This is a genomic window from Pseudomonas capeferrum (genome assembly GCF_013523055.1).
In the GTDB taxonomy this organism is placed as follows: domain Bacteria; phylum Pseudomonadota; class Gammaproteobacteria; order Pseudomonadales; family Pseudomonadaceae; genus Aquipseudomonas; species Aquipseudomonas capeferrum_A.
Window position 1 is genome coordinate 55,726 of sequence record NZ_JAAMQM010000010.1, and the last position, 57,068, is coordinate 112,793.

General features: G+C 59.2%; 53 protein-coding genes, 6 pseudogenes and 2 riboswitches (2 of these 61 only partly in view). Of the genes and pseudogenes, 29 read left to right on the forward strand and 30 right to left on the reverse strand.

Annotation, left to right across the window (positions count from 1 at the left end):
- Both G7009_RS12935 and G7009_RS12940 read right to left on the reverse strand, forming a co-directional pair.
- On the reverse strand, positions 1-36 hold the 5' end (the start) of the coding sequence (locus G7009_RS12935) for a hypothetical protein (RefSeq protein ID WP_181130466.1). The gene continues 258 nt to the left of window position 1, outside the view; only the first 36 of its 294 coding nucleotides appear in the window; its start codon is at positions 34-36; its stop codon lies off the left edge, out of view.
- Between the two features lie 133 nt (positions 37-169).
- Positions 170-580 carry a hypothetical protein gene (locus tag G7009_RS12940; protein ID WP_181130467.1) on the reverse strand — a complete coding sequence of 137 codons (411 nt, stop codon included), beginning with the start codon at positions 578-580 and terminating at the stop codon, positions 170-172.
- Positions 581-998: 418 nt separating this feature from the next.
- Between G7009_RS12940 and G7009_RS12945 the strand changes: the two genes are divergently transcribed.
- On the forward strand, positions 999-2,087 hold the full coding sequence (locus G7009_RS12945) for a YkvI family membrane protein (protein ID WP_181130468.1): 1,089 nt from the start codon (positions 999-1,001) through the stop codon (positions 2,085-2,087).
- Between the two features lie 1,442 nt (positions 2,088-3,529).
- Here G7009_RS12945 and G7009_RS12950 read toward each other — a convergent pair.
- Together G7009_RS12950 and G7009_RS27750 are read right to left on the reverse strand one after the other, a co-directional pair.
- On the reverse strand, positions 3,530-4,585 hold the full coding sequence (locus tag G7009_RS12950; protein ID WP_181130469.1) for an acyltransferase family protein: 1,056 nt from the start codon (positions 4,583-4,585) through the stop codon (positions 3,530-3,532).
- 826 nt (positions 4,586-5,411) lie between these two features.
- Positions 5,412-5,775: pseudogene (locus tag G7009_RS27750) on the reverse strand (putative metallopeptidase); the annotation flags it as partial.
- Between the two features lie 73 nt (positions 5,776-5,848).
- On the opposite strand from G7009_RS27750, the gene G7009_RS12955 reads away from it, so the two are divergent.
- Positions 5,849-6,034 carry a hypothetical protein gene (locus G7009_RS12955; protein ID WP_181130470.1) on the forward strand — a complete coding sequence of 62 codons (186 nt, stop codon included), beginning with the start codon at positions 5,849-5,851 and terminating at the stop codon, positions 6,032-6,034.
- Positions 6,035-6,519: 485 nt separating this feature from the next.
- On the opposite strand, the gene G7009_RS12960 is transcribed toward G7009_RS12955, so the two are convergent.
- The gene (locus G7009_RS12960) at positions 6,520-7,017 is read right to left on the reverse strand and encodes a hypothetical protein (protein ID WP_181130471.1); all 498 of its coding nucleotides are present in this window, start codon (positions 7,015-7,017) and stop codon (positions 6,520-6,522) included.
- Between the two features lie 328 nt (positions 7,018-7,345).
- Between G7009_RS12960 and G7009_RS12965 the strand changes: the two genes are divergently transcribed.
- On the forward strand, positions 7,346-7,657 hold the full coding sequence (locus G7009_RS12965; RefSeq protein WP_308813324.1) for an integrase: 312 nt from the start codon (positions 7,346-7,348) through the stop codon (positions 7,655-7,657).
- 254 nt (positions 7,658-7,911) lie between these two features.
- On the opposite strand, the gene G7009_RS12970 is transcribed toward G7009_RS12965, so the two are convergent.
- From G7009_RS12970 to G7009_RS13000, 10 genes and pseudogenes are all read right to left on the reverse strand, one after another.
- The gene (locus G7009_RS12970; protein WP_258197931.1) at positions 7,912-8,919 is read right to left on the reverse strand and encodes a DUF4113 domain-containing protein; all 1,008 of its coding nucleotides are present in this window, start codon (positions 8,917-8,919) and stop codon (positions 7,912-7,914) included.
- Between the two features lie 148 nt (positions 8,920-9,067).
- Complete coding sequence (locus G7009_RS12975; protein WP_181130472.1) at positions 9,068-9,568, reverse strand: hypothetical protein; 501 nt, start codon at positions 9,566-9,568, stop codon at positions 9,068-9,070.
- 16 nt (positions 9,569-9,584) lie between these two features.
- Complete coding sequence (locus tag G7009_RS12980; protein WP_181130473.1) at positions 9,585-10,064, reverse strand: hypothetical protein; 480 nt, start codon at positions 10,062-10,064, stop codon at positions 9,585-9,587.
- 448 nt (positions 10,065-10,512) lie between these two features.
- Positions 10,513-11,403 carry an AAA family ATPase gene (locus G7009_RS27495; RefSeq protein WP_219856574.1) on the reverse strand — a complete coding sequence of 297 codons (891 nt, stop codon included), beginning with the start codon at positions 11,401-11,403 and terminating at the stop codon, positions 10,513-10,515.
- A gap of 56 nt (positions 11,404-11,459) precedes the next feature.
- On the reverse strand, positions 11,460-11,807 hold the full coding sequence (locus tag G7009_RS27500; RefSeq protein ID WP_219856575.1) for a hypothetical protein: 348 nt from the start codon (positions 11,805-11,807) through the stop codon (positions 11,460-11,462).
- A gap of 383 nt (positions 11,808-12,190) precedes the next feature.
- Positions 12,191-12,448: a hypothetical protein gene (locus G7009_RS27505; protein WP_219856576.1), complete on the reverse strand. Its 258-nt coding sequence runs from the start codon at positions 12,446-12,448 to the stop codon at positions 12,191-12,193.
- 428 nt (positions 12,449-12,876) lie between these two features.
- Positions 12,877-13,237: pseudogene (locus tag G7009_RS12990) on the reverse strand (GNAT family N-acetyltransferase); the annotation flags it as partial.
- Positions 13,238-13,552: 315 nt separating this feature from the next.
- A complete protein-coding gene (locus G7009_RS27755; protein ID WP_258197932.1) occupies positions 13,553-14,059 on the reverse strand; it encodes a GNAT family N-acetyltransferase in 507 nt (168 codons plus the stop codon).
- Positions 14,060-14,062: 3 nt separating this feature from the next.
- Positions 14,063-14,620: pseudogene (locus G7009_RS27760) on the reverse strand (HD domain-containing protein); the annotation flags it as partial.
- Between the two features lie 116 nt (positions 14,621-14,736).
- The gene (locus tag G7009_RS13000; protein WP_181130475.1) at positions 14,737-15,294 is read right to left on the reverse strand and encodes a helix-turn-helix domain-containing protein; all 558 of its coding nucleotides are present in this window, start codon (positions 15,292-15,294) and stop codon (positions 14,737-14,739) included.
- 397 nt (positions 15,295-15,691) lie between these two features.
- Between G7009_RS13000 and G7009_RS13005 the strand changes: the two genes are divergently transcribed.
- Positions 15,692-16,354 carry a hypothetical protein gene (locus G7009_RS13005; RefSeq protein ID WP_181130476.1) on the forward strand — a complete coding sequence of 221 codons (663 nt, stop codon included), beginning with the start codon at positions 15,692-15,694 and terminating at the stop codon, positions 16,352-16,354.
- A gap of 90 nt (positions 16,355-16,444) precedes the next feature.
- On the forward strand, positions 16,445-17,512 hold the full coding sequence (locus G7009_RS13010; RefSeq protein WP_181130477.1) for a hypothetical protein: 1,068 nt from the start codon (positions 16,445-16,447) through the stop codon (positions 17,510-17,512).
- A gap of 132 nt (positions 17,513-17,644) precedes the next feature.
- Here G7009_RS13010 and G7009_RS13015 read toward each other — a convergent pair whose 3' ends face one another.
- Together G7009_RS13015 and G7009_RS13020 are read right to left on the reverse strand one after the other, a co-directional pair.
- The gene (locus G7009_RS13015; protein WP_181130478.1) at positions 17,645-18,199 is read right to left on the reverse strand and encodes a hypothetical protein; all 555 of its coding nucleotides are present in this window, start codon (positions 18,197-18,199) and stop codon (positions 17,645-17,647) included.
- 78 nt (positions 18,200-18,277) lie between these two features.
- Positions 18,278-18,925 (reverse strand): annotated as a pseudogene (locus G7009_RS13020) (DUF4113 domain-containing protein); the annotation flags it as partial.
- A 136-nt stretch (positions 18,926-19,061) separates the two neighbouring features.
- On the opposite strand from G7009_RS13020, the gene G7009_RS13025 reads away from it, so the two are divergent.
- Both G7009_RS13025 and G7009_RS13030 read left to right on the forward strand, forming a co-directional pair.
- Entirely contained in the window at positions 19,062-19,358 is a 297-nt protein-coding gene (locus G7009_RS13025; RefSeq protein WP_181130479.1) for a hypothetical protein, read from the forward strand.
- 181 nt (positions 19,359-19,539) lie between these two features.
- Complete coding sequence (locus G7009_RS13030) at positions 19,540-19,770, forward strand: hypothetical protein (protein ID WP_258197925.1); 231 nt, start codon at positions 19,540-19,542, stop codon at positions 19,768-19,770.
- Positions 19,771-19,926: 156 nt separating this feature from the next.
- On the opposite strand, the gene G7009_RS13035 is transcribed toward G7009_RS13030, so the two are convergent.
- Complete coding sequence (locus tag G7009_RS13035; protein WP_181130480.1) at positions 19,927-20,517, reverse strand: DUF6338 family protein; 591 nt, start codon at positions 20,515-20,517, stop codon at positions 19,927-19,929.
- Between the two features lie 115 nt (positions 20,518-20,632).
- Here G7009_RS13035 and G7009_RS13040 point away from each other — a divergent pair.
- The 7 genes and pseudogenes from G7009_RS13040 to G7009_RS13065 all read left to right on the forward strand — a co-directional run bounded on the left by G7009_RS13040 (position 20,633) and on the right by G7009_RS13065 (position 26,629).
- A pseudogene (locus tag G7009_RS13040) lies at positions 20,633-21,412 on the forward strand (DUF2786 domain-containing protein).
- Between the two features lie 64 nt (positions 21,413-21,476).
- On the forward strand, positions 21,477-21,752 hold the full coding sequence (locus G7009_RS13045; RefSeq protein ID WP_258197926.1) for a hypothetical protein: 276 nt from the start codon (positions 21,477-21,479) through the stop codon (positions 21,750-21,752).
- 91 nt (positions 21,753-21,843) lie between these two features.
- Positions 21,844-22,176, forward strand: a complete 333-nt coding sequence (locus tag G7009_RS27765) for a hypothetical protein (RefSeq protein WP_258197927.1) — start codon at positions 21,844-21,846, stop codon at positions 22,174-22,176.
- A pseudogene (locus G7009_RS13050) lies at positions 22,086-23,209 on the forward strand (tyrosine-type recombinase/integrase). Before G7009_RS27765 ends, G7009_RS13050 begins: the two are co-directional and overlap by 91 nt.
- A 20-nt stretch (positions 23,210-23,229) precedes the next feature.
- Positions 23,230-24,816: an ABC-F family ATPase gene (locus G7009_RS13055; RefSeq protein ID WP_181130481.1), complete on the forward strand. Its 1,587-nt coding sequence runs from the start codon at positions 23,230-23,232 to the stop codon at positions 24,814-24,816.
- 199 nt (positions 24,817-25,015) lie between these two features.
- A complete protein-coding gene (locus G7009_RS13060) occupies positions 25,016-26,206 on the forward strand; it encodes an MFS transporter (RefSeq protein WP_181130482.1) in 1,191 nt (396 codons plus the stop codon).
- A gap of 63 nt (positions 26,207-26,269) precedes the next feature.
- Positions 26,270-26,629 (forward strand): MmcQ/YjbR family DNA-binding protein, encoded by a 360-nt coding sequence (locus G7009_RS13065; RefSeq protein WP_181130483.1) that lies wholly within the window; start codon positions 26,270-26,272, stop codon positions 26,627-26,629.
- Here the strand turns inward: G7009_RS13065 and G7009_RS13070 are convergent.
- Both G7009_RS13070 and G7009_RS13075 read right to left on the reverse strand, forming a co-directional pair.
- Positions 26,622-27,065: a DUF1294 domain-containing protein gene (locus G7009_RS13070; RefSeq protein WP_181130484.1), complete on the reverse strand. Its 444-nt coding sequence runs from the start codon at positions 27,063-27,065 to the stop codon at positions 26,622-26,624. The two genes, G7009_RS13065 and G7009_RS13070, sit on opposite strands and share 8 nt — an antisense overlap.
- 1 nt (position 27,066) lies before the next feature.
- Positions 27,067-27,897 (reverse strand): undecaprenyl-diphosphate phosphatase, encoded by an 831-nt coding sequence (locus G7009_RS13075; RefSeq protein ID WP_181130485.1) that lies wholly within the window; start codon positions 27,895-27,897, stop codon positions 27,067-27,069.
- Between the two features lie 267 nt (positions 27,898-28,164).
- On the opposite strand from G7009_RS13075, the gene pnuC reads away from it, so the two are divergent.
- The 3 genes from pnuC (at position 28,165) to G7009_RS13090 (ending at position 31,648) form a co-directional block, all read left to right on the forward strand.
- Positions 28,165-28,731 carry a nicotinamide riboside transporter PnuC gene (gene pnuC / locus G7009_RS13080; RefSeq protein WP_181130486.1) on the forward strand — a complete coding sequence of 189 codons (567 nt, stop codon included), beginning with the start codon at positions 28,165-28,167 and terminating at the stop codon, positions 28,729-28,731.
- Complete coding sequence (locus G7009_RS13085; RefSeq protein WP_181130487.1) at positions 28,728-29,264, forward strand: AAA family ATPase; 537 nt, start codon at positions 28,728-28,730, stop codon at positions 29,262-29,264. The genes pnuC and G7009_RS13085 overlap by 4 nt, the downstream gene beginning before the upstream one ends.
- 173 nt (positions 29,265-29,437) lie before the next feature.
- Entirely contained in the window at positions 29,438-31,648 is a 2,211-nt protein-coding gene (locus G7009_RS13090; RefSeq protein ID WP_181130488.1) for an LTA synthase family protein, read from the forward strand.
- A gap of 48 nt (positions 31,649-31,696) precedes the next feature.
- On the opposite strand, the gene G7009_RS13095 is transcribed toward G7009_RS13090, so the two are convergent.
- A complete protein-coding gene (locus G7009_RS13095) occupies positions 31,697-33,022 on the reverse strand; it encodes a sigma-54 dependent transcriptional regulator (RefSeq protein WP_181130489.1) in 1,326 nt (441 codons plus the stop codon).
- A gap of 327 nt (positions 33,023-33,349) precedes the next feature.
- Between G7009_RS13095 and G7009_RS13100 the strand changes: the two genes are divergently transcribed.
- Positions 33,350-33,616, forward strand: a complete 267-nt coding sequence (locus tag G7009_RS13100; RefSeq protein WP_181130490.1) for a hypothetical protein — start codon at positions 33,350-33,352, stop codon at positions 33,614-33,616.
- Positions 33,617-33,735: 119 nt separating this feature from the next.
- Here G7009_RS13100 and G7009_RS13105 read toward each other — a convergent pair whose 3' ends face one another.
- From G7009_RS13105 to cobW, 4 genes are all read right to left on the reverse strand, one after another.
- Positions 33,736-34,284: a vWA domain-containing protein gene (locus G7009_RS13105; RefSeq protein ID WP_258197935.1), complete on the reverse strand. Its 549-nt coding sequence runs from the start codon at positions 34,282-34,284 to the stop codon at positions 33,736-33,738.
- A 119-nt stretch (positions 34,285-34,403) separates the two neighbouring features.
- On the reverse strand, positions 34,404-35,405 hold the full coding sequence (locus tag G7009_RS13110; protein WP_181130492.1) for an ATP-binding protein: 1,002 nt from the start codon (positions 35,403-35,405) through the stop codon (positions 34,404-34,406).
- Position 35,406: 1 nt separating this feature from the next.
- Positions 35,407-39,168, reverse strand: coding sequence for a cobaltochelatase subunit CobN (cobN, locus tag G7009_RS13115; protein WP_181130493.1), 3,762 nt, complete (start codon positions 39,166-39,168; stop codon positions 35,407-35,409).
- 3 nt (positions 39,169-39,171) lie between these two features.
- A complete protein-coding gene (cobW, locus tag G7009_RS13120; RefSeq protein ID WP_181130494.1) occupies positions 39,172-40,239 on the reverse strand; it encodes a cobalamin biosynthesis protein CobW in 1,068 nt (355 codons plus the stop codon).
- Between the two features lie 99 nt (positions 40,240-40,338).
- Positions 40,339-40,532: riboswitch (cobalamin riboswitch) on the reverse strand.
- Between the two features lie 60 nt (positions 40,533-40,592).
- Positions 40,593-40,815: riboswitch (cobalamin riboswitch) on the forward strand.
- A gap of 94 nt (positions 40,816-40,909) precedes the next feature.
- On the opposite strand from cobW, the gene G7009_RS13125 reads away from it, so the two are divergent.
- The 7 genes from G7009_RS13125 (at position 40,910) to G7009_RS13155 (ending at position 47,458) form a co-directional block, all read left to right on the forward strand.
- On the forward strand, positions 40,910-41,095 hold the full coding sequence (locus G7009_RS13125; RefSeq protein WP_181130495.1) for a CbtB domain-containing protein: 186 nt from the start codon (positions 40,910-40,912) through the stop codon (positions 41,093-41,095).
- A 10-nt stretch (positions 41,096-41,105) separates the two neighbouring features.
- On the forward strand, positions 41,106-41,795 hold the full coding sequence (locus G7009_RS13130) for a CbtA family protein (protein ID WP_181130496.1): 690 nt from the start codon (positions 41,106-41,108) through the stop codon (positions 41,793-41,795).
- Between the two features lie 17 nt (positions 41,796-41,812).
- Positions 41,813-42,229 carry a cobalamin biosynthesis protein gene (locus G7009_RS13135; RefSeq protein WP_181130598.1) on the forward strand — a complete coding sequence of 139 codons (417 nt, stop codon included), beginning with the start codon at positions 41,813-41,815 and terminating at the stop codon, positions 42,227-42,229.
- 10 nt (positions 42,230-42,239) lie between these two features.
- Positions 42,240-42,992 carry a precorrin-4 C(11)-methyltransferase gene (gene cobM / locus G7009_RS13140; RefSeq protein WP_181130497.1) on the forward strand — a complete coding sequence of 251 codons (753 nt, stop codon included), beginning with the start codon at positions 42,240-42,242 and terminating at the stop codon, positions 42,990-42,992.
- A 66-nt stretch (positions 42,993-43,058) separates the two neighbouring features.
- Positions 43,059-43,352, forward strand: coding sequence for a DUF1272 domain-containing protein (locus tag G7009_RS13145; protein ID WP_181130498.1), 294 nt, complete (start codon positions 43,059-43,061; stop codon positions 43,350-43,352).
- 197 nt (positions 43,353-43,549) lie between these two features.
- A complete protein-coding gene (locus G7009_RS13150; RefSeq protein WP_181130499.1) occupies positions 43,550-44,167 on the forward strand; it encodes a response regulator transcription factor in 618 nt (205 codons plus the stop codon).
- 6 nt (positions 44,168-44,173) lie between these two features.
- Positions 44,174-47,458: a transporter substrate-binding domain-containing protein gene (locus G7009_RS13155; RefSeq protein ID WP_181130500.1), complete on the forward strand. Its 3,285-nt coding sequence runs from the start codon at positions 44,174-44,176 to the stop codon at positions 47,456-47,458.
- Between the two features lie 10 nt (positions 47,459-47,468).
- On the opposite strand, the gene G7009_RS13160 is transcribed toward G7009_RS13155, so the two are convergent.
- A complete protein-coding gene (locus G7009_RS13160; protein WP_181130501.1) occupies positions 47,469-48,491 on the reverse strand; it encodes a LacI family DNA-binding transcriptional regulator in 1,023 nt (340 codons plus the stop codon).
- Between the two features lie 207 nt (positions 48,492-48,698).
- Between G7009_RS13160 and G7009_RS13165 the strand changes: the two genes are divergently transcribed.
- The 3 genes from G7009_RS13165 to G7009_RS13175 all read left to right on the forward strand — a co-directional run bounded on the left by G7009_RS13165 (position 48,699) and on the right by G7009_RS13175 (position 51,207).
- A complete protein-coding gene (locus G7009_RS13165; protein WP_181130502.1) occupies positions 48,699-49,238 on the forward strand; it encodes a gluconokinase in 540 nt (179 codons plus the stop codon).
- Between the two features lie 113 nt (positions 49,239-49,351).
- Positions 49,352-50,704: a GntP family permease gene (locus G7009_RS13170; protein ID WP_181130503.1), complete on the forward strand. Its 1,353-nt coding sequence runs from the start codon at positions 49,352-49,354 to the stop codon at positions 50,702-50,704.
- A gap of 185 nt (positions 50,705-50,889) precedes the next feature.
- The gene (locus G7009_RS13175; RefSeq protein ID WP_181130504.1) at positions 50,890-51,207 is read left to right on the forward strand and encodes a hypothetical protein; all 318 of its coding nucleotides are present in this window, start codon (positions 50,890-50,892) and stop codon (positions 51,205-51,207) included.
- On the opposite strand, the gene G7009_RS13180 is transcribed toward G7009_RS13175, so the two are convergent.
- The 4 genes from G7009_RS13180 to G7009_RS13195 form a co-directional block, all read right to left on the reverse strand.
- Positions 51,208-52,629, reverse strand: coding sequence for a sigma-54-dependent transcriptional regulator (locus tag G7009_RS13180; protein ID WP_181130505.1), 1,422 nt, complete (start codon positions 52,627-52,629; stop codon positions 51,208-51,210).
- Entirely contained in the window at positions 52,598-54,091 is a 1,494-nt protein-coding gene (locus G7009_RS13185) for an ATP-binding protein (RefSeq protein ID WP_181130506.1), read from the reverse strand. The genes G7009_RS13180 and G7009_RS13185 overlap by 32 nt, the downstream gene beginning before the upstream one ends.
- A gap of 280 nt (positions 54,092-54,371) precedes the next feature.
- Entirely contained in the window at positions 54,372-55,826 is a 1,455-nt protein-coding gene (locus tag G7009_RS13190; RefSeq protein WP_181130507.1) for a sensor histidine kinase, read from the reverse strand.
- Positions 55,827-55,902: 76 nt separating this feature from the next.
- The gene (locus tag G7009_RS13195) at positions 55,903-56,505 is read right to left on the reverse strand and encodes a lytic transglycosylase domain-containing protein (protein WP_181130508.1); all 603 of its coding nucleotides are present in this window, start codon (positions 56,503-56,505) and stop codon (positions 55,903-55,905) included.
- Between the two features lie 176 nt (positions 56,506-56,681).
- Here G7009_RS13195 and gspG point away from each other — a divergent pair, with 176 nt between their 5' ends.
- Positions 56,682-57,068: the 5' portion of a type II secretion system major pseudopilin GspG gene (gene gspG, locus G7009_RS13200; protein WP_181130509.1), read on the forward strand. The gene runs 39 nt beyond the window's last position; only the first 387 of its 426 coding nucleotides appear in the window; the start codon lies at positions 56,682-56,684; the stop codon falls past the right edge of the window.

A 57,068-nucleotide genomic window follows, 5' to 3' on the forward strand; every position in this document is an offset into this window, starting at 1 on the left:
AGCAGAAAGCAGCAGAACACCCAAAATCAGCTTCATCGAAATCCCCCTTGCACGTGCGCTCGTCCTGGCAGTCAATGTTGATGGCAAGGCCGGGCGAGAAATCAACCGGCGGTGGTCAGTACAATCGATCCGGCATTCAGCAATGCGATTCCTTGGCCATGAAGTGTGATCATAGATCGATGTCGTCAAGCTCGATGTCGATCGTCCTCTCCGCAGCCATCGCTTTTTGTGTTGCAAACCCGTAATTTATGTAGAGATCGAGGGTCGTAAGACCTGGCGCACCTTCATGAAATTCGATGCATCGCTTCAAGGCATGCTTGATGGCCCCATGTACCAGGATGTTATCGGCAGCGTCCAACCCATCGGTCAGCGAGATTTTTTGCTCGAGCGCTTCTACCTCTGAAAGCTTCTCTCTGGCTGCGGCAAGGGCATGGCTATCTAGCTCGGAGATCTTCGCCCACCTGTGGTCGACTATTGGATTTTTCATTCCAGCTCCTTCATCCGGCACTATGTCGGTCATAGGGTAATAGTCCATCCCGGAGCAAATTGCCACCATGGCGGGACTTGTCTCGACGAACATCCACCTTCGTTGGCAGCGCAATGACAGATCGCCCGAAATACCTTCACGAGCAACGTCGCGGAGCTTTTGCGGCTCATGAATATAGCCTCAATGCCAGCCATCCAAACTCGAGAGTTTTGCCCAGATAGCGCTTCTTCGTGAAGCGCAGCGTATACATTACCCGAGAAATAAACGCAGAAAATCGCTTCACCCGCGAGAATTTCTTTAGAAAAAGGCTATTTTAACCAACGCATCCCCTTTTAATTGCCGATTATATAGTGAAAATAACTGGCCCACCCTTCCTATACTGCGGGCGGCACTCGAAGGCTTGAACCATCCCCTACAAGCTTCCCCTCACTCTGAACAGCCGCTGCACACGAAACGCCCGAGTCGCCGCGTCATCCTATGCATCTAATAAGTCCAAGAACGAGATCGTGTAATGAATAAACAGTCCATCCAAATTGCTCTTGCCTACATGTCAGTCGTCATCGGCGGTGGCTTCGCTTCTGGACAGGAGGTATTGCAGTTCTTCACCGGCTATGGGCTGATTGGCATCGTCGGTACTCTCGTGAGCGGTTTGCTGTTCGCCTTCCTCGGCATGCAAATCGCCCGGATGAGTTCGCAGATGCAAGCCAATTCGCACAAGGAAGTGCTTTACAGTCTGTTCGGTGCCCGTATCGGTCTGGTCGTCGACGTCGTCCTGTCTTTCTTCCTGTACGGCGTAGGCGTCGTAATGCTGGCCGGCAGCGGGTCGATCTTTGCCCAGGAGTACGATCTGCCCCCACTCTTCGGCGGTGTGCTGATGGCAGTGCTGGTGATTGCCACCCTGTGCATGAACGTCAAGCGCATCATTGACCTCATCAGCGCGGTGATGCCTTTCCTGCTGGCCATGGTGCTGATCATCACCACCTACTCGATTTTCAATTACAACGCGCCGATCGAAACCCTTGATACCGTTGCTCGCGAGAACAACGAGACGGTCACCGGCAATTGGTTCGTCGGCGCCTTGCTGTACGCATCGTTCAACATCGCGGTAGGTTTTCCGATGCTTGCGGTGATCGGCGGCATGTCCAAGCAACCCAAGGCCGCGGCACTCGGCGGCATACTCGGAGGTCTTGGCCTGGGCGCACTGATCTTGTTACTGAACATCGGTCTGTTCGCGAACATCAACCAGCTGCAAGGCATCGAAATGCCGTCCCTGGCACTGGCCGGGCGTCTCTCCCCCATTCTTTCGGCCGTGATGTCGATGGCGCTGGTTTGTATGGTGTATAGCACTGCCGTGGGTATGTTCTTTGCGTTCAGCGCACGCTTCGCCAAACCTGAATCGAGCCGTTTCAAGCTAGTAAGCGCTGTGAGCGTTTGCGTGGGCCTTGGGTTGAGCGTGGGCGGTTTCAGCAAATTGGTCGGCACTGTCTATCCGCTGTTGGGCTACGTCGGCTTTGCACTGATCCTCGCCATCGGCTTTAGCTGGGTACGCGGTCGCTCCAGCGCCAACGCACGAAAATCCGAATTGCGCGCTTCATCCTGATCCCACCGCCACCGGGCCCAAAGGCTCGGTGGCCTCCCTTCTGACTGGTCAATCAGTATCGGCGAGACGCACAGGCGCCCGATCCCAAGCAGACACCTCCTGGTCGTCGAAGAAAACTAATCGGACCGATAAGGCCGGCAATCGAACGACAGTCTGCCGAAATCTAATCCTCATGCAGCCGGAACTGGATTTCCAGAGGGCCTCCAGGCGCTCTGCTTGCCGAAAATTCGAGATGCTTGGCACCACAGTGCTGACAGGTGAAGATCTGGCAGTCCAGGGTATTGTCGTAACGGATACTGGCGTCCGTCTCTTTGCCGCATTTCAGGCATATGAATTTTATGGTCATTGTCTACCACCTTGGCACTCTCGAAATCTCAGCTTAGCCTGATCCGAGAACCTTCTCATGCCTTATCAATCCCCGCAGCCGGATCGATGATGTACTGGATTTAGCGGTTTTGCTCGCATGCTCTTCCTGATGGCCCACAAGTTGCCTATTGCGTGTTGTTAACAGTGGGTTTACGCGGTAGTGGGTGATTTTATGGAAGCTATTGAAGGGGTGGTATTATGATGCGTGTACAATTCCCAAGAACGAAAAAGCCCGGCTTGATGGCCGGGCTTTTCGCTGGAGCTTTAGAACCGCTCAGTCCGCATCCGTCCGCGCGCTTCCATTGTCTCGTCTGGCAAGGGCATCTTGGTCAGAGCCTGGGTTACCGGTGGGAGGAGTCCAATTCTCGGGCTTGCCATCAGCCGCAGACTCCCGAGCACCCTGCTTGGGTTCCGATTTGGCTTGTTCAATGCCGGAACCATGGCCTTCCCCGGTATCAGGGCCCTTATCAGCCGACCCGGGATAGGCTGCCTGTCGTCCGTTGTCTTCAACTGCCATAAGACCTCTCCTCTCTCGATACAGGACATGTGCACCTAGCTCTGAATGTCGAGATTGGACGAAGTGCCGTGCCCGCGACAGGCGGCGAAGGATCCAACGCATCCATTCCGAAGTCGGCTTGTCTGGTGATCATGGGTAGGCTTCGTACACCCCCAGTTGTTGTTCGGCTCGGGCTTTCTAAGCGCTCTTATCCAGGAACTGGCATATGAAGCATTGAGGATACTCGTGAGATTTTCCAGGCGCTTGTCGAGCTATCCCTTTCCAGAATGCACTGGTACGGAGCGCCCTTCTCTTTCGCCCTCTTGTCATCTTCAGTCAACACAGCCCCCTCGTCAGGCACGGTCGCGCTCCTGATCTGAGCGGTCACTACTCCCGGATATCCGACTGAACCTCGACATTCGTGATCAGGCGTTCGTAGACGAGGCGATGTTCGCTGCAATTAGGCCCGCTACGTACATCAGAAGTAGTTAGCTGTCCGAGCAGGTTCTTCATGTCGTTCGCTTTTTTCCAGGCATAAAAAAGCCCGCGCTAGGCGGGCTGTAACCAGGCGAGCAAATAACTAGGAAAATTGGCTTTGGATAGCCGCCGGAGGCAATTCAAGCGGAATCTTGCGTCTGAATCCTTTCCAAACTGGCCGCTCAATTCCGTAATGGCAGGCCACAGACAGCACTAACGAAATAAATACCACAAGCGGTAGCATCATGGCGCCCGATACTTGAATCAGCTCAAGCATCCATATCACAGGAAAATGAAACACAAATAGACCGTACGACATATTCCCACATTCCCGCTGAATCTTGAACCAGACCCTTCCAAACCTAATCTTGCCTAACAAGATAATTAACGGCAGCCCAATCAAATAACCAAAAGCAACCTCCATGTCATAGACGCGTCGAATCTCTGTCTTGTACAGAAAAAACACATAAAGCAAACACAGAAGCCAAAGAACGCATAAAGCCGCAGCGCCACTGAGCGCCTTCCTCTCAAGCAAGACGCCGGAAAGAAATATAAACAGCACCCCTGCAAAAAGCCGATAGCCATAAATATCCGTATTCACCAACCCGCTCTGCGCGCAAACAAACACCATAAGACTACCCAGCCCTGCCACGATGCCCACTCTTGGCCAGGCCAGCAACAACGGGAGAGCAAGATAGAACTGAATTTCGGCGCCTAGCGACCAAGCGGGAGGAACCAACATGAACCGATCCACGCCCGACCACATGTAGTAATTCAAAGGAATTACAATGACATTAGACACCCACTCAAGAACGCCTGGCGTTTTTTCCAAAAAGTGCGACTGAGCGCCGAGCCCCCATACAACCACTGACATTCCGAGCGCTGCAAAGTACAAAGGAAATATCCGTAAAGCTCTGTCACGGTAAAACCAGAGTGCGGATTGACCCAAGTCACCGCTCGGGCGCCGCCGCCACAGCTTCGCCACGACATGCCCTGCAAGCAAATAAAAAATGACGACAGCCCAAACGCCAATGTTCCAACCCTTGAAATCGATACCCAAATGACTAGCGACCACCAAGCCGGCCAGCAATAATCGCAATATTCCCATTCCGCGCCCGCTAAACATTAAAAACGAAAGAGAATAACCTAGTTTACTCAACTAAGCCATATACCTTATTGGACATGGGGCTTATCTTGTAGAGTCTCCGCTCGAGAGTCCGTCAAACGTTATAGAGCCCCCACCAGTCGCAGTTGCGCGGCGGCCGAGGCCCGTAGCCGGCCGGCCCCGTCAGCAGAAACTCGGGTCCGCTTGGCTGCAGCCAAGGCTAGCTGAGTAGCGTTCCCGTTGCGTGGCAACTACCGGCCAACGGTCTCGGGCACATTGTCGATACCCTTCTGACCCACACTGGGCATCCCTTGCGCATGTCTCGCGTGGTCATTTTCTCCCAGCATGAAAATACTCATTCGTGGCGGGCATCGTGGGTCTTTCAGGATGCTGGTGAGGAAGGCTGCTAATCGTCACTTTCGGATAGTTGAACAACGAGCTTGGCTGCCTCTTCGTTTGATTCCAGATCCAGACTTCCGAGTAATAGCCAGAAAGCTTCCTGCAGCCAGTCCGCTGCCTGCTTGAGGCACGGCGAGTAGGGCCATAGTTTCTCCAGGCAAAAAAGCCCGCGGAACGCGGGCTTGAGGTTTCAGAAACAGCCAGGTGACGCTCATGCGGACTCCAGATCCGTGTCTTTTCGCAGCTGCGTGCGTCCAAGCGGTAGCAACCGGGTGCTCGCACTTCTTCAACAGCCCTTATGGGAGTCGTGACAATCAACGAAACATCGAGTGTGATGCTTTCCCTCCAAATCAGCCGGACTGCTATGACCGCCAGAAGCATGAGAAGGGCTTGATCAACAGGTTGGTTGACGCGATTCGGGCAAAGGACTGATGTTGCAGGTCAGATAGCGAGTGCCTCAGCGTACGGTTCGGTCACCGGCGGCGCAGATTTCAGTATCGGTGCACTGGGCGCAGTAGTCAGCGGCTAGGTGATAATGAAAGCCTGCACGTCGAAACCAAAAACGCATCCGTTGCTCCATCCGTGCCTTCTGCCAACCGCCGGCCCGGAATGCAACCTGCTCGGCCTGGAGTTTATCCTCCCTGGTTCTCGAAACTCGACGACGCCCACATGACCTGGATGTCTGCATCCAACAGGTGGGCATGGTCTTCGCTGTGAATGCTACGGCGGCAGCAAGGCTCTCGGTTTGGAGCCACTCCTATACTTCAGGCGCTGGGGCCAAGTATGCCGAAATCCGATAGCTCGGATAGCTTGACCAGTGACGATGGAGGGTATGGTCTATCCACGGATCACCTTGGGCTTGAAATAATGGCTCGTAGTCGGTATTGGTGAGGTCCAATAAATCGAAGGTGACCGACCATGGAAGACAGATTCGAAGTGGTGGAAACAAATCTCCTCGACGATCATGGACAGCCGACAGGGACGATAAAGTACCGAATCATCGACAGGAAGGACCCAAGTCAGCCTAACAAGCATGGCTTTTACGAAGAAAAGGACGAAGCCGACGCTCTCTGCTCGAGCCTGAATGCCGAAAACCCAGAGTGACATCAGTTGTGCCGCACTCGACTGCGGCACACCTACCCTTCCCCGCCCTCCAGCAGCACATCAATCAACTTCTGCTCGGTCAGACGAAACAGGACAAGCATTTGCAGGTCATCAGCGACCGGGCCAAAACCGACTTGCGCAGCCATAGGAGAACTTCCACTCTCACCGTTGGAGGGAATCTCACCCGTTTGCTCGGAAGGAACGGCATACGAAACGGAGACGGCTCGCAGTTCGGCATCCAATTTGCGCTTCGAAGGCTCGATACCCTGAACAGAGAAATTGAGAGGTGGCGCAGAAACGCATCCAGTCAGCAACGATACCAAAAGTGCAGCAAGTAAAGCTCGAAGCGCATTAAGGTCTTCCTTGAGAGGATGGCGTTTCAGGATCGAAAAAATGAAACCTCAAGCACATAAAGGCCCGACTTGAGCAGGCTTTCTCTCTGTTCGCTAGATGACGGCGCCACTGACGAGCGCCGTTGAGGTGATTTAGTTGATCGGAACCAGACGCTCGCGCTGAGTAGTGGATAGGTCGTCGATAACTCCAACCTTGAGCGAATCCTTTCCGGCGTCCGGGAGTGGCTTTCCCATGTCCGCTGATGCGTATTCTGGTAGTTTGTACATGGCACCAGTGAGCGGGTCGACAATTAGCATTCCAATCACGCCACCGATGAGGATATTGCCCCAGTACCAGCCGCTCAGGCTCGAATCGAGCTCGATTGCCTTGTCCGGATAGCCTTCCTTCTTGAAGCGCAGGGTGTAAGTCTGACCTGAGAAATATCCTTTCCCTGACTTAAGGGTCACCGTGCTTGGTGTATTGCCTGTATGTACCACAGCGCCTGATTTGTCCGTGATCTCAAAAGAGGCACCAGGTGGCGCGCTAGAGACCACCACCGGATAGCGCGACTCACCCACAATGCTCGCGCACCCTTGAATGCCTACAAAGGCAGCTACCGTCGCCACTCCAACCATCTTCCGAAACATCATATCTACAGCTCCATCGCGCCTTCATTGGCTAGGCCGGGGGATCGGCCGGCGGCGATTATACGGAAGAGATATCATTTTGACATTACCAAATAGCTTTGTGCCACCATCAAGGGATGTCACGTTTCGTACAGCCTTGCTGCCAATTTCCTACATCTTCAATACTGTACGCATGCACAGCAGCCGAAAACGAGATTCACGGCCCCTCTCCAGCCAGATTTCACCCAGACCAAGCCCCGAACTTACGAGCAGATCAGTCATCGGGTGCAGCGAATCATTGCGGGCGATCTCCACCCTGAGCAAGCCAAGGCGCCTGTCTAACCTTCGCAAAATGGCATCCAAATCCACCACCCTCACTAATATATATGTGGTTCAACCGGGGAAAGGCGGGATGTGGATCAGGGAGCCAAGTGTTACAATCAAGCACTTCAAGCTCGCGCTCAAGGCGCTGGGCATCCGTGAACGTCGGCAGTACGACACGCGCCATACCTACGCAACTATGTGCCTAATGGCTGGGATGAACCCCGCGTTCATCGCGAACCAACTCGGCCACAGCGTCGAGATGTTGCTTTCTACCTACGCAAAATGGATCAGCTCCTCCTCGGATTGGAGGGAGCTGGAGAAGCTGCCGGCCAGAGTCTGATTGGCCCAAAATTGGTCCAAGACTGGCAACGGCAACTAAATACACCTCTGGAACCCCGCAGGATAAGCACTTGATTTCTACCGCTAACATCACCATGCGCTATCGCATGGGGTTTAGCGGGTGGCAATGTGTTGACTTTGCTGGGCGAAACTCCTCTCCCTCCCGCACCAAAACGCAACAGTTGGTTCGGCAAATGGTCCGAAGGCAACTGATGTCCCTCCATGCCGATCCGGCATACCATCTCTCTGCCCAGCTCAACATTTGACCGTCCATAACTTATCGATTCTGGTCGTGTACGACTGGCTCATCATGTCCCGACGCATTCCCCAATCCGGTGCCGCCGGCACGCTCGCGACCCGCACCGTCCCCCTCCCCCATTTTCCATTGATCGAATCCATCACTTGCATAAGCCGATCGCAGGCGGCCGGCTGAATCACCGAGAACAGGTCATCGGTGAATTCCCCCGGTTGCCGCAGATCGAGGAGCAGCACTTCGGCCTTGCTGTACCGGTACCCATCCCTGTAGATCCGCTCGACCGCATCCGTGGCCGCGCGCGTAAGCAGCAGCGTGTCGTTGGTCGGGTAAGGTAGCTCGACCAGAGCGCCCTGGGCGTGGTGCACTTCATTCGGGTTGAACATGCCGGTGCGAATGCTGACTCGCATCCGCTTGCACACAGAGCCTTGAGCTCGAAGCTTTTCCGCCGCACGACCAACATAGGTGGCCACGGCCTGCTTGATCGGTGCCAGCCCGGTCAGGCGCATGCCGAACATACGGCTGCAGCAAATCTCCTGCTTGGGCGGATCGGGTTCGTCCAGGTCCAAGCATGAGGTACCGCCCAGCTCGCGGGCCGTCTTCTCCACGACCACGCTGAATTTCTGCCGGAGCGTGCGGGGATCGGCCATGGCCAGGTGCATCGCTGTGCGGATTCCCATCCCTTCCAGATGCGCGGTCATCCGCTTGCCAATGCCCCAGACCTCCTTGACCTCGGTATTACGCAGTACCCAGTCGCGCTTGAAGGGGTCGCAGATATCGACCACCCCACCTGTCTGGGCCTGCAGGCGCTTTGCCGTGTGGTTGGCCAGCTTCGCCAGGGTCTTGGTGCGCGCGATCCCTACGCCTACCGGAATGCCGGTGCACTTCAACACCCTGGCCCTCATCTCGCGACCGAACTGGGTCAGGTTGCCCTGGACCCCGGAGAGATCAGCGAAGCACTCATCGATGTAAAGGAAAGATTTATAGGTATGGACATTGCCACGCGTCAATCCAGGTCGACCTTTGCTCAGATTCACCAATGTCCACACCATGCTTCTCTTTCTATGCGAAGCGTCGTCGTTATGTCCATAGCAACGACGACTCCATCTATGCACATTCGCTTGCGCAATTCAGTACCTATGATTCTGTGACAGGGCTTTAGGGTGCTGATCGGTCATTGATTGCAGGCTCAAAATTCACCATTCCACATTCGACCTGTCCGTTCTCAAGCTTGTTGACTTGGATCGTGATCTTGCTTAAGAACTGGCTTTTCGTCGTCAGCCATTTCACCAAGGAAATTTTTTCCTTTCCGCCCGGAATGTCATCGCCATTGGCATTGGCTTTAAGCACATCCTGGACGACCCCTGCGGCAAGGTCCGGAATACTCAAAAGATCGTCCAAGTGAGATTTGCGCTCGAAAGATCTGCCAAAGCCCACCAAGTCGAACCTGTGCTTGGCGTACATAGCGAGCACTTGCTGGAAAACTTTCTGTGTGTCCCCAAAATTTCTAGTTTTGGTTATTTCATTTATTGCGTCGTTATCGCAGTACCAAAGCAATCGTTGGTTTTCTTTGGTAGTCAGGGCCACGAACAAAGCAATGGAATGGCAAACACGAAGGACTTTCTCAGCGACGGGGCCTTTCCACTGACCTAACCCCATGGACGCCAGCTGCTGCTCAAGAAAGGTGTGCTTCTTTTTTGGTTGGGCCGAATACTGTCTCTATTCGCCTATCGATAGCTATCGTGATTACCGCTCCATGGATGAGGTGGTCCACAATCCACAGAAACTCATCAAGTGCTCTACTACGCGGGCCGTAGGTTAGATCCTTGAAGGTAAACTCGCTGTATGGGTCCAACAAATCGTATTTCTTCCTGAGGGCTCTGATCTGCTCCTCAAATGGTCCTACCTTGTCGTAAGCCATGATCAGAAATGAATAGGTACTGAAGCGTGAACCTTTATGCTCGCCGCCAAAATCGGACATGACAGCCACTTTTTCATCATCCGAAAAATCAGGCAGTTCTGCGAGGGTGCGAATGGCCTCTGCGACGAGTATCGAGAGGGTTGGATAATTCTCGCGGATGGCTGATAGGTCGAATGGTCCTTGCTTCGTAATTTTCTGCGGTGGTCGTGCCGACCGATCCCTTCGATTCCCCATAGATGCCGCACTCCTTTTCCACTTTACTGACGCGATACTCGACTATGTGAACAGGCGTCCAGGAAGCCTTCAACACATAATGCGCGAAACTACTCATCGCCTGATGCGTAATTGCACTGACTTGACCACTCATCTGCATTGCCACTGACAAGCCAATTGCATCCGTGCTGACCAACCGTTTGCATTCGACTTGATCAGCACACACCGTATTGACGACGGGCAGAGAACTGCGGATCTCTGCCCGTCGTGGAGGGCAGATGTCGACCCGAATGAGACGGTGGCCCTTTGGGCTTTGGGTACGGTTTCAGCTTCAATGTAAGCAATGAGGGGGAGGCTACAGAATTCGGAAAAAATCGTACGGTAAGATCTCCGAATTCTGTGGGGTTCCCGGCTAGGTCAAAAAGCCCCCAAGTGTCAGTAGAGATTAATGCAAATCCGTGGTACTGACTTACGCAACGATGGGAGCAGGCGTAAGCAGCGAGACACACTCCTCGATGACATATTCCGGAATGCTCTCGAATTTATGCGGGTTGAGCTGCATAACGTACTCATTCTCGATGTGATAGGACTCGTTGATGAATTTGCGGATGACGTTGTCGTCGTGCTCATCATTGATGAGCCGGAACAGCTGGATTTTTTCATAACCCACAGCGGTCGCGTAAAACTTGGCCTTGATGGCCTCCACGTCCTTCACCTCAGCCACAAGGGCAATGTAATTAAAGTCGGCAATATGGTTGTTGCGGATTAGTGACTCGGCACCTGCCTGTTCGGCAGCCGTCATGTCCCGTATAGAAGATCCTGACTGAATTGTCGGGGTATCCCGTCCCTTGAAAAGGCTAGCAAGTAGGTTGTATTCCAGGCCTGCGTCGTCCAGCAGCTCGAAGTGTCGTCGCAGGTAGATTGTCTTCAGGACGGTGTCGGTAAGTGCCTCGATATTAACTTTGCAGATTTTGGCGAAGGTCTGGATATCGTTCCTCTCGATCGGAACTTCCGTTACAACCCCGGCGCGCGAAGATAAGAAGCAAGCAGATGGTTCGGCGGCTTTGAATATGGCGTTGGTACTTTTTATGACATCAATCGCGGGTTCGATGTCGTGGGTGAGCATCAGGGTGGTTATCCCTCGCAGACTGGCCTTACCCCGGAATAGCTCTTGGAGGATCGCAAATTTCTTGTTCTTGTCGAAAGATGAGATCGGATCATCCAATACGACCAAATCCGGTTTTTCACTGAGGACCTGATGCATGAATAGCACAAGCGCAAATGCGTTTTTTTCTCCGTAGCTCAGATGACGAGAGGCCGTCTCTATATAATTCACTTGGTCTTTGTGGATTAGCTTCATTTTGTAGGATTCTGGTTCGGCTACGATTTCAACAACGTACTTGTAGCCTGCAGACTTCAGGAAGCCATTATGCTGTTCTGGTTGTCTTCGATGTTTTTTTTAATTTTCGCTTTGTGTCGATTGATTTTCCCTTTGAGGCTACCAACTTTCCCAATCAAGTCGTCGAGTTGAAGGTTGATAGGGTCGACGGTCTTGCGCGTCTCCTCAGAATCAAGTTTGTCGATCAAATTGAGCTCAATTTTTAAAGGTGTCAGTTGGTCGCAAACCTCTTCGAAATCGCGTAGAGAGAAGAAAGATATAGTTCGCAATCCCTCCAGCTTGTTGATCAATGCATCAATGTCCGCTTTGAGGCCCGCCAGGAAGCTTTGCTCCTCCGCCTGCAATTCAACCTTCGCCTTTATCACATACTCCAGATTCTCCCGGCACTTCTCGCTGAAATATTTTCCCAGCCTATCAATGATTCCGCGAAGGAGATTAATGTGCCCGACGGTGTTGGAGTCATACTCTTTTTCGACGGCTAAAGCTGTGTCCTTCTGTTCTGCGCTAGTCAGCGCTAATGAGCAGTAGGGGCAGCTATTTGCTAGTTGTAGAAATTCATTGCCTTTTATCTGCCATGCGATCCATTTGGCGGGTTCCTGACTTTTAATAAACGTTGAAAATGGTTGCAGGACATCAGGAATATTTTCCAGCTTATTGCCAGTTCCGAATGCCTTGTGGATCTTGCTTGTCTTGGGAATGGCACCTGTCTTGGACTTTCCGAAGGCCTCCCGTAATTCCTTCAGATCGGTTACGACTTGCCCGATTTCAGTATTGTCAGAAAACGCTTTTCGGATACCGAAAGCAACGAATCGATATCAGCCATCTCCGCCAGATATTCCGGTGTTCTGATGAAAATCTCAAAACTATTTTTCACAATCTCATCTTTCTGAAAGACGAATTGCTGCACATAGCTGTCATCAAATACGAGGACTTTCCTGAGTTGGCCCACTCCCCGAACCTCCGGGGCAGGCATATCTGGCTTGCCGCGGTGCTTGAATGGGATCAACTCCTGGAGAGAGCCGTCAGCACGAATATGGCTTATAATAGCTTTCGCAATAGTGCTTTTTCCAAGGCCGTTTGGCCCATATTTGATGTTTAGTGCCCCTCAGAAATAACTACATCTGCGCGGTCAATACTGTTGCAGTTGAGTACGGTAACCGTGTAGTTAGCCATGCGCCCCCCTTAATTTTTAACAGAGTAGGAAACTAAGATTAGCCGCTATTTCTTACAGTCGCCCGTGAATGTCAGATTTATTTAATTTTGTAGCTGGGAATCCCACGGTATCCGGAGATTTTTGTACGTTAATCCGCGCTATACCGTTGTAAGCCTCAATGGATATTACTGTATACGCAAGATCTGAGCTAAACCGCGAGCGTCCACTCTTGGCCGACTACTGTCCGCCGCGAAGGACAACAGTCGACCCAAAGCGGACACTCACCCAGGCTTCTTTTCTGACATCACAATATTCGACTCGATCTTTTTCCCCATGCTGATGCGCGGTTCGGTCGAGTAGCCGAGAGATTCGTAAAAGGTTTTGACGCTTTCATTTGTGCTGACGATTTGCAGGTTGATTTTCATGCAGCCACGTTGAGTCAAGGCGTCCTCAGCATGACGAACAAGTTTTGCGCCAACGAACCTCATTTCCTGCTAATGCGACAAAAAAGAGACCGTCCTTAACGGCTAGTTTTTTGTCGATAGCAAGGCTGGGGGTGTTATGCGCGGTTTCGTAACCGAAAACGGTTTCCCAGAGATCCACGACACAACGGCGATGGTGCTCATTTGAGTAGTCGGCAATAGCATCCATGGTGTAGCCCTCAAGTTGAAGGGGCTGACGCTAGCGCCTTGAAGTGGGTAATGTCCACTGTCTCTTTTTGGCCGTTTTCTGCGCGTCGCGAGAGGCACGAAACGACTCATGGCTGCCTATGGCCAGTGGAAGTAATCGACTAAGCGGATAGGCAAGTCACAGTCGTCAGTACACCAAATGGTTGTACTGATGACGCATGGAATTACTGTGGGGGGAGAACAGCAGTAGTAGTCTTAGCGAGCTACCTGGGGTGTAGGACAAACCGGTAGCCCATTGAGGGCGCCCTGTTCTAATGCCGGATCTTCACTACTCGGTGGCTTCAAACGCCTCGCAGTAATTTACAACCCCTGTGGGTAGCTCACCGCTAAAAGACAGTGACTGGAAGTACTCGGGCGGAACACCGGACAATTCGAGACCGGGGTTGGCTTTGAACCCGAAGCGTCCATAGTAGCCAGGATCGCCCAATACCACGCAGCCAGCGCCGCCAAGGCGCTGCAATTGGGCAAGGGCGGCCTTCATCAATGCCGAGCCGATACCTTGTCCCTGGTGATCCGGCCACACGGAGATAGGCCCAAGGCCATACCACCCAGTCGCGCCAGACGATACAGTGACAGGTGAAATGGCAACATGACCGATGATTGCGTCATTCTCTACCGCTACCAGCGAGACGGTCAGACGGTCGGAGCGTCGCAGTGCATTGACTATGAATTGTTCGGTATGGCTTGAGTGCTCTTCGTTCGCGAACGCCGCTTCGGTCAGGCGGGCGACGGTGTCGATGTCTTGAGCTTGTTCATTGCGGATGGTCATGTTCATGCTGATTTTTTCTTTGGTGTCCTGATCAATGATGTTGCGAAGCACTGCAAATAGCGGATCGGCATCTGTGTATTTTTTGCCGTAGCCCAGATTGAATTCGTAATCGAAGGCCGGTGGGTTTTTGCCTTGATTGTGCTGAAGAATTGTCTCCAGCTTGTCTAGCGCCTTGACTGTTTTGGCCTCCAGGGACAGTGCATTTTCATAGTCATCCCAGAGCGCCAATATCTCGGCTTTCAACGTTTCATCCAGTGCTTTGGTCAAGAGCAGAAGATCCTTTCTCTCTTCCTCGCTCTTGTCGGGAAACGATGCTTTGCTAACGGCGGGAATGTCTCCATTGATGGCCTCCCCCAGGTCGTGAATGACGCACAACTTGAGGGTTTTCAGCATATCGAGACGGGGCAGTTGATCCTCGAAAACAATGGCCATCAGGCACAGGCGCCAGCTGTGGTCTGCCGTGCTTTCGGTGCGCCCGCTAGAGGTATGCGCGCTCCTCAATACATCCTTAAGCTTCTCCGCCTCGCGTAGAAAATCGAGACGCCCTTTGATTTTTTCGATGTCCATAAACCCCTCTGACTCAGTCGGCGAACCGCATGCCATTCACTCTGTTCAGGCCAGACTAGATCTGAAGGTGTTCAGCGTCCACGCATAAAATATGCGCGTAGATGGGGGGCGATCAGTCAGAGCGTCTCTACTAAACGTGCTGCTGTACCGTCTGAGAGGGGAATACGTGTCCAGCGACAGAGGCCCTGGCTGATGGGCACGAGGGAAGAGTCATTGTTGCCGGTCAAGAATTCCAGTGCGGGTGGTGCGAAGGCTTCCCGCCATCCCGATTCAGCCAGAGCGAACTCCTTGCTAATGATCTCTGGCGTTGCAAAACGCCAGAGCGAACGACCCAGCAGCTCGCTGATCGGGCTAGCGAACTGGGCTGCGCGCGAGGGGGAGCAAGCCAGTAAACGATGCGTCAGATCACAAATAAGATGAACGGGGCGCGAGCTTTCCCTGATCAGCCTCGCCAGGGCTTGATCGGCGGCTGCATTGAGGCGAGCGGTGAGCAATTGCTCAAGCTTTTCGTGTGCGAGGAGATCCATTGCCTGTACGCCACTTTCCCAGCGAGAAATGGTCGATTGGGTGACCCTGAAAAGCTCCGCGGCATGGGACTGTTTAACGCGGTGCAGCAGACGCCATCGCCTGAGCGCAACGCCAGGCAAGGCTGGCTTCAGCAACGTGTCAGGCATTTCGGGTTCCGGGAGAGTGGCGGGTCGCTAGTTTGATTCATGCAAGGCCACCCTGCAAATTAGTTGGATAGATGGATGCTGGAAGGGAGGTGCTCGCCTTGCAACGATTTGCTGGCGTTGCTTGTAGCTTCTCTGGAATGGCTGCTTCTGGCCGGTTGTTGCCCGTCGCCACCGGCAGCAAGCGAGAGCTCTCTGCCGATCATATTTACTAAGTGTGCTGGTCAAATCTGATGCAATCGGTGGTCAGATCGAATGCAAACTCCTGGTCAAGGCAATGCAAACGAGTGGTAAGCGCCGATGCAATCAGGTGTTCAGTGGAGTGCAATTTCGCACCTGACATTAACACCTAAAATTAGTGAGGCGAACCTTAGTTCTGAAACGGGTTTTGGGAGAAACGATGACCTTCATTACGACTATAAGCGTGGGGGATTGCGTGATCGTCGCGGCGGATCGAGCCACATTTCACATAAATGGGTCAGCATCTACCCGCTCGGATCTAGAGGTAAAAAAAATTCGTGAGACACCGGGAGGCTTCATCACGGGCAACGGTATCGCGGAGCTCTTAGAGCCTGTAAAAGATCGTTTCGTATCAGAGGATCCAAAAGACTTAGCCGCAATGATTCAGATCATAGAATCCGAGCAATCAGAATATCTTTCTAGACAGGATCATTCGGATTTGGCTAAAAAATGGGTTGCGCAAACATCTTGGAAGCTGTCCATGGCTTGGCGCATGGATGATAGGACTAGCATCATTGCTGCGTCATATGACTACACGATCCGCTCGATGATTGCAGCTAAAGTTGGAGTGCCGTTCCTGACGCTCCCAAGCGACGTAACCTTAGATGAAAACGCACACGTGCGTCGCATGCTGGAGCGCGGCCAACTCACCTCCAGCGACGCACCAAGCACACTGACGATGCTCAATCACAATGTTCGTCTCATAATGGATGTAGTAGGCCTCCTCAGAAACCGTGGGCGTGAGATTTCCGAGCGCATCGATTTCGCCATCCACACGATGGAGAGTCGTCTTCAGTTCGATGATCTAGAGTTTTTGAGTTAAACCTTCGGTGACATTCAGTCGGAATTCACCTACACCCTGATGCTGATTTTTCGAATTAGTTGTGGCCTTTTAAAATAGAGGAAACCGCAGGTGCCGAGTAATGACGTTTTGTGGTTCAGACTCGACAAAGAATTAGTCGCAAGCTTTGCCGAGGCCGATCTCGTTGATTTCAACTGGGTCGACTATGTGAAATATGACGAAGGTCTGGAGATCAAGCTCAAGGCCAAGAACGTTTCCTATGAAATGAATGGGAAAAAAGATTTCAAGGATTACTCAGAGATTCCTGTCCGACTCGTACATTCGAAAGGCGACGCGATTGCCCTTTCACCAAAGGGCTGGCGCCCTCTAGCCTTCATTCCGAACGGCGCTGTGGTCCTTTTTGACAAAAATGCCTTTGGCACCGTCAAGAACCACATCGACAAAAAAGGAAATCCTCAGCCAAACGCCATCCAGGTAGTGGTTGATCTTTTCCAAAACAGGGAAATAACTATTGATCCCAAGCCAATCCTGCTTGAGGGGAACAATCGGTTTGACAAGCGACTTCCATCACTTGAAGAGATGCGCACAGAGCTTGGTTTCTTCACCACCAAGATGCAGGAACGTGCCCCGAACCTGACGATAAAGGCCACCGACGCTTCGCTGCCACAGTTGCATAAGGCGAGCGCCATCTTTTTCCGAGGTCTAGAAGCGATTCTCGAGTTCATTGATGCGGTTTACAAAAAATACGAGTCGGGCCACCGCGTTCCTCGGAACCTAAAGGGTTTCAAAGCGATCATCAGCTTGGCCAAGGCCGTCAACGTACAGGGTTTTCATCTGATATTCGCGGCAATTGTCTTCAAAGCCGTAACCGGCGAGAAGCACAACCCCATCCTCAAGCTATTGAAATTCAATAAACCTAATTTCATCAACGATGGTCACTCGTTTAATGGTGCTTTGGACATTTATTCCCTCATTCTGTTCCTGAGTGAAATCCGGAATTACGGGAGCAACGTTTTCTTTGTCACTGCCGATAAAGACCTAATTCATCTGTGGAACGATATGATTGCGTTCATGATGGTTAATGATGAACCCGGTGTTCTCCATTTCGACATGATGTATTTCCTCCCTGGTCTTGATGGAGATGAAATCGGTGAACTTGAGCAGCTTATGAATGGCTAACCATGAGCCTCGATACCTTTCTTGTTGTACTAAGCGTCCCGGGACTCCCGGGATGCTGAAGTTTCAAAAAAAACCTTCGGCTACTCCGCCGACATTCTCCCTGACTCTCTGCTGAGCGGGGTGGTTGGATACCTAACCCACCGGGCCAATGGAGCCCTCATCGTGTAACTGCTCCAGGTAGCATTTAAGGTTACCCGAAACCTTTTCGAGAACACTCGACAAGTAGGCTAGCAAATCTTCAAACGCCGAGTTTTCGGGGCCTCCGTGATAGTACCGACAATGGGCGAGAATGGCGTCGCGCTCCTCGGCTGGGAGCAGCACCATTGGATCTCGGTCGTTGTAATCGTGCAGGTTGGACAAGTGAATGAAGGCACACCCAAACGTGTATACGGAGCGCGTCCAACCTTGGAGCTGTTGAGCCAACTCAACCATCTCGCGATCTGTTACACGACCTCGACCGCCGGGCTGCACCCATTGCCGCCCATTCACCGATGCTTCAATTAATTTCGCTCGCCTTGAGGCCTCTTGATTCAGTAAATAAACGACACGAACCATCGAGTCCAATTCTTGACGAAGAATAGCCATCATCTGACTCGAAATTTTTGCTGTGGCCAGAAGCCGCATGGCTCGTTGGTGGTCACTCGAACGACTGAGTATTTGCCGGGTAAAAATTGCTAGAGCGTCCATCTGGAAATCTCAGATTCAGGATTGGTTTTCAGGGCACTGTGGATTTTAGGCAGTGAGATCCCTCAACCACTGGTACCTCTAATCGCAGCGTACCATCCAAAGTTCGCCCAGCTTGGTCGTATAAGATCGGCTCATCATTTCACGGCGCATCCCCCAGTCAGGTGATGCTGGAACACTGGCAGCCCGCAGTGTGCCCCGACCCCATCTTCCGTTGATATTGTCCAGGACCTGCATCAGCCGAACGCATTCTGCAGATTGCTTGGGGGCAAACAGGTCTTCGGTGAACTCACCTGGCTGCCTCAGATCCATCAAAAGCACCTCAGCTTTGCTGTAACGGAAGCCGGGACGAAAGATTTTAGCCACTGCGTCGGTAGCCATTCGCGTCATGAGCAGAGTGTCACATGTCGGGTAAGGCAGTTCTACCATCACTCCCTGGGCGTAATGGGCCTCGTCAGGATTGAACATACCAGTGCGGATGCTCACTCTCATGCGCTTGCACATCGAACCTTGAGCTCGGAGTTTTTCCGCTGCGCGTCCAACGTAAGTGGCAACCGCCTGCTTGATCGGTTCAATCTCTGTGAGGCGTTTGCCGAATGCCCGACTGCAACAGATCTCTTGCTTTGGCGGCTCGACCTCTTCAACGTCCAAGCAAGATATGCCCGCCAGTTCACGGGCGGTCTTCTCCACCACCACGCTGAATTTTTGCCGCAGCATCTTGGGATCAGCCGTTCTGGAAGGCCCCAAGTGCGAGCCGCGCTGGAAGAGCCTGAAGCAGGCACCGGCGCCAGCGGGCTCTCCAGCCAAGTCCGACGCCCGAGCGAAGCGCGAGCTGATCCAGCGTGCGCATGAAGCTGCCAAGACCATGACCCTCGACGAAGCCTATCGCGCCCTGGGCGTGAGCCGCACAGTTCTGCACCGCCTGGCCAATGAGGCGGGATTCTTCTTCCCCCAGCGTGACAAAGAGCGCCAGCGCCGCGAGGCCGCACGAAAGGCTAAGGCCGAACAGGAGGTCAAGCTGGTGGCGCTCATCAGAGAGAACAGCGGCAAGGGCCTCAGCCGGAACTTCGTGGCCAAGAAGCTCGGCATCACCAGCCACTATTTGGTGAGCCTGGCCACGAAGAACAACATCGACTTCCCACGCCGGAATGACAGGTCTTGAAACGAACGTTCAACCGCGCGCGCCACGGTCGGCGCCAGCAGCACATCAATCTGCCGCCCAGCGGCTTAGGAGGCACCGGCAATGGCCGAGAAGAAACTGGAGGGCGAAGCACTCTGCGGACTACCGCGAGCGCCTGAAGAAAGAAGTCGCAAGGCTGGGCATCGAGAAAGTGTTCTTCAGCATGCCCCAAGGCATGAAGAAGGCTATGGCTGCCGAACTTAAGCTCTATGGCTATAAGCAGGTGCAGGAGCTATGGCAGGACATAGCTTTGTCATGGGTTACCCAAGATCCAGAGGAGCGAGCGCGCCGACTTGAGAAGCCTGACGCGCCAGTTTTTTACATCTCACCCCGGCAGGCGCGTCAGTTCGAAGCGGCCAGTATTGCTGAGCTGAAGCGAACCCCCAGCGAGTAGACCCCTCACTAAAGCTATCGCTTAGGCGGCGGCGGGGCCGACGGTGCAGGCCTACTGGAAGCCTGTGGAGGCGGTGGGTTTTTACCGTCATTCGTAAATATGGGCCGGGAGGTGCCAGGCGGCATGGGTCGCGGTGCTTTGCTCGTCATACGTCACTTACTCCTGATCAAATTCAACCCATTGTACTTTAGACACATCAATCACCAGAAACTCAGCCCCAAAAGGTAGCTTCTTTCCTTTGTCGTCGAGCCACGCGGGGTTCTGAATCACAAACTGCCCTTGAGTCGGTTCAGACGGCCATTCCCGAGGCCAACCATAAAGACGACGCTCATCGTGTAGGTGCAAGACCACAAATCTCTCATACGTCGAAAACGTACTGTACCACTCGTTCGGGTAGGAGGTTTGTTCAGTAACGCCTCTCGTTCGAAGCCATGAGTGTAGTTTATCGCTAGTGGCTAGATAGCATGAGCTAACGCCAACAGACACAGCGATGACGAATGACCAAATTGCTTCAGCTTTGGCATCCCACTTCCCTATCGAACCCCAGTGCACGCCGATCCACAGACAGATAGATCCAATGGCTAGCACCGTGCCGTGAATGACTAGTGTGAAAATCAGTGCCTGCACGATCTGACCAAAGGTATCAGGCCGCTTAAACGCCGTGAGGGAATAGAAAATCCAAGCCGTCAAGAATCCAGGGATTAGATACTGCAAAAGAGGAATCACTTCCTTAACTAAATCGTCCACGTGCTCTGCATCCCTAGCGTTAACAAATCCTGATATCTCATACCTCACGTCGACAAAGATTTCCACTAGATCGCATCTGGCCGTGGATAGCGACGCCTGCATGCAAGGATCACGAATGACCGACACACAGCACGACGAGAGTAAGCTCGAGCGGGTTATCCGCAAGATCAAGCGCTGTCTCGCCCTCTCCAAGAGCTCGAACGAGAACGAGGCTGCGGCCGCCATGCGCCAGGCCCAGTCGCTGATGCGCGAGTATCGCCTGACCGAAATGGACGTCCGCCTGAGTGATGTCGGGGAGGTCGAGTCGGAAAAGGTCCGCGCGAAACGTCGCCCAACCTGGGATCGAGACCTAAGCGCAATCGTTGCCCAGATCTTCGGCGTCAATGGCTTTTCGCGTAAGCATTGATGCGTTTCAAGCAACCGCATGGTTGATCGAGCACTGTTCATTGGCGTGACTCCAGCGCCTCAGATTGCGATGTACGCCTACGAGGCTCTGCTTACCAAGCTGACTCTGGCCCGACGCGAATACGTTTCGCAGGTACGGGCAGGCAAGCAACGTAGTTCCTACTCACCAGAGACGGCAGGCGATCACTTCGCACTCGCCTGGGTTTCCGCTGTGCACGGGAAGATTCACGCGCTGGTGCCGCGCAGCGAGAAGGATCTTGCCCTTGCACAGCATTCCAGTGGCCACGACCTGGTGACGGTAGAGGCACAAGATAAAGCGCTGATCGAGCAGTACCTATCAGGAAGGGAAATCGGCAAGGCCAGGAAACAGCGCGACTTCGAGCTAGACCTGAATGCTCAAATAGGCGGCCTACTCGCAGGCCAGCGCGTCGAGCTCAACCCCGGACTGGCAACGGGCGGGGGTCCCCAGCTCCAGTTAGCCAGCGCATGAGGCTGCACCTGTAACCCCTCTCCCCTCTATTCACTGCCACGATATGGCGGCCAAGGACGAAGTCGTGCCTGAAGAAAAGAAACTCATCTTGGATTCCCCAGATCTGGATGCCCTGCAGGCTGTCGCGCATGCCGCAGCGCACGGCGTGATTCGTTCACACGGCTGGAAAGGAATGATTGAGGACGCTGATCTGCTCGGCACAGATGAGCGCTACTTGGTACTCGCTGATCCTTCAGTCGTCCTGGCTTTGCTCGCCGAAAACGAAGCCCTGACTAAAGAGCGCGATCAGCTCATCAAGGACAAGCAAGACCTGCTGGAAACTGGCGCGCATCTGCTGTGACCAGCCCGCCCCACGCGTACCCCCTACAAGCCCACCGACATGCGCGGGCACCGAGAGCTATTGCCGCTACCAGCGGCGTGGAGACCATCCCATGGCAATAGAAGAATCTGGTGACGTCGACAAGGTCACCGAAAAACGCATGGCCGACTTGCTTGGCTGTACCAAGCGTGCGCTTGAAGGCCGACGCCTACGCGGAGCGATTCCGGAAGGTGTATGGATCAAACATGGCGGCCGAATTATTTACAGCAAGAAGAGGTACGACGAATGGCTGGAAAGCCAATGGATTTACCCCCAGGGATTGACGTCTATTACGGTTCACTCCGACTCCGGTTCATGTGGGAAGGTAGTCGCAGAAGTGAAACCCTTCCCTACCCCCCGACACAAAAAGGCATCCAAGCTGCATCCCGGCTTCGCGATCAGGTAAACGGCCTGATTAAGCTGAACCTGCTGGATCACGACAGGTATGCGGAGCTATTCCCCAGCTCCGCCGCTGTGGTGGGTGGAACTCCCGCATTCGGGGAGTACGCCCAGTTGTGGCTCGATAGCCGGGAGATCGCTGCAGGAACGCGGCTCAATTACAAAGCACTCTGAATCTCTACTGGGTCCCGCATCTGGCCTTGGTGCGGATTGACCTAATCACGACGACGCTACTGCGCCGGATCGTCGCGGCGATTGAATGGATATCGCCTTCGGTCAAGCGAAATGCCCTGGTCAAGCTTTCAACGATTCTTCGCTCGGCCGTCCTCGACGGCCTCATCACCCGCAACCCTGCGGAAGCCTTGCAGCTTCCAACTCGATCGAGAAAGGAGGTGGACCCGTTCACGCTTGAAGAGGCAGACGCGATCATTGCAGAGCTCTACCAACATCAGCATTGGCCAAGCCTGATCTATGCCGCCTTTTTCGAGTTCATGTTCTTCACAGGATTACGCTTGTCGGAAGGCCTGGCCTTGAGGTGGGATGCGATCGATACGGCCAAGAAAACCGCACACGTCCGTCGCACGGTGGCGTTAGGGGTGGTTGAGGAACGGACGAAAACAAACAAGGACCGGTTCGTCCTGCTCAACGACAGGGCACTGCACGCGCTCGAATTCGCCAGGCAGTATGCTGAGCGGCGGAAGAAGGGAAAAGGTCAGCACACGGAATCACCCTACGTCTTCCCGCCTAGCAAAAATGGAGAGTACGTCAAGCAGACCTCTGATCTACATCACCAGTGGCGCCCGGTCATCAAGGGATTAGGACTCCGCTACCGACCACCGTACAACTGCCGTCACACCTATGCGACAATATGCTTAATGTCTGGCCTCAACCCCGCATTTATCGCCCAACAGCTCGGGCACAGCGTGCAGATGCTCTTATCGACGTATGCACGTTGGATCAACTCGTCCAACGACTGGCAGGAGCTTGAAAAACTCCAGATTGATCCGAAATTGGTCCACACCTCCAACGAAGCTACGTAAGTTATTGATAGGTAAGCCCTTTGATCTCCACCGCTAACATCACCATGCAGTTCGGCGCCAAGCCGCTTTTCGAGAACGTCTCGGTCAAATTCAACAACGGCAACCGGTACGGCCTGATCGGGGCCAACGGGTGCGGCAAGTCGACCTTCATGAAAATCCTGGGCGGCGACCTCGAGCCGTCCGGCGGGCAAGTGATGCTCGAGCCCAACACGCGCCTGGGCAAGCTGCGCCAGGATCAGTTCGCCTATGAACAGTTCACGGTCATCGACACCGTGATCATGGGTCACGAGCAGCTGTGGAAGGTCAAGGCCGAGCGCGACCGCATCTATTCGCTGCCGGAAATGACCGAAGAAGACGGCATGGCCGTCGCCGAGCTGGAAACCGAGTTCGCCGAGATGGACGGTTATACCGCCGAATCCCGCGCCGGCGAACTGCTGCTGGGCCTGGGTATCCCGCTGGCGCAGCACTTCGGCCCGATGACCGAAGTCGCGCCAGGCTGGAAACTGCGGGTGCTGCTGGCCCAGGCCCTGTTCTCGGATCCGGATGTGCTGCTGCTCGACGAACCGACCAACCACCTGGACATCAACACCATCCGTTGGCTGGAAACGGTCCTCACGGCGCGTAACAGCACCATGATCATCATTTCCCACGACCGCCACTTCCTCAACAGCGTCTGCACCCACATGGCCGACCTGGACTACGGCGAGCTGCGTCTTTTCCCAGGCAATTATGACGAGTACATGACCGCCGCCACTCAGTCCCGCGAGCAGCTGCTGGCCGACAACGCCAAGAAGAAAGCCCAGATCAGCGAGCTGCAGACCTTCGTCAGCCGCTTCTCGGCCAACGCCTCGAAAGCCAAGCAGGCCACCTCGCGCGCCAAGCAGATCGACAAGATCCAGCTGGCGGAAGTGAAGCCATCGAGCCGGGTCAGCCCGTTCATCCGCTTCGAACAGACCAAGAAGCTGCACCGTCAGGCCGTGACGCTGGAAAAAGTGAGCAAGGCCTTCGATAACAAGGTGCTGTTCAAGGACTTCAGCTTTACCATCGAAGCCGGCGAGCGCGTGGCGATCATCGGCCCCAACGGTATCGGCAAGACCACCCTGCTGCGTACTCTGGTCGGTGAACTGACTCCGGATGCCGGCGCGGTGAAATGGACCGACAGTGCCGAAGTGGGCTACTACGCCCAGGACCACGCCCATGACTTCGAGGACGACGTGAGCCTCTTCGACTGGATGGGCCAGTGGACCCAGGGCGAGCAGATGATCCGCGGCACCCTCGGTCGCATGCTGTTCTCCAACGACGAGATCCTCAAATCGGTCAAGGTGATTTCCGGTGGTGAACAGGGCCGAATGCTCTTCGGCAAGCTCATCCTGCAGAAGCCGAACGTGCTCGTGATGGACGAACCGACCAACCACCTGGACATGGAGTCGATCGAAGCGCTCAACCTGGCGCTGGAAAACTACCCAGGCACGCTGCTGTTCGTCAGCCATGACCGTGAGTTCGTATCGTCCCTGGCGACTCGCATCATCGAGTTGAGCCCAGATGGCGTCGTGGACTTCAGCGGTACTTATGATGACTACCTGCGTAGCCAGGGTGTGGTGATCTAAGGCTGATCGATGCGGAGCAGGCACTCGAGGCCTGCGTCCGCACTGGGCCTCTCGGGCCCGTGCCAGGCCCCGAGACCTGCCCGCTCCAGATTTCCAAGCATTGGGATCCGGCACCGAATTAATAGTTAGCCTGCTTTCATTTCCCCTTCGCAGCGGCCATCATGGTCAGACGCCCCTCCGCCTACAAGCGAACGAGCCTATGACCGCGCATGAACCAACCCCCGCCCGCTCCCCTTCGATCACGGCGCAGATCCTGGCGATCGTGTTCTACACCTTCATCGCCTTCCTTTGCATCGGCTTGCCGATTGCCGTGTTGCCTGGCTATGTCCATGATCAGCTCGGTTTCGGCGCGGTAATCGCGGGGGTGACCATCGGCCTGCAGTATCTGGCGACTCTGCTCAGCAGACCGTTCGCCGGGCGTGTGGCCGACAGCCTCGGAGGCAAGCGGGCGATCCGCTATGGGCTCTATGGCATCATCGGTTGCGGCCTCCTGACCCTGCTGTCCGCCTGGACCTTGGGCTGGCCGGTCCTCAGCCTTGCCTTGTTGCTCGGGGGACGGCTGCTTCTGGGGCTTGCCCAAGGCCTGATCGGCGTCGCCACCTTGAGCTGGGGCATCAATCAGGTCGGCAACGAACACACGGCGCGCGTGATTTCCTGGAACGGCATCGCCTCCTATGGCGCCATCGCCATCGGCGCCCCCGCGGGCGTATTGATGGTCGATGCCGTGGATTTCAGCCTGCTTGGCCCCGCCTTGATGGTCTTGGCGGCTCTGGCGTTGCAGGTCCTGCGCACACGTCCGGATGTCATCCCGGTGCGCGGGGAGCGCTTGCCGTTCTGGGCGGCATTCGTGCGCGTGGCGCCGTGTGGAGTGGGTCTGACCCTGGCTTCGATCGGCTACGGCACCTTGACCACCTTCGTCACCTTGTACTATCTGGAGCGCGGTTGGGTGGGCGCGGCATGGTGCCTGAGCGTCTTTGGCCTGTGCTTCATCGTCTCGCGACTATTGTTCGTCAATGCCGTCAACCGCTTCGGCGGCTATGCCGTGGCGGTCACCTGCATGGGCACGGAGGTGGTGGGCCTTGCCCTGCTCTGGCTGGCACCCTCGCCCGTCTGGGCATTGGTGGGCGCCGGGCTTACCGGCTTCGGCCTGTCATTGGTCTACCCGGCTCTAGGAGTGGAAGCAATCAAGCAAGTGCCCAGCAGCAGTCGCGGCGCGGGGCTCGGGGCCTACGCGGTATTCTTCGACCTCGCCCTGGCCATCGCCGGGCCGGTGATGGGCGCCGTGGCGGTTCGTCTGGGGTATGCCTCGATCTTCAGCGTCGCCGCGCTGCTCGCCTTGCTGGGGGTTGGGCTGACGCTGTTGTTGGCAAGGCGTGCTTATCCCGGCTGACCGATGCGGCACAGGCTCGGCAAGGCCCAACGGGCGCGCCTCTTTTAAACCTGCGGAGTTCACATGCCTGGCAATGAATTGACCCCCGAGCAAGTCGTGACTTTCTGCCTCTCCCTACCCGGCGCAAGCGAAGACTACAAATGGGGAGGCATCCGCGTCTTTTCGGTAGCGGGCAACAAGATGTTTGCCGTACTCGACCTGGCGGGCGCCGGACTTTCATTCAAGGTCGACAGCGAACTATTCCTGGGCTACGTCGATCGCCCCGGCATCCGCCCCGCGCCCTATCTGGCACGCGCGCATTGGATCAGCGTGGAGCCGCCTTACCGTATGAGTCAGGAGGAGCTCACTCAACTGCTACGCCGCTCTCACCAATTGGTAGTGCGCCGCCTGCCCAAGCGCCAGCAGCCGGGGTTGCTTATCTGAACAGCGGCTCCACGGCGTCGATCATCCACCGCATGCCAAACAGCCAATAGATCCAGAACAACTGATGCACACCGACAATGGCCCAGAACGCCAGCTGGTACGACACCTTGCGGGTCTTGTGGCGAAACAGCTGCTGGGCCAGCAAGGCACCAGGCCATCCGCCCAGTAGCTCGCTGGCATGCAACACCTTCTCGGGGACGCGCCTGGCCTGGGCCTTTGCCTGACGCTTGTCGTGCCAGTACAGCGCCAGGCTCGCCAAGCTGCCCAGCACGTAGGCAAGCGACGGCATCCAGGAATCCCCGAGCCAGACCATGCGTACCGCCCCGATCCCAGGCAGCAGGCACAACGCGCCCAGGGCAAGCAGTTTCAGGCGTACGTTGCGTACGCCCTCCTCCTTGGCGACGCCCCGTCGTCCGGCAGTTCGCACGCTTGCCATGTCAGCCCTGCGCCGTGGTCCAGTCGATCCAGCCAAATACCCAGGTCGCCAGGATCAGCAGGCCGAAGACGATCCGGTACCAGGCAAAGACCGCGTAACTGTGGTTGGCGATGAACTTCAACAGCCCGCGCACCGCGATCATCGCGAAGATGAACGAGACGACGAAACCAAGGGCGAACACCGGCAGATCGTCAGGCTGGAACAGTTCACGATACTTGTAGCCCGAATAGACCGCCGCGCCCACCATGGTCGGCATGGCCAGGAAGAACGAGAACTCCGTGGCGGCCTTGCGCGACAGGCCGAACAGCAGGCCGCCGATGATGGTCGAACCGGAGCGCGAGGTTCCCGGGATCATCGCCACGCACTGCACCAGTCCGATCTTCAGGGCATGGCTCCAGCGCATTTCGTCTACATGGTCGACCTCGATACGGTGCTCGCGGCGCTCGGCCCAAAGCATGATCACGCCACCCACCACCAGTGCCGCGGCGACCGTGATCGCGTTGAACAGGTACTCATGGATCAGGTCGGCGAACATCACCCCCAGCACCACCGCCGGCATGAAAGCGATCAGCAGGTTGACGGTGAATCGCTGGGCTTCGCGCTGACGTGGCAGCCCCAGCACCACGTCGAATATCTTGCGGCGGAACTCCCAGACCACCGCGAGAATTGCTCCTAGCTGGATAATGATGTTGAAAGCCATGGCCCGTTCGCCGCCGAAGTCGATCAGGTCGGCGACGATGATCTGGTGGCCGGTGCTCGAGATAGGCAGGAACTCGGTCAGGCCCTCGACGATCCCCAATATGATTGCCTGGAAGGCGCTCCAAAAATCCATTATTCCCCCATAAAGCGCTGCCCCTGGCAGGCCCCATCGTTTTTGATTTATGTGTGTATGTCGCGAGTGGTCAGCTGTTTTGCAGCGACCCGTTGGTGGTTGTTCCTGCTAAAAAGTTCTGCGGTGTCGAAAGTTTCATCTGGTGCGCCCGAAATCCTAGCAGAGCCCCGGCGTTAAGGCTTGCGCATCATGCCTTTTGGTTGGCGCTTGATGGGCAACGGCGTGTACGAGTAGCATCGCGGCCTCGCAAACCGCCAAGGATCGCCGATGTCCGGCCTCGAACTCTTCGCCGCCACGCTTGGCGTGATCGCCGTCTGGCTGACCGTCAAGCAGAATAGCTGGTGCTGGCCGATCGGGCTGGTCATGGTGGTGCTCTACAGCTGGATTTTTTATGAAGTGCAGTTGTATTCGGACATGCTACTGCAACTGGTCTATGCCGTCCTGCAGCTGTATGGCTGGTGGCAGTGGACGCGTCCCGACCGGCTCGACGATGCCCGGCACGTCACGCGTCTGGCGACGCTACCCATGCTAACGGGACTGACCATGGGGCTGGCGGTGAGCCTTGCCCTGGGCGCGGCCATGGCAACCTGGACGGACGCGGCGCAACCTTGGCTGGACGCGGCGCTGACCGGCTTCAGTCTGGTAGCTCAGCTGTGGATGGCGCAGAAACGCCTGCAATGCTGGCCGCTGTGGGTCGTGCTGGATGTGATCTTCGTGGCCTTGTTCGTGTACAAGTCCTTGTACCTGACGGCCGCGCTCTATGCCCTCTTCACCCTGATCGCGGTGCGTGGCTGGCTGGAATGGCGGCGCGACCCTGCATTGGCGGGCACATGAAGGTTCTGGTGTTGTGCGGGCCCGAGTCCAGTGGCAAGAGCTGGCTCAGCACTGAAATCCAGGCACGCTTCGGTGGCGAGGTCGTGGGTGAATACGTGCGTCATTTCATCGATCGGGAACAGCGCGATACTTGCTACGGCGATATACCTGCCATCGCTCGGGGGCAGCTGGAGTGGGAGGACAGCGCTCGCCTTGCGGCCCCGCGCCTGCTGATCCTCGATACCCATCTGCTCAGCAATATCCTGTGGAGCCGCGCCCTGTTCCGGGATTGCCCATCCTGGCTGGAGTCGGCGCTGCTGGCTCGACGCTACGACCTGCACCTGTTGCTCAGCCCGCAAGGGGTAACCTGGGTGAGCGATGGACAGCGTTGCCAGCCTCGCCTGGAAGCGCGCCAGGCGTTTTTCGATGACAGTCTGCATTGGCTGCGTACTCACCGGCAGCCGTTGCAAGTGATCGAGGGGGACTGGCCGCAACGTCGCGACCAGGCACTGGACGCCGTGGAGCACCTGTTGAACGGATTGGCGGAGCACTGACCACGGCGTTCGAATGAGTGGACTCGGTGCAATGGCGACCAGCGAGGCCCAGTCGGAAACCCTTCGCCCGGCGTTTTCATTTACCGAGGAAGTAAGGCACGGCCATCCTGCCTGCTCCCCTGTTATCATCCTGCATATTGACATGTCTGTTTCATGACACTAAGGATGATTACGTGAAGGATGTTCCGGACGGTTCACGCCGCTCCCGCGCGCGGCTTGCCATTCTGATTGGCCTGGTGCTGGTCGTGCCGCTAGTGGTACGCGCCTCGTTAGGCTGGTCCCACCCGCTTGGTTATCTCTCGGACCTGGGCATCGGCATTCTGCTGTCGCTGCTGCTGCAACGTTGCCCCTGGTGGCTGGCGCTGCCCGTGCTGGTGGCGTGGGCCACCCTGATCGTCGCGTCGGCCGAACTGGTCAATGCCGTGGGCCGGTTGCCGACCAGCGCCGACCTGACCTATCTGTTCGACCCTCAGTTCGTGGAGAACTCCACCGGAGGCGCGCTTTCCCATCCGTGGTTGCCAGTCACTCTGGGCGCTGGCATCGCAGCCTGGCTTCTCGCCCGATGGGCTGGCCGCGGGCGACCCTTGCGGGGCCTGCCAACTAAGGCCTGGGCCTTGCCGGTGGTGCTGCTGGTCGCGCATTGGGGTGCTCAGCACCTTGCGCCCTCCGCCGCCGATCAATGGCGCCAGTTCAACCTGCCGCATCAGTTGTTGGCGGCCGGCGTAGGCGGACTGCAGGAACGGACCCTGGCCTGGCTGCAGGGTGACCGGCACGACTCTGCCCCGGCCATGGCGGGGCTGACTCGAGCCGACATGAGCGGCCAGCCGCTGCTGACGGGGCCAGGCCGCGCGCGCAATCTGCTGGTCATCACGCTGGAAGGGATCCCCGGCGCGTATATCCGCGCCAATCGCCAAGCGCTGGGCAGCCACTACGACGAAGACCTGATGCCCAACCTGAGCCGGTGGGCGGCACGCGGCATGAACACGCCGGACTATGTCGTGCATACCCATCAGACCATCCGCGGTCTCTACGCCATGTTGTGTGGCGACTATGACAAGCTCGACAACGGCACGCCCAAGGGCGTCGAACTGCTGACGCAGGATGTACGCAATCGCGACTGCCTGCCCGCTCGACTACGCGAACAGGGCTTTGCCACTCATTACCTGCAAGGCGCGGGCCTGCGTTTCATGGCCAAGGACCGGATCATGCCGCATATCGGCTTCGATGCCGTGCACGGTGTCGAGTGGTTCCGTAACGACAACTACCTGGAGTTCCCGTGGGGCAAGGACGACAGGGCGTTCTTCGAGGGCGCGCTGGATTATGTCGATCAGTTGGAGAAGCAGGACCAGCCTTGGATGTTGACACTGCTCACCGTTGGTACGCACCAGCCCTATTCCGCTCCCAAGGACTACCTCGAGCGCCATGACACGGCCAAGCAGGCAGCCGTGGCCTACCTGGACGATGCGATCGGCCATTTCCTCGATGCCCTGGAGCGTCAGGGCGTGCTCGAGGACACGCTGGTGGTGGTGACGTCCGATGAGTCGCACGGGATCGATGGCGTGCGCCTGGCTTCGGCCTGGGGGTTCAACCTGGTGCTTGCACCGGAGCAGGCCCGACTCCCACGCCTGAACAAAGGCACATACGGCCATGTCGACCTGAGTGCTTCGCTGCTGGATTATTTCGCCCTGCCGGTTCCCGCGGCGATCGCGGGGCGCTCGCTGTTCCGCGACTATGACACGGGCCGGGAGATCATCTCGTTCACCAATGGCCTGCTGCGTTATCACGATGGCAAGGGTACGCTGACCGAGTGCGACTTCCAGCAGCGTTGCCGCCGCTACGCCAGCGAAGGCTTCATTGCCGAGCAGGCCGCCTACATCGGCCGGAGTTCGGATGAGGATTCCCGAAAGATCACAGCCATGACAAGCGCCCTGGACCACTCCCTGCTGCGCACGCCATTGAACCTGCACTATCAGTTCGGTGGCCCTACCGCGATTCCCTTGCAGCCGCGTATTCGCGACGATTGGGCGGACAACCTGATCGGCGCACAGTACCTGGAGATGCCTGAAGGCTCCTACACGCGCGTGCGCCTCAAGGTCCGCTCGCTCGATCCGGCGCACAGTGCCTACATCCAGCTCAAGGCGAAGGAAAGCGAGCAGGATGTCGCTCTCGGCCTGCCGGCCGAAATGCGGGTGACAGCCACCCAGCCCCTCGAACTGGAATTCAGGTTCGACAACCCGAGCCCGCGCAAGGCGTTTTCCTTCCACCTGCTCGGCTACGGTACAGGCGAGGTGGAGATCAGCGATTTCAGCGTGATCACGGCGCTGCCCGAGCAGGAAGACCCTCTGGAGCAACGCAGCGACGAGCAGATCGCCCACTCCATCTGACATGGGCCCTGCCAGGGGTAACCCTGGCAACCAGTAGCGCAGTCGCGCCTAGCGAATCTGATGCTTGTGCAGCAGGCGATAGAATGTCGGGCGCGACACTCCCAGCACCTTGGCGGCAATACTCAGGTTGTCGCTATGGCGATTGAGCACGTCGCACAAGGCCTGGCGCTCGGCCCGGTGCTTGTAGTCCTCGAGCGTTCCCATCGGCCCATCCTCTTCCTCGACGGCCTGCAAGCCCAGGTCATGGGCTTCGATCTGTCGCCCTTCGGCCAGGACCAGCCCGCGCCGCACTCGATTGGCAAGCTCTCGGACATTGCCTGGCCAGTCATGACGCCCCATCGCGCCCAAGGCGTTGTCGCTGAACGAGCGAGGTCGTCGTCCGGTTTCCAGGCTGTAGAAATGAGCGAAATGGTTGGCCAGCATCGCCAGGTCGCCATGCCGCTCGCGTAGAGGCGCGGTGACCACATGCTGCGTGTTGAGCCGTTGGTAGAGATCTTCACGAAAACGCCCACTCTCGACAGCGCGTTCCAAGTCGACGTGAGAGGCGGCGAGCACCCGCACATCGACCGGAAACGGCCGCCTGGCGCCCACCGGTTCGAGATGCCCGGTCTCGAGCAGGCGCAGCAACTCGGCCTGCAGCTCCAGGGACAGATCGCCTATTTCATCGAGAAACAATGTGCCGCCGTGGGCTGCTTCGAAACGGCCGACCTTGCGCTGCTGGACCTCGGTAGAGGTGCCCTTCTCATGACCCAGCAGTTCCGAGTGGATGAGTTGTTCCGGGATCGCGCCGCAATTGACCGCGATGAAGGGCTTGTCGTGGCGCTGCGACTGCCGATGCAAGGTACGCGCGACCAGCTCCTTGCCCGTGCCGGTCTCGCCACGGATAAGCACAGGCGATGACAAGGGCGCGAGCTTGGCCAGGAGCTTGCGAAGCTCCCGGATCGGACGGCTATCACCCAACAGCTCCTGTTCCGGTTCATCGACCTGGACCGTGCCCTTGCCACGCACGCGTGCCATGTCGAAGGCGCGACTCAGGGTGACCTGGACCCGCGACACATCGAACGGCAAGGTATGGAAGTCGAAGAACCATTCACAGACAAAGTCCCCGACATTTTGCATGCGCAACTCCTCGGCGCTGAGTACGGCTATCCACTCGGTATCGCTACGTTCGATAAGGTCCTTGACCGCCTCGGGATATTGCAGATGCGTGGCCCGTAGACGTAACAGGCCTATATCGCAAGGATGCTCCAGTGCGGATCCCAGGGAGCAGCTACGCACTTCCCAGCCGGCACTGCGCAGGCTGGGTAAAAGATGATGACACTCGTCGCATGGGTCGACGATCAACAGACGGCGGTTCGCTGCGGGTTCGAGCATGACCTTTCCTTGGCGCCAGATTTTGGTTTTCAAATAGAAACAGTAAGTTGCAGCGCCCGAACTAACAGTAGCAATTAATTTGACGGACCCTCCTACCGTCTGTCTGCCAAATTCGAGGGAGACGGATCCGAGGGGAACCTTTTTCCGCGTGCAGCATCGCCATGCGCCATGGCGGATACGCCTTTTCCGGTATCGAAAAAAGTTGTGACATCCGTGTGACTTCCATGCACGGTGGGAGCATCAGTACCAGTAACCCTGCGGTATTACGTCATACACTCGACGCCGCAGATCTCAATTCGCTGTTTGGGACCAAAGAGAGACCTACCCATGAACGCCCCGCTCCGTGTCAACGAAGCACTGCTGATCGCCGACCACGCCTTTGAACCTTTCCAGTGCGTCGCCTGGGATTCACCCAACGGTACCGGAGAGTTGAGCCTGGCAGTGATCGACCGGACCAGCACGCGAATCGGCAGCAAGCAAGTCTCCTCGAGCATCTATTCCGATCCCGCGCAGTGGGCCAGCCTGATCGAGGAAGTGCGCGCCGAACTCAGCGAAAAAGGGTATGACCTGCGGCCGTGGTCGATGCCCGTATAAGGCTTAGCCCCAAGACGGTCGCGAGTGCGCGTCAGCCGCGCACTTGCGACCTTCGTCCTTGTTGCGGCGCGTATTACCGCTGCGCTTCCTTCTCCTGGCTGCCATCCAAGGCGCGGTCGTCATTCCAGCTCTCGTAACTGGTCGATAGGCCGATATTCCGCCTGCAGCTGCTCTGCCAGAACGCGGCCTCGCCCGATGCGCACCGCGCAAGACTCCACATCCACCACTACACTGGCGCAGGGCAACGGCTGCAAGGGTGCCCAGCGCTGCAGCCGGCCATCGGTAATCACCAGGCAGCGCTGCGTTTCCAAGGGGTACTGTCGAGCGCGGGTCAGCAGCCATTCGCGTGCCTCTTCCAGCGCGGCTATCAAGGGGGTTCCACCGCCCGCCCCCAACTGCTGCAGCCAAGGATGCAAGGCAGCCGATGCCTTTAACCCATGGCGCTGCCAGCTCGGTTTGTGGCCACTGGCGGTCAGCAACGCCAAGCGAGCGCGTTGGCGATAGGCTTGATCGAAGAGCGCGGTCAGCACGCCCTTGGCCTTGGCAAGGCCCTGGTTGCGGCGGGTCGAGGCGGATGCGTCGACGATCACCAGCCACAGTTCCGGTGCCTGGGCCTGGCGTTGCCGCCAACAAAGGTCCTGGCGCAGCCGTGGCTTTCCCTTGAGCAGAGTGGGTACCCAGGCGACGCGGCCCGAGGTACTCGAACGCGCGCGCCCGCGCGCTAGACCTTTGAGTTTTCCGACGCGGGGTCTGGCATCCGCTGGCTTGGACTCTTGCGGGCGGATGCTCAGGGCTTTTTTGCCCAGTTCGGTACCTCGCGACGGGCGCCGGCGGTCACGGGACGAGGCGGCAATGCCCCCCACTCGCCCTGCCCGTCTTGCTGCTCCTGGGCCGTGTTGCCGGTCGCCGGGGGTTCATCCGGTGTGCTCGCGGCCGAAGTGCCTTGGCGCCGATGCCGCAGCGCAAACTCGGCCACGGCGTCGACATCGGCCTGGTCGATGCTATCGGCGCCACGCCAGGCGGCGTGAGCTCGCGCCGCACGCAGCCAGACCAGGTCGGCGCGCATGCCGTCGACGCCTTCGGCGAAGCAGCGCTCCGTGATCGCGGCCAAGGCCTGGTCATCGAGCGGTATTTGTTCAAGGCGCAGGCGTGCCGCCTGGCAGCGCTCACGCAACCGCGCCTGGGCCTCGGCCCAGTGCCCACAGAAACCCGCTGGATCGCTGTCGAACGCCAAGCGCCGACGAATGATCTGCTGACGCTGCTCAGGAGGAGGTTGCCCCTCGAGCGCCACGTTCAGGCCAAAGCGATCGAGCAACTGCGGTCGCAGCTCGCCTTCCTCGGGGTTCATCGTGCCGATCAGCACGAAGCGGGCGCTGTGCCGGTGGGAAATACCGTCACGCTCGATCCGGTTGGTACCGCTTGCCGCCACGTCCAGCAACAGGTCCACCAAGGGATCGGGCAACAGATTGACCTCATCCACGTAGAGCACACCGCCATCGGCCAGGGCCAGGACCCCGGGAGAAAACTGGGCCTTGCCCTGACCGAGGGCAGCATCCAGGTCCAGGGTGCCGACCAAGCGCTCTTCGGTAGCGCCCAGAGGGAGGGTCACGAAAGGCCCATTACCGAGCAAGTCGGCCAGCCCTCTGGCCAAGGTGCTCTTGGCCATGCCGCGCGGTCCTTCGATCAGCACACCGCCGATTCTGGGATCGATGGCAGTCAGACACAGGGCCAGCTTCAGCGCGCCGGCACCGACCACGGCGGCCAAGGGAAATTGCAGGGGTTCGCTCATTTCAATTCTCTTCCTCGCCTTCGATCAACTGCTCCTCGAGGGCTTCGCGGTATGCGCCAGGTGCCTGCCACAGGCCGCGCTGCTGGGCTTCCAGCAGACGCTCGGTGATGTCGCGCAGGGCTTCGGGATTGTGCTCGCGCATGAACGCACGGGTGGCCGGGTCGAACACATAGGCGTCGGCCAGGGACTGGTAATGGTGATCGTCGACCAGTTCGGTGGTGGCGTCGAAGGCAAACAGGTTGTCCACGGTGGCGGCCAGTTCGAAAGCGCCCTTATAGCCATGGCGCTTGACCCCGTCGATCCATTTCGGGTTGAGGGCGCGGGCACGGATCACCCGATTGAGCTCTTCCTTCAAGGTGCGGATGCGCGGCCGGTCGGCCTGGCTGTGGTCGCCATGATAAGCGCTCACGGCCGCTCCGCCCAAGGTCTCGGCCGCCGCGAGCATGCCCCCCTGGAACTGATAGTAATCGTTGGAATCGAGCAGGTCGTGCTCGTGATTGTCCTGGTTGTGCAACACCGCCTGGACCTGTGACAGGCGCTGCGCGAAACGGGCTCGGGCAGGCGTGCCCTCGTCGCTCGCGCCGTAGGCGTAGCCGCCGTGATTGAGGTACACCTGCGCAAGGTCGTCACGGGTCTGCCACAGACGTCCGTCGATAGCGTTCTGCACCCCTGCCCCGTAGGCGCCGGGCTTGGCCCCGAAGACACGCCAGCCAGCCTGACGTCCCGCTTCATCGGCATCCAGCCCCTCGGCCAGCAATGCCGCGCGCTCGGCTCGCACCTTGGCGGCCAGCGGGTTGAGGTCGTCCGGCTCGTCCAGCGCCGCCACGGCCTGCACGGCAGCATCAAAGAGGCGGATCAGGTTGCCGAAGGCATCGCGGAAAAAGCCGGAGACGCGCAATGTGACATCCACTCGAGGACGGTCGAGCAGGCCGATGGGGAGTATCTCGAAATCGTCGACCCGCTGGCTGCCGTTCGCCCATACCGGACGCACGCCGAGCAGGGCCATGGCCTGGGCGATATCGTCACCGCCCGTGCGCATGGTGGCCGTGCCCCAGACCGACAGGCCGATCTGGCGCAGATGGTCGCCATGCTCTTGCAGGTGCCGTTCGAGAATCAGGTTGGCTGACGCGAAACCGAGACGCCACGCCGTGGCCGTAGGCAAGTTGCGCACGTCCACCGTATAGAAATTGCGCCCGGTCGGCAGCACGTCCAGGCGCCCACGGCTGGGCGCGCCGCTCGGTCCGGCAGGCACGAAGCGGCCATCGAGTGCCGCCAGCAAGCCCTGCATCTCCGCCTCGCCGCAGGCATCCAGCGCGGGGGCGATGTCCTCGGCCAGCGCTTGCAGCACCGCATGGACCGGGGCCCAGGTTTCGTCAGTCGGCAGTCCTTCATGCCCATCCAGCACGCCAGTGATCAACCGGGCGGCCAGCCGCTCGAGCCGCTCGCGCGTATCGCCACAGGTGCGCCAGGCATCCTCACCGAGCGACGCCAGCAGCGTAGGTCGCGGGCCGCTCCACGGCTGGCCCAGGTCACAGTCGAGCGGGTCGAAACCGAGCGCCAGGGCTTTGGCCAGCACACGTAGCAGACTGGCATTGCCGTCTCGCCCATCCCCGCGCGCGACCCGCAGCAGGGCCAGCAGCGTGTCATTACGCAAGCGTCCTCGAGGAGACTGGCCGAACACGTGCAGGCCGTCACGAATCTGCGACTCCTTCAGGTCACATAGATAGGTATCCAGGCGCGGCAGCCAGATGGCGGCATCGTCCAGTTCACCTTCGAGCTGCAGCTCGCGATCGATATGGTTGGCCTTGACCAGGTCCAGGATGTCGCGCTGGAGCTCCCGTGCCCGACGTGGGTCGAGCAACTGCGCTTCGTAGTATTCGTCGGCCAACTGCTCGAGATGGCGCAAGGGGCCATAGGTCTCGGCACGGGTGAGCGGCGGCATCAGGTGATCGATGATCACCGCTTGGGTGCGTCGCTTGGCCTGGGCACCCTCGCCCGGATCGTTGACGATGAACGGATAGATATTGGGCAGCGGCCCCAGAAGCGCATCCGGCCAGCACTCGGAAGACAGGCCGACGCCCTTGCCGGGCAGCCATTCCAGGTTGCCGTGCTTGCCGACGTGAATCACCGCGTCGGCGGCCAGCCCGTAGCGCAGCCAGAAATGGAACGCCAGGTAACCATGTGGCGGCACCAGGTCCGGGTCGTGATACACCGCGCTCGGGTCCACCTGATAACCACGCGCCGGCTGGATGCCTACGAACGTCAGCCCCAGGCGCACTCCGGCCACCATCAGTCGGCCGTTTCGACACATCGGATCCTGTTCTGGCTCGCCCCAGCGCTCGATGACCGCCTGCTGGTTGGCGGCCGGCAGTTGGCCGAAGGCTGCGCGATAATCCGCAAGGCTCATGCTCTGGGCGCAGGGACGTTGGTCGAGATGATCGAGGTCGTTGGTCACCCCGCCCAGCAGCCGCTGGATCAACGCGGTGCCGCTGACCGGCAGATCGGCCACGGGGTAACCCTGGTCCTTCATCCCCTGAAGAATGTTCAGGGCCGCGGCAGGTGTATCCAGGCCGACGCCATTGCCGATGCGACCATCACGGGTCGGATAGTTCGCCAGGACCAGGGCCACGCGCTTCTGCGCGTTGGGCAGGCGCGCCAGCTCGACCCAACGCCGCGCCAGCTCGGCGACGAAATCCATGCGCTGCGGATGCGGCCGATAGCAGACCACGTCCGATTGGCTGCGTTCGCTGCGCCAGGCCAGGTCCTTGAAGCTGATCGGCCGAGTGATGATTCGCCCGTCGAGTTCAGGCAGAACGATATGCATGGCCAGGTCGCGCGCACCGAGGCCCTGCTCGCTCGCCTCCCAGGCGGGCTGGTTGTCCTGGGCGCAGACGGCCTGCAACACCGGAATGTCCCGGCGGAAAGGTCGCAGGTTCGGCCGCTCCGGGCTCGACAGCGCAAAGCCCGTGGTGTTGATGATCACCTCGGCGCCCGCCTCGTCCAGCCAGTCCTGGACCTGCGCCAGGCAGGCGCTCTCCTTGAGGCTCGCCACGGCGATCGGCAACGGGTTGAGGCCCGCCGCCGCGAGGCGCTGGCAGAACACATCGATGAAGCCGGTATTGGCGGCTTGCAGGTGCGATCGATAGAACACTATCGGTGCTACCGGCTGCTCGGGATGCCATTGCCCATACCAGTCCTCGAGGCAGGCGCTGCCCTTGTCGGGATGATAGACAGTGGTGCGCGGCAACTGCGCGGGCTCTTCCCAGGCATAGGCGCGGCCCAGCCATTGGCTGGCAATGCAGTTGAAGAAATTGCGCGCGTTGCCCTTGCCACCCTGGCGCAGGTAGTGCCAAAGACGCTGGGCCTGCTCGCTGGCAACGGTGCCCAGGCTCATCAACTCGGGGTCGGGTCGGTCGTCACCGGGCACCAGAATGAGCTGCACACCGCGCGAGGTAAGCGCTACCAGCTGCTCGACGCCATAGCGCCAATAGCCGACACCGCCATGCAGGGACACCAGGATGACTTTTGCATGGCGCAGCACTTCGTCTATATAGAGATCGACCGAGGCATGGTTCTGTACCTGCATGGGGTTGGCCAGGCGCAGGCTGGGAAAGTCCTCCGGCAACTGCTCGGCGGTCTCCGCCAGTAGCGCCAGATGGGAATCGCCGCTGCAGAGGACCACCAGTTCGGCGGGCGTCTGACCGAGGTCGGCGATACTGTCGTCCGGCACGAAGCCGCCAGGCTGGGTCCTCAGCAGGTGCATGGATCAGGCGCCCAGGGCCTGGCGCAAGCGCGCTTCGAGCAGCGCCGCGTCGAGCTCCTGGCCGATCAGCACCAGGCGGGTAACGCGCGGCTCGTCGGCTCGCCAGGCGCGATCGAAATGCCTGTCGAAGCGCGTGCCTACCCCTTGGATCAACAGGCGCATCGGCTTGCCGGGGATAGCGGCGAAGCCCTTGGCGCGCAGGATGCCGAACTCGACCACCAAGCGGGTCAGCGCATCGAGCAGCAGGCTTTCGTCAGCTTGCGGCAGGTCGATGGAGATCGAATCGAAGGCGTCATGATCGTGTTCGTCATGCTCTTCGCCATCATGGTGGCTGTCGTGATGGGTGCGGCGGCCATCGATATGCGCTTCGGACTCGGCGCCGACCCCCAGCAGGACCTCCAGCGGCAGGCGACCACTGCTCGCTTCGATCACCTTGACCGCCGGCGGCAGCTCTTCGAGGACTTCGGCCCGGACCTTGGCCAGGTCATCGGCGGCAATCAGATCGGCCTTGTTCAGGACCACCAGGTCGGCGCTCGCCAACTGGTCGGCGAACAGCTCGTGCAAGGGCGATTCATGGTCCAGGTTGGGATCCTGCTTGCGCTGGGCATCCACCTGGTCGGGATAGGCGGCGAAGGTGCCGGCGGCCACGGCTGGGCTGTCGACCACGGTAATCACCGCGTCAACGGTGCAGGCGTTGCGAATTTCCGGCCATTGGAAAGCCTGCACCAGCGGCTTGGGCAGAGCCAGGCCACTGGTCTCGATGAGGATATGGTCGAGATCGCCACGACGAGCGACCAATTCGCGCATCACCGGGAAGAATTCTTCCTGGACGGTGCAGCACAGGCAGCCGTTGGCCAGCTCATAGACCCGGCCGTTGGCCTCTTCCTCGGTACAGCCGATGCTGCACTGCTTGAGAATCTCGCCATCGATGCCCAGCTCGCCGAACTCATTGACGATCACAGCGATGCGACGCCCCTGGGCATTGTCCAGCATGTGACGGAGCAAGGTGGTCTTGCCCGAGCCGAGAAAGCCGGTGACGATGGTGACGGGAAGCTTGGCCAGCGTTTTCATGTCGATGCCCTTGACAGGATGGCGGGCATGCGGAACGAGAGCCACCGACCGCTAGCCGGCCGGACTCGCTCGCCACCGGATCACCCCGCCCGGTTGAAAGTCGAAAATCGTGTCGAGGCAGGTATCCTGGCTCGCACCGCACCGGCCGATGGCTGGTCGGATGACGCCTTCCCGCGCATTCACGCAGTGGCCGTGTCGATCCCTTTGATGCTTACAGTTGCGGGGGCAGCCGCGGCTTGTACCGCGTTCCCTGGCTCCGGTCGGACCGGAGGACCTCGAAGCGGCAAGGCTACGCAGTGCCTGGCGAACGGTCAACCGCTGGCTGTGATTGACGGCCATCCGCCCGCGTGATTTGCTAGCGGCCTGCGTCAAGGTGCCCCTTCCAGGGGTGAAACGGGAAACCGGTGCGTCTCAGGCCCTTTCGATGGGCCGGACAAGTCCGGTGCTGCCCCCGCAACGGTAAGCGAGCGAAGCGTCTGATCCACTGTGCCTGTCGTCCGGCATGGGAAGGAGACGCCTTCAGGGCCACAGGCCCGTCTCGCCAGCCCGGAGACCGGCCTGACGTCCATTGCACAACCCCGCGGCGGGCGGGCGCTGTCGTATTCCTGGACGAACCGCGTCCGGGGTCCGCCGCGCTTGCCTGTCGCTATGACCCGTAGAGGAAAGCGTCATGCCTATCACCAGCGCCCAACACGACATCGCCACCCCCGCCAGTCTCGGTCACCGCGTCCTGATCGCCGCCGGCGCCAGCCTGCTGGGCCTGTGCCTGGTGTATTTCGCCGGTTTCTCGCACATCGATGCGGTACACAATGCCGCACACGATACCCGTCACAGCGCCGCATTCCCTTGCCACTGAGGGCCTTCGCATGATTACGCGCATCGCCCGTACCGCCGGGTTCAGCGGTCTGCTGGCCGCTCTGCTGCTGACATTGCTGCAGAGCCTGTGGGTCTCGCCGCTGATTCTCAAGGCCGAAACCTACGAAGATACGCAGCCCGCTGCCCATCACGACCATGAGGGCCAAGCGACCGCACCCCATGTACACGACGACGAAGCCTGGACGCCCGCCGATGGCTGGCAACGCGTGCTGTCCACCCTGGCGAGCAACCTTGTGGTGGCCGTGGGTTTCGCCTTGATCCTTGCGGCGCTCTACAGCCTGCGTGAGCCGCACCGCATCGCCACGGGCGCACTCTGGGGGCTTTCCGGGTTCGCGGTATTCTGCCTGGCGCCCATGCTCGGCCTGCCACCGGAACTGCCAGGCACCGCCGCCGCCGAACTGGGCCAACGCCAGGCCTGGTGGATCGGCACCGCAGGCGCCACGGCGGTCGGACTGGCACTGCTGGTATTCGCTCGTGCTGGCTGGGTCAAGTTGCTGGGCGCGGCGTTGCTGATCGTTCCTCATGTCTTGGGCGCGCCGCAGCCGGAAGTACATCAAAGCCTGGCGCCGCCAGCCCTGGAATCGCAGTTCATCCTGGCCTCCGGGCTGACCAACGCCGCGTTCTGGCTGGCGCTGGGTACGCTCAGCACCTGGTTGTATCGCCGCATCGGCCAGGCGTGACGGGATTGAACGAGGGCTTGCCGTCATACATCGGCCTTGGCTGCCGACGTGGCTGCCCGGTTGACCAGCTGGAGGCGCTGCTGCGCGCCACCCTGCGCGCCCATGGTCTGTCGCTCGGCAGCGTGCGAGGTCTGGCCAGCATCGACCTCAAGGCAGATGAGAACGGCCTGCATGAGCTGGCCGAACGTCTCCGCCTGCCACTGGTGTTCTTCCCCGTGGCTGATCTGGTCGTTTTCGAGTCGCGCCTGACCCACCGCTCACCAGCGGCTCGAGCCCACAGCGGCTGCTGGGGGGTGGCCGAAAGCGCCGCCCTGGCCTTGGCCAGTCGCACTCATGGCCCGACGCGCCTGCAAGTACCCAGGCAGGTGTCCGACCAGGCGACCCTGGCGTTGGCTTGCCCCATCGGCCTCCTGGATAATCACGTTTTCATCTGAAGGACTTTTCATGACGGTCTATTTCATCGGTGCTGGCCCCGGCGACCCCGAGCTCATCACGGTCAAGGGCCAGCGCCTGATCCGCCAATGCCCAGTAATCATCTATGCCGGCTCGCTGGTGCCTGCCGCGGTGCTCGAGGGTCATCAGGCACACACCGTGATCAACAGCGCGGAACTGAACCTCGACCAGATCGTCACGGCACTGCGCGGTGCCCATGACAGAGGCCAGGACGTGGCCCGCGTTCACAGCGGCGATCCCAGCCTGTACGGCGCCATCGGCGAGCAGATCCGCCACCTGCGGGAGCTGGGTATCGACTACCAGATCATTCCGGGAGTAACGGCCACGGCGGCCAGCGCTGCCTTGCTTGGCTGCGAATTGACGCTGCCGGAGGTGTCGCAGACCGTTATCCTCACCCGCTACGGCGACAGCTCGCCGATGCCCGAAGGCGAAGCGCTGGCCGATCTGGCGCGTCACCGCAGCACCCTTGCCATTCACCTGGGCGTGCGGCATCTGCAGAGGATCGTCGAAGACCTGCTTCCCCACTATGGCGCCGACTGCCCGATCGCCGTGGTCCACCGCGCGAGTTGGCCAGACCAGGACTGGGTGCGAGGCACGCTGCGGGACATCGTGGCAAAGGTCACGGCCAAGGGCTTTCGACGCACGGCCCTGATCCTGGTCGGCCAGGTATTGGGCGACACGCCGTTCGCCGAATCGGCGCTGTACCGCGCTGGCCATGCCCATCTCTATCGCCCAGGTCACTGAGAGGATTGCCAAGCGACCCTGGGCCGTCGCAGACTCGTCGCTCCCGCCGCGAACCGAGATCTCATCATGCTTGAGCTGCGCCCCTGTTGTGAATGCTGCGCTGTCGAACTGCCCGGCGACAGCCTCGATGCACTGATCTGCTCCTTCGAGTGCACCTTCTGCCGTGCCTGCGGCGAAGACCACCTCCAGGGCCGTTGCCCGAACTGCGGCGGGCAGCTGTCAGCCCGTCCGCCGCGCGTGGGCGCGACCCTCGCGAACAACCCCGCCAGCCGCGAACGCATCGTCAAGCCTCATGCCGGGTGCCAGGTAACCCGGCAGACAGCGGCTCACAATCTGTGTAATCCGACAGCGCAGCCGTGATTTACTGAATCGTGACCGGTAAAACCGACATATTTGTAGTCCTTTTCTACACTTCAACACTGTTTATTCAACATCCTCTTACTGGGCATTACCAAACATAGGGAATCGACGTATCGTGCGCGCGCTGCCGGCCTGGACCAGCAGCCGTATTCCTGGGCCATTCAGGAAACAGCCCACATTCCTACAGGAGTTACCTGATGACTACCGTGCTGATGGTCGATGACCACCCGACCGTACGACTGGCCGTGCGAATGCTGCTCGAAAGGGAACGTTTCACCGTAATCGGCGAAACCGGCGATGGTATCGAAGCCGTCCAACTCGCTCGAACCCTGTCACCCGATGTAGTCATTCTCGACATCGGCCTGCCCGGGCTCGACGGCATGGAAGTCATCAAGCGTCTCCATCTGCTGGATCCCGCGCCAAAGGTCATGGTCCTTACCGGCCAGCCGCCCGATCTGTATGTGAGACGCTGCCTGGATGCGGGCATCGCGGCCTTCGTCAGCAAGGGCGAAGATCTGGATTCCATGGTTTTCGCCTTGAAAGCGATGGTCAAGGGCTACTCCACCTTTCCGCAGATGTCGGTCAACAGCAATACGCTGGAAAGCGAGGCGGCTCGCCTGGGCAGCCTCTCCAACCGGGAAATGGAAGTGCTGCGTCGCCTGTCCCAAGGCGAAAGCAACAAGCACATCGGCGAGCACATGAATCTCAGCGCCAAGACCATCAGTACCTACCGAGGGCGCATCATGGACAAGCTCAAGACAGAGTCGCTGGTGGAGATGGTGGATCTGGCCAAGCGCAACAAGGTGGTGGAGTGAAGCGCGATGAAAGCCGCGCTGCTGATCCTGTTGATGGCGCTCATGCTGCCATCCTTCGCCGGCACTGCGTCGCCAGGCGAGCGGCGGCAGTTGCTGGCTCGCTCCCAGAGCGTGACGGCGCACATGCCGCTGGACGAGGCCGATCGTCGCTGGCTGCAAGCGCGAAAGGTCCTGCTGCTCGGAAGCTCGCGCCCCGACTATCCGCCGTTCGAGATCAACGTCAGCCAGCAGGACTATGAAGGGCTCAGCGCCGACTACGCTGGGCTGATCAGCCAGTTGCTGGGTATTCGCATCGAAGTCATGCGCTTCACCGATCGTCAGGCCGCCGTGGAGGCTTTGCGTCAAGGCCGGATCGACCTGCTCGGCAGCTCCAACGCCTTCGAAGCAGCTGACGCCGAACTGATCCTCAGCCAACCCTACGCCGAAGATCTGCCCGTGATCGTCACCGCGGCGGGCCGCACCCTTGGAGAGGGCGATGACCTGGACGGCCTGCGCCTGGCGACGGTCGACCATTATCTGCCCTTGGAGACCGTGCGCGCGCTCTATCCCAAGGCACGGCTGGTTCCGCTCTCTTCGACCCTGGCGGGGATTTCGGCAGTCGCGCTCGGCCAGGTCGACGCCTACCTCGGCGACGCCATCAGCAGCGACTACCTGATCGGCAGAAACTACCCGGGGCGAGTCAAGATCGATCACTTCATCCAACGCCCTCCCGAGTCGTTCGCTTTCGCTCTGGATCGTACCCAGCAACGGCTTGCAAGGCTGGTCGACCGGGCACTGGAGCGAATTTCCGACAGCGAGCGCCTGAACATCCTGCGACGCTGGTCCAGCGGCAATACCAGCCTGTTGCTGGAGCGCAGCCTGGCCGCGCTGACTGACGAAGAACAGCACTGGATCGACACACACCGCGAGATCCGCGTCATGGTCGATCCGCATCTGGCACCGCTTGCGTTCAATGACGAAAGTCAGCAACTACGCGGCATCACCATCGACCTGTTGGCCAAGGTCGGATTGCGTACAGGACTGCGCTTCGATATCACCTCGATCGAGTCGGTTCAATCGATGGTCGACCAGGTGGCCCAGGGCAAGGCCGAGCTCATAGGTGCTCTGGGCTATGGCAATCAGCGCGCCGAGCGATTGCGTTATACCCGCCCCTACCTGATCAGCCCACGAGTACTGGTGGGGCGCATGGATGCAGCGCCACTGGCGGCGCCCCCTCGGCTGTCGGGAAAACGCCTGGCGGTGGTGCGTGGATCCCCCGCACAGGATCGACTGTTGCAACAGCATCCGGGCATTCGTCTGGTGCAAGTGGAAAACCCGTTGAAAATGATGGAAGCCGTTGCCAAAGGGAACGCCGACTTCGCCTTGAGTTCGCAGATCAACGCCGCCTACTACATCAACCAGGTTTTCAAGGGCAAACTGCGGGTTGCCTCGATCTATGGGGACGATCCGGCCCTTGCCGCATTCGCGGTGACCCCTGGACTGCCCCTGCTGCAATCGATACTCGACAAGGCGTTGCTGAGCATCCCGCCAGAGGAAATGGAGCAACTGATCAACCGTTGGCGCACCAATGCGGTGGTGAGTGACAGCCCATGGCGCAACTATCGCTCGCTGGTCTTGCAGATTCTGATCCTGGCCGCGCTACTGTTGGCCGGGGTGGTGTTCTGGAACCATTACCTGCGCAAGTTGATCGTCCAACGCATGCAGGCGCAACAGGCCTTGCAGGCCCAACTGGCGTTGACTCGAGGGCTGCTGGAGCAGCTGCACCAGGCCAAGGAGCATGCCGAGCAAGCCAGCCAGGCCAAGAGCACCTTCCTGGCCACCATGAGTCATGAAATCCGCACGCCCATGAATGCCGTCATCGGCTTGCTCGAACTGGCCCTTCAGGACAGCGCCGTAGGTCGATACGATCGCGAGGCGCTTCATACCGCGCATGATTCGGCCGTCGGCCTGCTGGCGCTGATTGGCGACATCCTGGATATTTCCCGTATCGAGGCCGGTCATCTGACCTTGCAACCCATTGCGACCGACCTTGTCGCCCTGGTGCGCTCGACCGTGCGTGTGTTCGATGGCAACGCACGGATCAAGGGGCTGCAGTTGCAGACCCGGTTGCCGGACAGCTCCGCCTGGCTGATGATCGACCCCCTGCGATTCAAGCAGGTGCTGTCGAATCTGTTGAGCAATGCCATCAAGTTCACTGAACAGGGCAGCGTGCGGGTCTCACTCCAAGTGTCCGCCTCAGGTTCGGCCGATGTCGTCGACATCGACCTGCGGGTACAGGACACCGGCATCGGTATCACCCCGCAGGACCAGGCACGGCTGTTCACTGCCTTTACCCAGGTCGAAGGCCCCCGCGCGCGCCAGGGCGCAGGGCTGGGCCTGGTGATCAGCCGCACGCTTTGCCAGATGATGGGAGGGACACTGGAGCTCGATAGCCAGCGAGGCACCGGTACAAGGGTCGACGTGCGCCTGCAATTGCCGCGCGCGCGGGAACCGCTGCCGCAAGCGCCATCCGCCCCCGTCGAACAGGCCGGCGGGCGCGCGCTGGAGATACTGGTGGTCGACGATTACCCCGCCAACCTGATGCTGCTGGACAAGCAGTTGGCTACCCTCGGCCATCAGGTGACCCTTGCCGAAAACGGCGAACAAGCGTTGGCACTTTGGCAAGCCGGCCATTTCGACATGGTCATTACCGATTGCAGCATGCCGATCATGGATGGGCATGCACTGGCGCGACAGATTCGCGCCCAGGAACACCTGCAAGATCACGCGCCCTGTCGCATCCTCGGCGTCACGGCCAACGCCCAGGCCGAAGAACGCGAACGCTGCCTGACCAGCGGCATGGACGATTGCCTGTTCAAGCCGATCGGCTTGCAGACCCTCAAAGCCCATCTACCGATGGCTCACGACATCGAACCCCGGGCGGACCCGCTCGAGGTACTCCCGCAACGAGCGAGCGGCTTCGCGCTAGATGAACTGACCTACCTGACCCAAGGCGACCCAGCCTTGATAAACCGCCTGGTCGAGCAGCTGTCGCGCAGCACCGCCGAAGATCTCCGGAGTTTGCGTGGCTTACGCGCCTCGCCGGACGAACACGCCTTGCGGCAGCTCGTTCATCGGATCAAGGGTGGGGCGAAGATGTTCAAGGTCAGAGGCGTGGTGCAAGACTGCGAGGCCCTTGAACGGGCCCTTGCCACAGGCGAGTCAACGGAACCATTGCTGGAAAACCTGGAAGCCAGTCTCGCCAGCCTGCAGCAGGATCTCAAGGACGCAACGAGCCCAGTGCAGGATTGAGGCGAGGATTTCAACAGGAGCTTTCACGCACCACCAGCTCGAACCCGAGATCCTGCCGCGATACGGCGACCTGCTTTCCATCGAGCAACGCCAGCAAAGCCTGGGCAGCGCCTCGACCGACAGCGGCGCGCGGGGTACGGATGGATGTCAGTGGCGGAACCATGTGCGCCGAGGCCGGCAAGTCGTTGAAGCCGACCATCGCTACCCTGCCCGGCACATCGACCCCCTGTCGCAGGGCCTGCAGAAGGGCACCGTGGGCCAGGTCATCGTTGCAGAAGAAAATCCCATCGACGTCAGGTGCCTTTGCCAAAAGGTCGCTGAACAACTCGCCGCCCAGGCCGATGGACGAGAGCTGCGGTGCCAGCAACTCCAGCTCCGGCGCCGATTTTCCGGCTTCCGCGAGCACCTGGCGAAAGCCCTCGGCGCGCTGCATGACGCGGGGATCGAGCTGCGCGGCGACGAATGCGAGGCGCTTGCGCCCACTTTCGAGCAGATGCCGAGCGGCGGCGCGCCCGGCTTCGATCTGGGAGAACCCGACAGAAATGGCTTTCTCCGAGTCGCCAAGCTCCATCATGTGCACGCACGGGACGCCGCTTGCCTGGAGCATCTGCCGTGCCGCATCGCTGCGATCGAAGCCGGTCAGCAACATGCCACAGGGCTGGTAAGCCATGTAGTTGCGGATAAGGTCCTCCTCTTCCGCCGCGTCGTAGTGATAATTACCAATCAAGACCTCCATTCCCCGCGGACGCAGGACCTCATGGATCGCCTCGAGCGTGTCGATGAACAGCTGGTTGGACAACGACGGAATCAGCACGACGACCGAATGACTTCGCGCCGATGCCAAGGCTCGCGCTGCCGGATTGGCGACATAACCCAGGCTGGCCGCGGCCGTGATGACTTTTTCCACCAGCGCGGGGGCGACCGTGCTGATGCCTCGCAAGGCGCGAGAAGCGGTAATGGGAGAAACTCCCGAGAGCCTGGCAACTTCTGCCAGGGTCGGACGACCTGTAGTACGAGAGCCGATGCGTGTCATAGGAATGTTGTAATTTTACTACTTGCAAAGGTGAAGGAACGGGTAATAAGGTAGCGCTGTCCCAGGACACAGGCAATGCAATCTTTGACGGCATACTGTGCCTGGCGTCCATACTGCGCCAAACAAGATCAATAACATCGGGCGAAGCGTTGCGACCTGGCCACGGGCCTTCGGAGACAGCGCTATCCGACCCTGCAGGAGGTACTGATGAACGCTCCCCTTTCCGCGATCGTGGTGATGGGTGTAGCCGGTTGCGGCAAAAGCTGTATCGGCGCCGCCATCGCACTCAAGAGCGGTGGCCGCCTGATCGAGGGCGATGCCTTCCACCCGGTTGCCAATATCGAAAAGATGACCGCTGGCATCCCGCTCGACGACGAAGATCGCGCAGGCTGGCTGACGCTTTTGGGCGAAGAGCTGCGCATCGCCGTCCAATCCGGCGAACGCCCCATCCTCACCTGTTCCGCGCTCAAGCGCCGCTACCGCGACACCCTCCGCGATGCCGTTCCCGAACTGGGTTTCGTGTTTCTCGAACTGAGCCCCGCCGAAGCCGGACGCCGCATCATGGCGCGGCCCAGCCATTTCATGCCGGCCACCCTGATAGACAGCCAATTCGCCGCACTCGAGCCTCCCAGCGACGAGCCCTTGACCTTGACGCTGGATGCTACCCGCTCCATCGAGGTGCTTGCCGAGTCGGTCGATCACTGGCTCAAGCGCTATGGCGGGCCAGCCGTCGTGCGCACGGCCTGACCGGGCCATTGCGGCCCATCAAGACAGCGCTATCCGGGCGCCCCACGGCGTCCCAAGCTCCCCCTACAGCGAAGTTCCGCTTACAAAAATGACAAAAGCGAGGCTCAACAACGATGTTCGGACTGGCTACTGACACCTACCTGCTTCTCGATGCCCTGGTGACCATCATCGGGCTTATCCTGCTCATCACCCACTTCAAGGTTCATCCCTTCGTGGCACTCACCCTGGCAGCGGGCTTCCTCGGCCTGACCTCAGGCATGCCAGTGGCCAAGGTCATGAAAGCGTTCCAGGACGGCTTTGGCGGCGTGCTCGGTTTCGTTGGCATCGTGCTCGCCCTCGGCACCATGCTCGGCAAGCTGATGGCCGACTCGGGCGGCGCCGACCAGATCGCCAGGACGCTGATAAGCGCCTTTGGCGTAAAACGCGTGCACTGGGCGATGATGCTGTCTGCCTTCCTGGTGGGCATCCCCTTGTTCTTCGAGATCGGCTTCGTGCTACTGATCCCGCTGGTGTTCATCGTCGCCAGGCGTTCGGGGGTCTCGCTAATCAAGATCGGCATCCCGCTGCTGGCCGGTCTTTCCGTGGTCCATGGCCTGGTTCCCCCACATCCGGGGCCCCTGCTGGCGATCGGCATCTTCAATGCCGACATAGGCAGGACCATCTTCTATGGCCTGCTGGTCGCGCTGCCGACCGCCGTGATTGCCGGCCCTCTGTTCGGCAACTTCATTTCACGCTATATCCCCGGCAGCCCGTCTGCGGAATTGATGGACCAACTGGCCCGCGAGTCCGAGCTCAAGAACCTTCCAAGCTTCAGCGTGACCCTGGCGACCGTGTTGCTGCCGGTGTTTCTCATGTTGCTCAAGACCTTCGCCGACGTGGTCCTGCCCGCCGAACACATCGTCCGCCAGTGGATGGACCTGATCGGTCACCCCATCACCGCCCTGCTTGCCGCGCTGCTGCTGGCGTTCTACACCTTCGGCGCCGCGCGAGGCTTTTCCCGCCAGAAGATCATGAAGCTGCTCGACGAGAGCCTGGCGCCGACCGCCGCCATCGTGCTGATCGTCGGCGCCGGTGGCGGTTTCAAGCAGATGCTGGTGGATACCGGGGTCGGCAACGTCATCGGGCAGATGGCCGTGCAGGCGGAAATCTCGCCGATCCTGCTGGCCTGGCTGGTAGCCGCGGTGATCCGCATCGCCACCGGTTCGGCAACGGTCGCCACCATCACCGGGGCAGGCATCGTCGCGCCTGTGGTCGAGCTCGTTCCAGGCGTCAACCGGGAGTTGCTGGTACTGGCTACCGGCGCCGGCTCGCTCATCCTCTCGCATGTCAACGATGCAGGCTTCTGGCTGGTCAAGCAGTATTTCAACATGACCGTGGCGGAGACCTTCAAGACCTGGAGCATGATGGAGACCTTGCTGTCGGTGGTCGGAATCGCCTTCATCATGCTGCTGGCGCGTTTCGTCTGACCGTCTGTCGAGATAGCGGCACCGCGCCAGATCGCTGGCCTCATAACATCATGGGCACCGCGCGCGACCTTCGCCTCGGTGCCGGCTCGCGGGCAACGACGGCCTCAGGTCCATCTGCAGCGAGCAATTGCCCATGAAAGCAACAAGCGCACCCGGTCACGAGTGCTGCTGAAAAGGAGTTTGACATGAAGCGATCGCTATCCCCCGTCCTCCTCATCTCTGCCCTGCTGGCTTCACCGTTTGCCTTGGCGGTAGGGACCGGGCCGACCCATCCGGATGACCCGCATTCCGTAGCTCCGCAGCCGGGAGCCGACAGCACGCTCAACCCGATCGAAAAGCCGCTTCCGCGCGATACCGATCCGCGGCCGCAAGGCAACGATCCCGAGAGCCCGCCCGCGCGCCCAGGTGACAACAACGACCTCCCAGGCATGGATGGCACCGGCTCGGAAGGCAACGGCATGCAAGGCGGCGTCGGTGCGGGCACCAGCGGCAGCCGGCCCTGATCACCACTGACGCTTGTCGGGACGTGCCAGGCCCAGCTTTTCGATGCGGTAGCGCAGCATGTCTCGACTAAGCCCCAACAGACGCGCCGACTTGGTGACATTCCAGTCGGTGCGGTCCAGGGTCTTGCAGACCAGATCACGTTCCATGTCCGGCAATGTCCCATGCTCCATGTCCTGACGGCTGGACTCGTGGTAGTGCGCAACAGGCGCCGGCATGGGCTCGTCGATCAGGCTCATGCAAAGGTTGAGCTGGTGCGCTCCGATCACCTCGCTAGGTGCCAGCAATACCGTCTGCTCGAGCATGTTGCGTAACTCGCGCACATTTCCTGGCCAGCTATAGCCCAGCATCAGGGCATCGGCCTGTGCGCTGAAGCGCAGGTTCGGCTTGCCATAGCGCCGCCCGTGGTGTGCCAGGAAATGCCGGGCCAGCAGCAGGATGTCCTGTCCGCGCGCGTACAGCCGCGGAACCTTGAGCGCAATGATGCGCAAGCGGAAGAACAGGTCGCGACGAAACTTGCCCTGCTGGACCATCTGCTCGAGATTGCAATTGGTCGCACTGATGATGCGCAAGTCCACCTTGCGCTCCTTCACCGCGCCGATACGCCGAATGCTGCGGTCCTCCAGCAGCTTGAGCAGCTTGGCCTGGAGCAAGAGATCCATCTCTCCGATCTCGTCGAGGAACAGCGTGCCGCCATCGGCGGCCTCCACCAGACCCACACGGCGTTCCTTGGCATCGGTGAACGCACCTTTTTCATGGCCGAACAGCTCGGCCTCGAGCAGATTGGCCGGTATCGAGGCACAGTTGAACTCGATGAACGGCGCCTTGCTGCGCGCCCCATCGAAATGCAAGGCCCGCGCAACCAGTTCCTTGCCGGTCCCCGTCTCGCCCTCGACCAGTACCGGAGGCAGGTCGTCGCTGCTCATGCGCCGCTCGGCATCGAGCAGCTGCCGCAGCGTGTGCTTGAGCCCGAGCATGGCCGGCGATTCGCCGATCAACGCCTGCATTCCCGATTTCTGCGCCTCGCGCTCCTGATAGAAAGACAAGGTACGTTCGAGTCGGTCAGCGGCAAGCGCCTTGTCCAGCAACAGCTTGAGCTCGGCCAGGACCACGGGCTTGGTCAGATAATGAAACGCCCCCTCCTTCATGGCCAGAACGGCGTCTTCGACATTGCCGTACCCGGTCATCATGATGACCTTCAACGCGGGGGCCTGCGCCATCAAGGTCCGGAGCAAGTCGTGGCCATTCATGCCCGGCAACGAGTTGTCGGTCAATACCGCGTCAGGCTGGACGCGCTGTATCTGCTCCAGTGCCCGTTCGGCGCTGTGGCAGACCGTCACTTCGAAGCCTTTCATGCACAGATAGGTACGTATGTTGTCAGCGAGGATTTCATCATCCTCGACTACCAGGATGCTGTGTTCCATGGTCCCCTCCCGCTGCGATGGTAAAAACTAGACTGACCTGGGTTCCCTGCGCTTCCCGACTGCTCAGGCAGACCGAGCCGCCGAAGCGTTCCATGATGCGTTTGACCAATACCAGCCCGACGCCCAGGCCGCCTTGCTTGGTCGTGAAGAATGGCTTGAACACCATCTGCTCCTGCTGGCGGGTCATGCCCTTGCCGGTGTCGCTCACGACCAGGCATACCCGGCGCTCGTCCAAGGCAAAGACGTGTGCCGTAAGCTGTCCCCCTTCGGGCATGGCTTCCAGGGCATTGGAAAACAGGCTGTTGAGAATCTGCGTCAGTTGCAAAGGCTGGCTGGCCACCCAGACGGCCGCTGGCGCTTCGAGCACGAATTGCACGCCATTGCGCTCCAGCTGTTGGATGAAGGCGTATCGGGCGTCGTCGATGGCAGCGATCAGCTCGACCGCCTCGGGCTCCTCGCTGGCAGGGCGCAACGACACCAGCAGGTCCCGTACCCAGCGAGACATGCGGTCTACCTGGCTGATGATGTCAGTGATGTTCTTCTGCGCCGGCGCACTGGCGATGGTCTGGGCCAACTCGGCGCTGGAGCGGATGTTGGCCAATGGATTGCGCAGGCTGTGCGCCACTGCCGACGACATCTCGCCCAGCGCGACATAGGTCTCGCTGGCCACCAGGCGGTCCTGTTGATGGTGCAGCAACGCCGCCGCGCGGCGCACGATCCAGAACAGGCCGAAATAGATCAATGCGCCACCAGCCAGGCTCGATGTCCAGATCACCACGTAACCGCGTTGTATGCGGCGGATCAGATCCTGGGGTTCCTTGTAGACCTCGACCATCGACAGCACGCGCGTGCCTTGGCTGTCGAACATGGGAATGTAGTTCTCGATGAACAGATGCTCGGGCTCGCGTTGGAACTGCTGTTCTTCGCGGTCTTCGTCGGCCTTGTGGTAACTGGCCGACACGGCCTTGCGTGAGTCGAAGGAGCGATCCAGGTCGCCATCCGCTTCGATTCGCTGTCCTATCAGCCGCGGGTTGGTAGACCAGACCACCGTGCGATCCCGCGCATAGACATTGGCCAGAAGCGTATCAGGCAGGTGCTCCACGTGATCGAGGAATTCGTCCCGCGTTGCCTGCGCGAGCGCTGCACTTACCGTAGGGTGCTGGCCGTCCAGGCGTGGATCGAGGAGTTCTCCCATGGTCGTTCCCGGCGGCAGTTGCGAATGGCGTACCTCCGCCTGCGCCATGGCCTGAATGAACTGCGCTGTCAGCATGGCGTCGCGCTCGACGCTGTCATTGACCACGAAACGGGTGGACACATAACCCAGCCCACCGGCGACGGAGGCGATGATGAGCAGGCTGACCAGCGAAAACCAGCGCAACAAGTTGAACTGGCGAAGAGGCGATGCCTGCGCTGGAGTCGAGGTAGCGACCTTGTTCGGGACATCGTTTTCCAGCGTCTGCATGACGTTGTTCCCGCCTCTCATGGGATCCGCGTGCGGATGCTACCGACCGTAGCACAGCAATGGCACTTTGCCGCATCCAAGGATCATAACCAGCACTTTCACATCTGCGTGCAAGAACCCAGCCACTCTATCTATTAAATTATTTAATTGCTAAATCAATAGGTTGAAAGCGTTTATTAAAGTGATCTCGTGAAAACCACCCCATTGCTGGGCAACCCTTCGATCTATCAATAAAATTCTATATTTTTCAAATAGATATAGAGTATTTCTAAAATATCTTTCAAGCAGACTCGCGTGCTACCCGGAAATTGAGAAGCACGCTGGTCCCCTTGCCTTCGCTGCTGCTCAACCGTACCGAGCCTCCGAAACGCTCCATGATGCGTTTCACCAGGACAAGTCCCACTCCGAGCCCGCCTTGCTTGGTCGTGAAGAAAGGGCGAAACGCCATCCGCTGCTGTTTCTCGGTCATGCCACGGCCGGTATCGGAAACACGCAGCGTTACGCTGCGGCGATCCTGCCGAACGACTTCCACGCGCAGGCTTCCACCCTGTTCCATCGCCTCCAGGGCATTGGAAATCAGGCTGTCGAATATCTGCGCGAGCAGAACCGGGTCGGCGAGCACCCGTACCTGCGAGACCTTTTCCAGCTCCAGTCGTACGGTGCAACGCCTCAGCGGTACGGTGTAGAGCTGAAGACTTTCTTCCAACGTCGGCCCGAGCGCCACCGGCACGGCCGGGTCGTTGAGGGGGCGCAGCGACTGCAACAGCTGGCGCACCCACTGGGACATGCGGTCGACCTGGCTGATGATGTCGGTGATGTTCTTCTGCGCTGGCCCTTCGTCGAACGCCTGGGCGAGTTCGGCACTGGAGCGAATGCTCGCCAATGGGTTGCGCAAGCTGTGCGCTACAGCCGATGACATCTCGCCCAGGGCCACGAACATTTCGTTGCTGATCAGGCGCCTCTGTTGTTCGGCCAGTACCCTCGCCGCCCGGCGCATGATGCCGTACAAGCCAACGTAGACCAGGCCGGCGCCCAGGGCGATGGCCAGCCAAATCATCAGCAGGCCATGCTCGATCCGGGCGATAAGGTCGGGCGGCTCCTTGTAGACCTCCACCATTGCCGCCACGCGCTCGCCATCCGTATCGAACAAGGGGATGTAGTTCTCGATGAACAGCTGCTTGGGCGGAGACACGAATTTCTGTTCGCTGCGAGCATCATCGAAATCGTGGTAGCTGGCCGACACCCGCATACGGTATTCGAAAGCATGCTCGAGGTCTTCGTCGGAGGTGATGATCTTGCCGGTCAAGGCCGGGTTGCTCGACCAGATCACCGTGCGATCGGGCGCATAGATGTTGACCAGCAGTACATCCGGCAGGTGGGCGACATGATCGAGGAACTCGCCGCGGGCCTTGCGCCGGGCCTGGAGGGCCGCTTCCGGTCCGGCTTGATCCAGGCGAGGGTCGAGCAGCTCGCCCATGCTGCGCACATTGGGGATCGAGACATGACGCACTTCCGCGTCGGCTATGGACTGGATGAACTGGGCCGTGAGCAGTGCGTCGCGCTCGACGCTTTCGTCGATGACGAAGCGACTGGAGATCAGGCCAAGGCCTACCGCCACCGAAAGGATGATCGCCAGGCTGACCCATCCATACCAGCGCAACAGTTTGAATGGCTTGCGCGCACCGGCATCGTTGCGGGGAATCGAGGCCCTGTGGGCGCGGGGGAAAACATCCATGACAGACTCCACAACTGGCCACCTAGCACTGGTTATAGCCCAGAGTTGGGGGAACGCACGACAGACTTGCATGACGTCATAACGGCGCGTCTTCCGCCATGCCCTGCAAGCGGCGATACTCGCGCAGCACGTTCGGCACGTAGCGTCGGGTCTCGGCAAACGGCGGCACCACCCGACCTCGGCTCATCACCGCTTCGGGCCCGGCGTTGTAGGCGGCCACCGCCAGGGTGATGTCGTTGTCGAACAACGTCAGCATGCGTTTGAGGTAACGCGCTCCTCCCTGCAGGTTGGCCTCTGGATCCAGGGCATCCGCGACGCCCATCTCCCGCGCCGTACCCGGCATCAGTTGCATCAGCCCCATCGCCCCCTTGGGCGAGCGCGCCTTGGGGTCGTAGCCGGATTCCGCCTTGATCAAGGCGTGCAACAGGGCCTGAGGCACATCGTGGGCACGGGCGGCGGCGGCGACGAGCTCGGCATAGGGTCGCCCGGTGATCAGCTGGGCATTGGCCGGTCCCGCATGCTCCGACACCTCGCTGATGACTTTTTCATATTGACGACCGGGGCGGTGCACGTTGGAGAGCACATAGCCGCCCCCGGTATCGATCGAGATGTAGACGTCGGCCTGTGCCACAGTTGCCGCTGCCAGCCAGGCCATGGCTCCCAGGATGCTCTTGCGCATAGCGTGCGCCTCCCCGCCGTTGCCCCCGATGTGGGGGAAATGCCCCGGAAAACCCGGGCCTGGCAACTGTCACGCAAGCACTGTGCCGCTTGCCGCGCCCCGCGATACTAGGCCCCAGGGACATCGCGCACGGCTATTGCATGAGCTCTCGCGGACGCATCACGGAGGGCTTCACCATGCAGCGCAGATCCAACGTGCAACGCGGTTTCACCCTGCTCGAACTGCTGGTGGTGCTGGTGGTTCTCGGCCTGCTGGCCGGCATCGTCGCACCCAAGTACTTCAGCCAGCTGGGGCGCTCGGAGGCAAAGGTCGCCAGGGCGCAGATCGAAGGCCTGACCAAGGCACTGGATCTCTACCGGCTGGAAGTCGGCCACTACCCCAATAGCGAGCAAGGCCTGCAGGCGTTGATCGCGGCGCCGAGCGGCGAGCCGCGCTGGTCGGGCCCCTACCTGCAGAAAAACGTGCCCCAGGACCCTTGGGGTCGGGCCTATATCTATCGCCAGCCAGGCGAGAGCGGCGGCGAATATGACCTGCTGTCCATGGGCAAGGATGGCCAGCCCGGT

Bases quoted from the DNA above. Each gene is read 5' to 3' on its own strand.
- G7009_RS12955 (WP_181130470.1), top strand. From the start codon at position 5,849: ATGGAAGACAGATTCGAAGTGGTGGAAACAAATCTCCTCGACGATCAT.
- G7009_RS13150 (WP_181130499.1), top strand. From the start codon at position 43,550: ATGACTACCGTGCTGATGGTCGATGACCACCCGACCGTACGACTGGCC.
- G7009_RS12980 (WP_181130473.1), bottom strand. From the start codon at position 10,064: ATGGGGAATCGAAGGGATCGGTCGGCACGACCACCGCAGAAAATTACG.
- G7009_RS12945 (WP_181130468.1), top strand. From the start codon at position 999: ATGAATAAACAGTCCATCCAAATTGCTCTTGCCTACATGTCAGTCGTC.
- G7009_RS13030 (WP_258197925.1), top strand. From the start codon at position 19,540: ATGCCCCAAGGCATGAAGAAGGCTATGGCTGCCGAACTTAAGCTCTAT.
- cobW (WP_181130494.1), bottom strand. From the start codon at position 40,239: ATGAAAACGCTGGCCAAGCTTCCCGTCACCATCGTCACCGGCTTTCTC.
- G7009_RS27495 (WP_219856574.1), bottom strand. From the start codon at position 11,403: ATGAAGCTAATCCACAAAGACCAAGTGAATTATATAGAGACGGCCTCT.
- G7009_RS13095 (WP_181130489.1), bottom strand. From the start codon at position 33,022: ATGCTCGAACCCGCAGCGAACCGCCGTCTGTTGATCGTCGACCCATGC.
- cobN (WP_181130493.1), bottom strand. From the start codon at position 39,168: ATGCACCTGCTGAGGACCCAGCCTGGCGGCTTCGTGCCGGACGACAGT.
- G7009_RS13180 (WP_181130505.1), bottom strand. From the start codon at position 52,629: ATGGAACACAGCATCCTGGTAGTCGAGGATGATGAAATCCTCGCTGAC.
- G7009_RS27755 (WP_258197932.1), bottom strand. From the start codon at position 14,059: ATGAACATGACCATCCGCAATGAACAAGCTCAAGACATCGACACCGTC.
- G7009_RS13160 (WP_181130501.1), bottom strand. From the start codon at position 48,491: ATGACACGCATCGGCTCTCGTACTACAGGTCGTCCGACCCTGGCAGAA.
- G7009_RS13100 (WP_181130490.1), top strand. From the start codon at position 33,350: ATGAACGCCCCGCTCCGTGTCAACGAAGCACTGCTGATCGCCGACCAC.
- G7009_RS13065 (WP_181130483.1), top strand. From the start codon at position 26,270: ATGCCTGGCAATGAATTGACCCCCGAGCAAGTCGTGACTTTCTGCCTC.
- G7009_RS12975 (WP_181130472.1), bottom strand. From the start codon at position 9,568: ATGGGGTTAGGTCAGTGGAAAGGCCCCGTCGCTGAGAAAGTCCTTCGT.
- G7009_RS13110 (WP_181130492.1), bottom strand. From the start codon at position 35,405: ATGAGCGAACCCCTGCAATTTCCCTTGGCCGCCGTGGTCGGTGCCGGC.
- G7009_RS12960 (WP_181130471.1), bottom strand. From the start codon at position 7,017: ATGATGTTTCGGAAGATGGTTGGAGTGGCGACGGTAGCTGCCTTTGTA.
- G7009_RS12965 (WP_308813324.1), top strand. From the start codon at position 7,346: ATGGCATCCAAATCCACCACCCTCACTAATATATATGTGGTTCAACCG.
- G7009_RS13165 (WP_181130502.1), top strand. From the start codon at position 48,699: ATGAACGCTCCCCTTTCCGCGATCGTGGTGATGGGTGTAGCCGGTTGC.
- G7009_RS13155 (WP_181130500.1), top strand. From the start codon at position 44,174: ATGAAAGCCGCGCTGCTGATCCTGTTGATGGCGCTCATGCTGCCATCC.
- G7009_RS13195 (WP_181130508.1), bottom strand. From the start codon at position 56,505: ATGCGCAAGAGCATCCTGGGAGCCATGGCCTGGCTGGCAGCGGCAACT.
- pnuC (WP_181130486.1), top strand. From the start codon at position 28,165: ATGTCCGGCCTCGAACTCTTCGCCGCCACGCTTGGCGTGATCGCCGTC.
- G7009_RS12940 (WP_181130467.1), bottom strand. From the start codon at position 580: ATGTTCGTCGAGACAAGTCCCGCCATGGTGGCAATTTGCTCCGGGATG.
- G7009_RS13145 (WP_181130498.1), top strand. From the start codon at position 43,059: ATGCTTGAGCTGCGCCCCTGTTGTGAATGCTGCGCTGTCGAACTGCCC.
- G7009_RS13060 (WP_181130482.1), top strand. From the start codon at position 25,016: ATGACCGCGCATGAACCAACCCCCGCCCGCTCCCCTTCGATCACGGCG.
- G7009_RS13000 (WP_181130475.1), bottom strand. From the start codon at position 15,294: ATGCCTGACACGTTGCTGAAGCCAGCCTTGCCTGGCGTTGCGCTCAGG.
- G7009_RS13175 (WP_181130504.1), top strand. From the start codon at position 50,890: ATGAAGCGATCGCTATCCCCCGTCCTCCTCATCTCTGCCCTGCTGGCT.
- G7009_RS13130 (WP_181130496.1), top strand. From the start codon at position 41,106: ATGATTACGCGCATCGCCCGTACCGCCGGGTTCAGCGGTCTGCTGGCC.
- G7009_RS13005 (WP_181130476.1), top strand. From the start codon at position 15,692: ATGACCTTCATTACGACTATAAGCGTGGGGGATTGCGTGATCGTCGCG.
- G7009_RS13185 (WP_181130506.1), bottom strand. From the start codon at position 54,091: ATGCAGACGCTGGAAAACGATGTCCCGAACAAGGTCGCTACCTCGACT.
- G7009_RS13075 (WP_181130485.1), bottom strand. From the start codon at position 27,897: ATGGATTTTTGGAGCGCCTTCCAGGCAATCATATTGGGGATCGTCGAG.
- G7009_RS13125 (WP_181130495.1), top strand. From the start codon at position 40,910: ATGCCTATCACCAGCGCCCAACACGACATCGCCACCCCCGCCAGTCTC.
- G7009_RS13070 (WP_181130484.1), bottom strand. From the start codon at position 27,065: ATGGCAAGCGTGCGAACTGCCGGACGACGGGGCGTCGCCAAGGAGGAG.
- G7009_RS13015 (WP_181130478.1), bottom strand. From the start codon at position 18,199: ATGGACGCTCTAGCAATTTTTACCCGGCAAATACTCAGTCGTTCGAGT.
- G7009_RS13190 (WP_181130507.1), bottom strand. From the start codon at position 55,826: ATGGATGTTTTCCCCCGCGCCCACAGGGCCTCGATTCCCCGCAACGAT.
- G7009_RS27765 (WP_258197927.1), top strand. From the start codon at position 21,844: ATGGCAATAGAAGAATCTGGTGACGTCGACAAGGTCACCGAAAAACGC.
- G7009_RS13085 (WP_181130487.1), top strand. From the start codon at position 28,728: ATGAAGGTTCTGGTGTTGTGCGGGCCCGAGTCCAGTGGCAAGAGCTGG.
- G7009_RS13025 (WP_181130479.1), top strand. From the start codon at position 19,062: ATGACCCTCGACGAAGCCTATCGCGCCCTGGGCGTGAGCCGCACAGTT.
- cobM (WP_181130497.1), top strand. From the start codon at position 42,240: ATGACGGTCTATTTCATCGGTGCTGGCCCCGGCGACCCCGAGCTCATC.
- G7009_RS13170 (WP_181130503.1), top strand. From the start codon at position 49,352: ATGTTCGGACTGGCTACTGACACCTACCTGCTTCTCGATGCCCTGGTG.